Origin of the sequence: Pseudomonas sp. BS3767 (assembly GCF_900099665.1) — a bacterium.
In the GTDB taxonomy this organism is placed as follows: Bacteria; Pseudomonadota; Gammaproteobacteria; order Pseudomonadales; family Pseudomonadaceae; genus Aquipseudomonas; species Aquipseudomonas cerasi.
This window is the reverse complement of the sequence record NZ_FNCX01000008.1, coordinates 1-57671: the sequence shown is the minus strand read 5'-3', so window position 1 is coordinate 57671 and position 57671 is coordinate 1. Positions and strand designations below refer to the sequence as shown.

At 58.7% G+C, this 57671-nt stretch carries 46 protein-coding genes and 3 pseudogenes (1 of these 49 running past the window's edge); 31 read left to right on the top strand and 18 right to left on the bottom strand.

Going from position 1 to position 57671, the window contains the following annotated elements:
* The 5 genes and pseudogenes from BLR16_RS20860 to BLR16_RS20840 all read left to right on the top strand — a co-directional run.
* Positions 1-2785 carry the 3' portion of an RHS repeat-associated core domain-containing protein gene (locus tag BLR16_RS20860; protein WP_241689272.1) on the top strand. 1397 nt of this gene lie to the left of the window's left edge, so the window shows 2785 of its 4182 coding nt (coding positions 1398-4182); its start codon lies off the left edge, out of view; its stop codon occupies positions 2783-2785.
* 9 nt (positions 2786-2794) lie between these two features.
* A complete protein-coding gene (locus tag BLR16_RS20855) occupies positions 2795-3142 on the top strand; it encodes a hypothetical protein (RefSeq protein ID WP_165441246.1) in 348 nt (115 codons plus the stop codon).
* A 475-nt stretch (positions 3143-3617) separates the two neighbouring features.
* Positions 3618-3881, top strand: a pseudogene (locus BLR16_RS28960) (NTF2 fold immunity protein); the annotation flags it as partial.
* 255 nt (positions 3882-4136) lie between these two features.
* A pseudogene (locus tag BLR16_RS29350) lies at positions 4137-4336 on the top strand (RHS repeat-associated core domain-containing protein); the annotation flags it as partial.
* Positions 4337-4647: 311 nt separating this feature from the next.
* Complete coding sequence (locus BLR16_RS20840; RefSeq protein WP_074807209.1) at positions 4648-5016, top strand: hypothetical protein; 369 nt, start codon at positions 4648-4650, stop codon at positions 5014-5016.
* 124 nt (positions 5017-5140) lie between these two features.
* On the opposite strand, the gene BLR16_RS28950 is transcribed toward BLR16_RS20840, so the two are convergent.
* Entirely contained in the window at positions 5141-5287 is a 147-nt protein-coding gene (locus BLR16_RS28950) for a hypothetical protein (protein WP_164989069.1), read from the bottom strand.
* On the opposite strand from BLR16_RS28950, the gene BLR16_RS20835 reads away from it, so the two are divergent.
* A complete protein-coding gene (locus tag BLR16_RS20835; protein ID WP_232925809.1) occupies positions 5286-6701 on the top strand; it encodes an RHS repeat domain-containing protein in 1416 nt (471 codons plus the stop codon). The genes BLR16_RS28950 and BLR16_RS20835 overlap by 2 nt on opposite strands.
* A 10-nt stretch (positions 6702-6711) precedes the next feature.
* The gene (locus tag BLR16_RS20830) at positions 6712-6984 is read left to right on the top strand and encodes a hypothetical protein (RefSeq protein WP_058409197.1); all 273 of its coding nucleotides are present in this window, start codon (positions 6712-6714) and stop codon (positions 6982-6984) included.
* A gap of 931 nt (positions 6985-7915) precedes the next feature.
* On the opposite strand, the gene BLR16_RS20820 is transcribed toward BLR16_RS20830, so the two are convergent.
* Entirely contained in the window at positions 7916-9241 is a 1326-nt protein-coding gene (locus tag BLR16_RS20820; protein WP_074807203.1) for an OprD family porin, read from the bottom strand.
* A gap of 455 nt (positions 9242-9696) precedes the next feature.
* Positions 9697-9918 (bottom strand): hypothetical protein, encoded by a 222-nt coding sequence (locus BLR16_RS28655; protein ID WP_054081749.1) that lies wholly within the window; start codon positions 9916-9918, stop codon positions 9697-9699.
* A gap of 221 nt (positions 9919-10139) precedes the next feature.
* On the opposite strand from BLR16_RS28655, the gene BLR16_RS20810 reads away from it, so the two are divergent.
* Together BLR16_RS20810 and BLR16_RS20805 are read left to right on the top strand one after the other, a co-directional pair.
* Positions 10140-10469: a DUF2790 domain-containing protein gene (locus BLR16_RS20810; protein WP_003372061.1), complete on the top strand. Its 330-nt coding sequence runs from the start codon at positions 10140-10142 to the stop codon at positions 10467-10469.
* Between the two features lie 279 nt (positions 10470-10748).
* Positions 10749-12008, top strand: coding sequence for a cation:proton antiporter (locus tag BLR16_RS20805; RefSeq protein WP_074807200.1), 1260 nt, complete (start codon positions 10749-10751; stop codon positions 12006-12008).
* Here the strand turns inward: BLR16_RS20805 and BLR16_RS20800 are convergent, their stop codons facing one another.
* Positions 12009-12908 carry an AraC family transcriptional regulator gene (locus tag BLR16_RS20800; RefSeq protein ID WP_161429000.1) on the bottom strand — a complete coding sequence of 300 codons (900 nt, stop codon included), beginning with the start codon at positions 12906-12908 and terminating at the stop codon, positions 12009-12011.
* Positions 12909-13190: 282 nt separating this feature from the next.
* Between BLR16_RS20800 and BLR16_RS20795 the strand changes: the two genes are divergently transcribed.
* The 3 genes from BLR16_RS20795 (at position 13191) to BLR16_RS20785 (ending at position 16286) form a co-directional block, all read left to right on the top strand.
* Positions 13191-14507, top strand: coding sequence for an ABC transporter substrate-binding protein (locus tag BLR16_RS20795; RefSeq protein WP_074807190.1), 1317 nt, complete (start codon positions 13191-13193; stop codon positions 14505-14507).
* 39 nt (positions 14508-14546) lie between these two features.
* Positions 14547-15320 carry an L-iditol 2-dehydrogenase gene (locus tag BLR16_RS20790; RefSeq protein WP_074807187.1) on the top strand — a complete coding sequence of 258 codons (774 nt, stop codon included), beginning with the start codon at positions 14547-14549 and terminating at the stop codon, positions 15318-15320.
* A 123-nt stretch (positions 15321-15443) separates the two neighbouring features.
* Positions 15444-16286 carry a DeoR/GlpR family DNA-binding transcription regulator gene (locus BLR16_RS20785; RefSeq protein ID WP_003372074.1) on the top strand — a complete coding sequence of 281 codons (843 nt, stop codon included), beginning with the start codon at positions 15444-15446 and terminating at the stop codon, positions 16284-16286.
* Between the two features lie 78 nt (positions 16287-16364).
* Here the strand turns inward: BLR16_RS20785 and typA are convergent, their stop codons facing one another.
* Complete coding sequence (gene typA / locus BLR16_RS20780; protein ID WP_002555714.1) at positions 16365-18185, bottom strand: translational GTPase TypA; 1821 nt, start codon at positions 18183-18185, stop codon at positions 16365-16367.
* Between the two features lie 143 nt (positions 18186-18328).
* Positions 18329-19783: a tRNA uracil 4-sulfurtransferase ThiI gene (gene thiI / locus BLR16_RS20775; protein WP_003426934.1), complete on the bottom strand. Its 1455-nt coding sequence runs from the start codon at positions 19781-19783 to the stop codon at positions 18329-18331.
* Between the two features lie 336 nt (positions 19784-20119).
* Between thiI and glnA the strand changes: the two genes are divergently transcribed.
* The 6 genes from glnA to ntrC all read left to right on the top strand — a co-directional run bounded on the left by glnA (position 20120) and on the right by ntrC (position 26291).
* Positions 20120-21526 carry a glutamate--ammonia ligase gene (gene glnA / locus BLR16_RS20765; protein WP_003372080.1) on the top strand — a complete coding sequence of 469 codons (1407 nt, stop codon included), beginning with the start codon at positions 20120-20122 and terminating at the stop codon, positions 21524-21526.
* Between the two features lie 163 nt (positions 21527-21689).
* On the top strand, positions 21690-22247 hold the full coding sequence (locus BLR16_RS20760) for a chorismate mutase (RefSeq protein WP_074807184.1): 558 nt from the start codon (positions 21690-21692) through the stop codon (positions 22245-22247).
* Positions 22248-22324: 77 nt separating this feature from the next.
* The gene (locus tag BLR16_RS20755; protein ID WP_003432413.1) at positions 22325-22861 is read left to right on the top strand and encodes a DUF4124 domain-containing protein; all 537 of its coding nucleotides are present in this window, start codon (positions 22325-22327) and stop codon (positions 22859-22861) included.
* 11 nt (positions 22862-22872) lie between these two features.
* Entirely contained in the window at positions 22873-23490 is a 618-nt protein-coding gene (locus BLR16_RS20750) for a DUF4124 domain-containing protein (protein WP_024663428.1), read from the top strand.
* Between the two features lie 282 nt (positions 23491-23772).
* Positions 23773-24858: a nitrogen regulation protein NR(II) gene (gene glnL, locus BLR16_RS20745; RefSeq protein ID WP_002555720.1), complete on the top strand. Its 1086-nt coding sequence runs from the start codon at positions 23773-23775 to the stop codon at positions 24856-24858.
* On the top strand, positions 24855-26291 hold the full coding sequence (ntrC, locus tag BLR16_RS20740) for a nitrogen regulation protein NR(I) (RefSeq protein WP_003413458.1): 1437 nt from the start codon (positions 24855-24857) through the stop codon (positions 26289-26291). Before glnL ends, ntrC begins: the two co-directional genes overlap by 4 nt.
* A gap of 177 nt (positions 26292-26468) precedes the next feature.
* Here ntrC and mgrA read toward each other — a convergent pair whose 3' ends face one another.
* The 4 genes from mgrA to BLR16_RS20720 all read right to left on the bottom strand — a co-directional run bounded on the left by mgrA (position 26469) and on the right by BLR16_RS20720 (position 32289).
* Positions 26469-27506 (bottom strand): L-glyceraldehyde 3-phosphate reductase, encoded by a 1038-nt coding sequence (mgrA, locus tag BLR16_RS20735; protein ID WP_074807177.1) that lies wholly within the window; start codon positions 27504-27506, stop codon positions 26469-26471.
* An 81-nt stretch (positions 27507-27587) separates the two neighbouring features.
* On the bottom strand, positions 27588-28523 hold the full coding sequence (locus tag BLR16_RS20730) for a sulfonate ABC transporter substrate-binding protein (RefSeq protein WP_058397121.1): 936 nt from the start codon (positions 28521-28523) through the stop codon (positions 27588-27590).
* 90 nt (positions 28524-28613) lie between these two features.
* On the bottom strand, positions 28614-29939 hold the full coding sequence (locus BLR16_RS20725) for an LLM class flavin-dependent oxidoreductase (protein ID WP_074807174.1): 1326 nt from the start codon (positions 29937-29939) through the stop codon (positions 28614-28616).
* Between the two features lie 34 nt (positions 29940-29973).
* Positions 29974-32289 (bottom strand): TonB-dependent receptor, encoded by a 2316-nt coding sequence (locus BLR16_RS20720; RefSeq protein WP_170846042.1) that lies wholly within the window; start codon positions 32287-32289, stop codon positions 29974-29976.
* A 171-nt stretch (positions 32290-32460) separates the two neighbouring features.
* On the opposite strand from BLR16_RS20720, the gene BLR16_RS20715 reads away from it, so the two are divergent.
* Entirely contained in the window at positions 32461-33507 is a 1047-nt protein-coding gene (locus tag BLR16_RS20715) for a LacI family DNA-binding transcriptional regulator (RefSeq protein ID WP_024663431.1), read from the top strand.
* A 169-nt stretch (positions 33508-33676) separates the two neighbouring features.
* Here BLR16_RS20715 and betT read toward each other — a convergent pair whose 3' ends face one another.
* A complete protein-coding gene (gene betT / locus BLR16_RS20710) occupies positions 33677-35632 on the bottom strand; it encodes a choline transporter BetT (RefSeq protein WP_192872994.1) in 1956 nt (651 codons plus the stop codon).
* A 224-nt stretch (positions 35633-35856) separates the two neighbouring features.
* Here betT and BLR16_RS28260 point away from each other — a divergent pair, with 224 nt between their 5' ends.
* The 10 genes from BLR16_RS28260 to hutG all read left to right on the top strand — a co-directional run bounded on the left by BLR16_RS28260 (position 35857) and on the right by hutG (position 47483).
* Complete coding sequence (locus BLR16_RS28260) at positions 35857-36177, top strand: hypothetical protein (protein ID WP_129402441.1); 321 nt, start codon at positions 35857-35859, stop codon at positions 36175-36177.
* 106 nt (positions 36178-36283) lie between these two features.
* On the top strand, positions 36284-37981 hold the full coding sequence (gene hutU / locus BLR16_RS20705; protein WP_016569239.1) for a urocanate hydratase: 1698 nt from the start codon (positions 36284-36286) through the stop codon (positions 37979-37981).
* 113 nt (positions 37982-38094) lie between these two features.
* A complete protein-coding gene (locus BLR16_RS20700; protein ID WP_074807172.1) occupies positions 38095-39063 on the top strand; it encodes an ABC transporter substrate-binding protein in 969 nt (322 codons plus the stop codon).
* A gap of 73 nt (positions 39064-39136) precedes the next feature.
* Positions 39137-39988, top strand: coding sequence for an ABC transporter permease (locus tag BLR16_RS20695; RefSeq protein WP_058416798.1), 852 nt, complete (start codon positions 39137-39139; stop codon positions 39986-39988).
* Positions 39985-40815, top strand: a complete 831-nt coding sequence (locus BLR16_RS20690) for a quaternary amine ABC transporter ATP-binding protein (RefSeq protein ID WP_003432397.1) — start codon at positions 39985-39987, stop codon at positions 40813-40815. The genes BLR16_RS20695 and BLR16_RS20690 overlap by 4 nt, the downstream gene beginning before the upstream one ends.
* Positions 40816-40827: 12 nt before the next feature.
* The gene (gene hutH, locus BLR16_RS20685; RefSeq protein ID WP_074807168.1) at positions 40828-42369 is read left to right on the top strand and encodes an HAL/PAL/TAL family ammonia-lyase; all 1542 of its coding nucleotides are present in this window, start codon (positions 40828-40830) and stop codon (positions 42367-42369) included.
* Positions 42370-42423: 54 nt separating this feature from the next.
* Positions 42424-43971, top strand: a complete 1548-nt coding sequence (hutH, locus tag BLR16_RS20680; RefSeq protein ID WP_003372122.1) for a histidine ammonia-lyase — start codon at positions 42424-42426, stop codon at positions 43969-43971.
* 102 nt (positions 43972-44073) lie between these two features.
* A complete protein-coding gene (locus BLR16_RS20675) occupies positions 44074-45450 on the top strand; it encodes an amino acid permease (RefSeq protein WP_003432387.1) in 1377 nt (458 codons plus the stop codon).
* A 15-nt stretch (positions 45451-45465) separates the two neighbouring features.
* The gene (hutI, locus tag BLR16_RS20670) at positions 45466-46671 is read left to right on the top strand and encodes an imidazolonepropionase (protein WP_003432386.1); all 1206 of its coding nucleotides are present in this window, start codon (positions 45466-45468) and stop codon (positions 46669-46671) included.
* Positions 46672-46682: 11 nt separating this feature from the next.
* Positions 46683-47483, top strand: coding sequence for an N-formylglutamate deformylase (gene hutG, locus BLR16_RS20665; protein ID WP_003350448.1), 801 nt, complete (start codon positions 46683-46685; stop codon positions 47481-47483).
* A gap of 156 nt (positions 47484-47639) precedes the next feature.
* Here the strand turns inward: hutG and BLR16_RS20660 are convergent, their stop codons facing one another.
* Entirely contained in the window at positions 47640-49898 is a 2259-nt protein-coding gene (locus tag BLR16_RS20660; RefSeq protein ID WP_074807165.1) for a heavy metal translocating P-type ATPase, read from the bottom strand.
* A gap of 86 nt (positions 49899-49984) precedes the next feature.
* Between BLR16_RS20660 and cadR the strand changes: the two genes are divergently transcribed.
* Entirely contained in the window at positions 49985-50431 is a 447-nt protein-coding gene (cadR, locus tag BLR16_RS20655) for a Cd(II)/Pb(II)-responsive transcriptional regulator (RefSeq protein WP_058416802.1), read from the top strand.
* 61 nt (positions 50432-50492) lie between these two features.
* Here the strand turns inward: cadR and BLR16_RS20650 are convergent, their stop codons facing one another.
* The 4 genes from BLR16_RS20650 to BLR16_RS20635 form a co-directional block, all read right to left on the bottom strand.
* Positions 50493-51464, bottom strand: a complete 972-nt coding sequence (locus BLR16_RS20650; protein ID WP_074807161.1) for a thymidylate synthase — start codon at positions 51462-51464, stop codon at positions 50493-50495.
* 52 nt (positions 51465-51516) lie between these two features.
* Positions 51517-52329, bottom strand: a complete 813-nt coding sequence (lgt, locus tag BLR16_RS20645; RefSeq protein ID WP_003432384.1) for a prolipoprotein diacylglyceryl transferase — start codon at positions 52327-52329, stop codon at positions 51517-51519.
* A gap of 507 nt (positions 52330-52836) precedes the next feature.
* Complete coding sequence (gene ptsP, locus BLR16_RS20640) at positions 52837-55116, bottom strand: phosphoenolpyruvate--protein phosphotransferase (RefSeq protein ID WP_002555744.1); 2280 nt, start codon at positions 55114-55116, stop codon at positions 52837-52839.
* A gap of 21 nt (positions 55117-55137) precedes the next feature.
* Entirely contained in the window at positions 55138-55617 is a 480-nt protein-coding gene (locus BLR16_RS20635) for an RNA pyrophosphohydrolase (RefSeq protein WP_002555745.1), read from the bottom strand.
* A 142-nt stretch (positions 55618-55759) separates the two neighbouring features.
* Here BLR16_RS20635 and BLR16_RS20630 point away from each other — a divergent pair, with 142 nt between their 5' ends.
* Positions 55760-56416: a histidinol-phosphatase gene (locus BLR16_RS20630; protein ID WP_003372134.1), complete on the top strand. Its 657-nt coding sequence runs from the start codon at positions 55760-55762 to the stop codon at positions 56414-56416.
* 13 nt (positions 56417-56429) lie between these two features.
* Here BLR16_RS20630 and BLR16_RS20625 read toward each other — a convergent pair whose 3' ends face one another.
* Positions 56430-56858: a DUF2269 family protein gene (locus BLR16_RS20625; protein ID WP_003343869.1), complete on the bottom strand. Its 429-nt coding sequence runs from the start codon at positions 56856-56858 to the stop codon at positions 56430-56432.
* A gap of 534 nt (positions 56859-57392) precedes the next feature.
* Positions 57393-57671 (bottom strand): annotated as a pseudogene (locus BLR16_RS20620) (threonine dehydratase); the annotation flags it as partial.

The following is a 57671-nucleotide window of genomic DNA, read 5'->3' as shown; positions in this document are numbered from 1 at the left end:
GCGCGTGGTCGAGCACTGGACCAGCGACGGCGAGCACTTTCATTTCGATTATGATTTCGAGGCGCGCCAGACGCGCGTAACCGATGTGCTGGGGCGTCGCGCCGAGGTGACCTACAACAAGGACCGTCGCGTCATCGCCAGCACTGATTTCGGCGGTGAGCAGTACCGTATCGCGCTGGACGACACCGGCAATATCACCGGTCTGACGCTGCCTGACGGCAATCAACTGAGCTTCGAATACGACGATCTGTCACGCCTGACCGCAGAAACCGACCCGCTGGGCCGAACCACGCGTTATCAGCATCACTACAAGACCACACTGGTCAAACAGATCGCTTACCCTGACGGCGCCATCTGGACGGCCCGCTACGATTCGAAAGGCAATCTGGTTGCCGAGATCGACGCGCTGGGTCAAAAGACCGAATACCTCAACAGCGAAGATGGCCTGCCACACACCATCATCGATGCGACCTACAAATCCAAATACCTGTGGTGGAACAACCTGGCGCAGGTCGAGCGCTTCCAGGACTGCTCGGGCAAGAGCACCTGGTACCGTTACGACGAGCGCGATCAACTGGTCGCCGTCACTGATGCCCTGAACAACACCACCACACTGGAACGCAAACCCGGCGGCGAAGTGCTGAGCATCAACCATCCGGACGGCACCCGCGAGAGCTTCACCTACAACGCCCACGGCCAGGTGCTCACGCACACCAACGGCAAGGACCAGACCACGCATCTGGCACGCAACGCCCGTGGCCTGCCGATCAGACGCCAGGACCCCAAGGGTTTTATCGTAGGCTACCAGTACGACAAGGCCCTGCGCCTTGCCGCGCTGATCAATGAAAACGACGCCACCTACACGTTCGCCTACGACGACTCCGACCGGCTGATCGAAGAAAAGCGCATCGACCAACTGACCCGCCGTTTCAGCTACAACCTCGGCGGACACCTGACTCAGGTCGAGGAAATCGGCTACAGCGAGAAAGGTGAGCGACCACAGCGCAGCACGCATTTCGAGCGCGACCCGATTGGCCGCTTGCTGGCCAGACTCAACGACGACGCCCGTCAGGATTTCACCTACGACGACAGCGACCGCCTGCTGTCCATTCAGCGCACACCCACTGACGGCGGCAGAAAGATCGGTGTCACGGCTGAAAAACTGGAATTCGCTTACGACATTCTGGGCCGCCTGACACAGGAATCGTCGCCCCAGGGCGCGCTGGCCTACGACTACGATCCGCTCAGCAACCTGACCACACTGACCCTTCCCACCGGCCAGCACCTGAATCACCTGTACTACGGCAGCGGTCACCTGCATCAACTGAACCTCGATGGCCAACTGATCAGCGACATGGAGCGCGACGACCTGCACCGCGAGATCTATCGCACGCAGGGCAAACTCACCAGTTGCTTCGGCTATGACGCCCTTGGCCGCAAGGCCTGGCAGTACGCAACCACACTGCCCGCTGAAAAACTCTCACAGATCCAGAACCCGCTCATTAAGCCAGAGCGCTACATCGAGCACGCCTACAACCCGGTCCACCGCCGCTACGAATACGACCCGGCCGGCGAACTGAGCCGCACCCTCGACAAACTGCGTGGCGAAGTCACCTACGAATACGAAGCCAACGGCCGCCTGCTTGAACACAACCCCGAAAAACGCTTCGACGGCGAAGAATTCCGCTACGACGCTGCCGGCAACCGCCTCAACTTCAACACCAGCCGCTTCGACCGCGTCAAAGACAACCGCCTCAAGCAATGGAGCAACCACGAATACAAGTACGACGCGTGGGGCAATCTGGTCGAGAAAATCGTCGGCATCGTGCGTTGGCAAACCTTCACCTACGACAGCGAAAACCGCCTGGTCAAAACCGAGACCATGGCCAACAGTCAGGTGGAAAGCACCAGCAGCTACCAGTACGACAGCCTGGGTAGGCGCGTTGGCAAACAGTGGGAGATCAAGGGGCAGACCGACCGGAAACGCTTTCTCTGGCAGGGATTGCGGATGTTGCGTGAAGAAAGTCCTGGGCAGAGCAGCCTGTACCTCTACGAACCCGGCAGCTATGCGCCTTTGGCCCGTGTTGATGAGAAAGAGGGCGAGGTAGAGAACAAGGTCTACTACTTCCACACCGACCAGATTGGTACGCCACTGGAGATGACCGACGCTGAAGGGCAGATCGTCTGGCAGGCCAAATATCGGCTGTGGGGCGCGGTTGAGAAACTGGTGGTGAACGAGGTCGAGCAGAACATCAGGTTTCAGGGTCAGTATTTCGATGTCGAGACGGGGCTTCACTACAACACGTTTCGGTATTACGATCCGGAGACTGGGCGGTTTATTACGCAGGATCCGATTGGGTTGAGTGGTGGGGATAATCTCTATCTGTATGCGCCTAATCCTAATGGGTGGGTTGATCCGTTAGGTCTATGCAAAGGTTCCAAAAATGGTTCACTGGAAATTGCACCGGGTAAATTCGACTACCTATTTGGCCGCGCAGCTAGTAATGCGCATAATGCAGCTCGATCAAATCAGCTTGCTCTCGAAATGAAGCGTCTTGGCGTCCCTGACAATACCGCTGGCCGTCAGATGCTAACTGAACATCTAGCATCATCCACAAAAACCCAAGGCAATGTTACGAGTGTTTTTTCCAATCAATATGGAAGTTTTGAGGTCAGAGAATCCCTATTTATTGGCCCATCAGGTCGAGCAGCCAACTTCCAAAGCACTTTCCAAATACTTGATCACGGAACTCGCAAACTTATAACTCTAATACCCGTCCACTAAGGAATAATTATGATATTTCCGAGTACAGATGATTTTTTAGAAGAATTTGGCATTGAGCCTGTCGAGATGGATACCAGCTCAGTTCTATTTCGCTATGTTATCAAATCGAAAAGCAGCGAGGTTGAAGCCGATATCTCATTCAGTGCCGTAATGCGATCTTTTCAAATAGTGCTTTATGTTTCAGCGAAGGAAGTTGCCATAATATCATCAGAAAATGTCGAATCCATTGAATTTATGCGCAATAGCTCCGGAGCAGGAATTCGCGTAATTTTTGATATATGTGAAACCATTTCAGAAGCTCAGATCTTAATTGAACCCGAACTAAGCTGTCGCTGGTGGACATTGCGGAACGCATGAGCAACTTAAATTTCATATGCCTTTCATTCTAAATCATTATCAAAATGATCAATCAAGATCCCATTATAGAAGCTGTTCTCCAAGCTTCTTGGGCCAGCATTGGGTAATGAAGACAGGTTGCTCCCCTAGTGAAAAGTGCAAATCGTTTTCAATTTATAGCTTTTGAAACAACTATTGCCTGCACTGTAAAAAAGAGGATACTTAACATTTAGTTAAGTTTATATATAGCCACGGCGATAATCGGCCTACACCTATAACCTATGACATCTATCGTCAAGCAATAGAATACTAGAAGGCATATTTGAGAATTAATATGAATGATAAAGAATTTTCAAGCCAAGCACCGGAAACCAGTGAAAATCTCATGAAAGAAATGAACGTATGGGAAACGGAATTTTTCAGACTAAAAAAAACTAACAGAGGGTAAAGACAATTTTTCCTTAAAAGAAGCTTACAGAAACGAACTAGGAGAAACACTAAAAAATATGCTATAGAAGACAAAAGCAACTTTGACAGACTAATAGACTTAGGCTGTACGAACCCACCCACATACGACCCCGACAGCGATGTATTGAAAACAATAGCTAGCGAAAAGAACTCTGCCACTATAACAGCCCAGCAAATTTTTGGAGCAGAAACCTTATCTAAAATAATACTAAAACTACAAAACAACGAATGGTTGATAAAGAAAAAGGAGATCTTAAGCCATGATGATAAATGGCGGCACGCTCCATTATAAATTACTGAACCAGAATGTAACTCTTACTCACATAACAGAGTATTTACAAACTGAAAGCACGGCCTCTGTACGCGCTCGTCATAGTCAATCAACGCGAAGTTGGAAGCGAAGAAAGCACTTCCATATCACTTCACGCTGACCAAATTGGCAAACCATTGAAGATGGTCGAAGCATGGGAGGGGCTGACGAGCAAGTCGCCTGGCAGACAATATAGGGCTTGCGGGAATGATAGAAAAGTTTGTGGTAAACTAAGTCGAGCATAATCTGAGGTTTCAAGGACAGTATTTCGATGTAGAGACAGGCTTCACTACAATACGTTTCGGTATCACGATCAGGAGATTGGGCGGTTTATTACGCAGGATCCGATTGGGTTGAGTGGTGGGGATAATCTCTATCTGTATGCGCCTAATCCTTATGGGTGGGTTGATCCGTTCGGTTTATGCAAAAGCTCTGCAAGTGGTGCAAAGGGAATTGATGAGATTTTTGATGCAGGGCGAATGCCTAAAACAAGTGAACTAAAAAAGTATGCAGAAGCTCAGGGTAGGAAACCTTCTAAAACCAACGGAGGACCTCTCAAATACATTGATGAAAATGGTATTCCTCATGTAACAATAAAACAAGGTAGCTCACGAGCTCCAGGAAGTGCTGATCCGCATGTTGAATTTAAAAACGCAACGGGCCAAAGAACAGATGCTTTTGGCAATCCTGTAACTAGAAAAAGCCCAAATATTCACACCCGGATTGACTTTGATATATAAGGGACTGTATGAATTACCACGAAATTCAGGAGCTTTCGAATTTTTACTTTGGGGATAGCTACGTCTTAGCAATTGAAGAAGATATTCGATCATTGACCTTCAAATTGGAAGCCGTTGTTTTAGAAAGTCACCCGATGTATGAAAAGCCTGTAACTAGCGAGCAGTATTGCTACCGAAAGATTTCGCTATGCTTTCTAAATGTGGACTCTTTTGAATGGATCGACAGAAGGTTCATAGCGTTCTCAGATTCTTCTGGCGAAACTGATTATGGGAATATAGACAGTTTTTCGAGCAGCGACGACGGCTACACCCTATCAGGTGACTGGGGAAAAGTTATAGTTAATGGTAAGGCAATAAAAATGGCTGTCACTTATTAGCATGTAAAAATGCGCCACCTCAACTGCATGCTAAACTGTAGCAACTTCCAACGAGGCAACATTAATTTAGCCTATGCTGATTGTTGATATTGAAAGTTTAAATATTTACCCCTAATACCAAAAGTCAGTTCTTTAAAAACAAACTACACATCACCACACTGGAATACAAAACCGGCGGCAATTGCTTAGCATCAATCATCCGGATGATTTTTACTACGGCAGCGGTCACTTGCACCAACTGAACCTCGATAGCCAGTTGATCAGCGATCATGAGACGCAAGACCTGGCAGTACGCAACCACCCTGCCCGCTGAAAAACTGTCACAGATCCAGAACCCGCTCATAAAGCCAGAGCGCTACGTCGAGCACGCCTACAACCCGCTCCACCGCCGCTACGAATACGACCCTGCCGGCGAACTGAGCCGCACCCTCGACAAATTGCGTGGCGAAGTCACCTACGAATACGAAGCCAACGGTCGCCTGCTTGAACACAACCCCGAAAAACGCTTCGACGGCGAAGAATTCCGCTACGACGCCGCTGGCAACCGCCTCAACTTCAACACCAGCCGCTTCGACCGCGTCAAAGACAACCGCCTCAAAAAATGGAGCAACCACGAATACAAGTACGACGCGTGGGGCAATCTGGTCGAGAAAATCGTCGGCATCGTGCGTTGGCAGACCTTCACCTACGACTGCGAAAACCGCCTGGTCAAAACCGAGACCATGGCCAACAGTCAGGTGGAAAGCACCAGCAGCTATCAGTACGACAGCCTGGGCAGGCGCGTTGGCAAACAGTGGGAGATCAAGGGTAAGACCGGCCAGAAACGCTTTCTCTGGCAAGGCCTGCGCTTGCTGCGTGAAGAAAGCCCGGGAAAGAGCAGCCTGTATCTGTACGAGCCAGGCAGCTATGCGCCTTTGGCCCGTACTGATGAGAAAGAGGGCGAGGTAGAGAACAAGGTCTACTACTTCCACACCGACCAGATTGGTACGCCACTGGAGATGACCGACGCTGAAGGGCAGATCGTCTGGCAGGCCAAATATCGGCTGTGGGGCGCGGTTGAGAAACTGGTGGTGAACGAGGTCGAGCAGAACATCAGGTTTCAGGGTCAGTATTTCGATGTCGAGACGGGGCTTCACTACAACACGTTTCGGTATTACGATCCGGAGACTGGGCGGTTTATTACGCAGGATCCGATTGGGTTGAGTGGGGGTCTGAATCTTTATAGCTATGCCCCAAGCTCTACCAGCTGGGTCGATCCCTTTGGTTTGAGCTGTGAAAGTCTCAAAGGAAAATACTCTTCAGTCGAAAAGGCAAATTTGCCTAGCTGGGTTGCAGAATCGTTTACAAATGGTAAATATAAGACTGTAGTCACTACACAAGATATCTATGTGTACCGTGTATTTGGTGGAAATGCAAAAGCAAGCGGAGGCTTTGTTTCCACATCTCCGGCATCAAGCCGAATACAGGCAAAGCTGGACGCTGCGTTATTACCAGAATGGAAAAATACGCGACAGTTCGAGGCAAAAATACTGATACCTAAAGGCACAATTTTAAATATCGGCTCAGTAGCGCCGCAAGTAACGAAGTCAGGCACGATATTTAAAGGTGGGGCTGATCAAATCCTGATGCCACAAAACTGGCCAGAATCTTGGATCGTGGGTATTAAAACAATTAGAACTCCCTAGGAGGGAAGAAATGAGCAAGAACGAGCTAGAGCCATTAATAAAAAGCATATTGGTCGACTTGAGAAATGTCGAACTGATGCGCGGAGAATCTTATCTGCACGCAATAATAAGAAGCTATGAGAACACTCTAAGAGATCTATTAAAAGATTGCTTAACAGAGAACCTAATTAAAAGCTCACCAAGAGAATACCTAGAAATCTACAGCGATTATGAAAACCCTCTAGTTGAGCAAATGGACTTTGCTCAAAAACAACTACAAAAATATATCAACCATCACATTTAATTTTTCCAGCTTGAATAACTCTGTTACCTGTAATCACCTACAAGAGAAATGCTGACCACTAACTTATCAATGCGATACTGCCTGAGGCAGGTAAGGAAATATACTGGTGAACGAGGTCGAGCAGAACCTGAGGTTTCAGGGGCAGTATATAGAAATGTTGGTTACATAAGAGTAGCCCATTCGGTATGTTTTCTAACGCATGTAAATGTGCACCCAAGCTTTGAAGAAATTGGCCACAGGAGCTTTTTGCGGCTAGGATTAGAGAGCAAGTAGATTACTACTTAAAGCAAATCAATCGTGAAATTAAGGCATTCAATCCAAATGAACGCTAAAGACATCATAGAAAAAGTCGACTTCAAATCATACGTTTCTTCGAATCTATGCGATCCCATCACACGCGAATTAATCAGCAAATCAAAGATATCTGATATTCCTTTCTGCTAGCTCCAGAAGTATCTGTCTATGATGATCAAAACAAAAACACGCTAAAATCAATTATAGAATTCAGAGCCAACAACCTGGCAGCCCAAGGGCGCCAGCTTAATGGCGCAGACCTATGTGCAGCATCGCTTGAAGGTTCAAAGGATGAGGCGTTGCGAAGCTGGGTCCCCTTGAAAGTAGAAAATCATCTCGTAATTTTTATAATAAACTCTGAAAGCTTTGAAATTGACGGCTGCATGTCATTAAGATAGAAACCGGCCTCAACAACTAAAACTTATAACGAAACTTAAACATCAGGATACTCACAACAACCAAAACATCAAACTTTTCAAATGCGGGCTTCATTATTTGCAAAAACATTAGCAAGGATGGGCGACATAATTCCGCAGCGCATGCCCTTCCTATATAGCGTATAAGATCGGGACTGTGAAAATATTCACGCCTCATCAAAAAAAGCGCCCCAAAGGACGCCTCACTCAATCATCCCCCCTCAAAGCACACTCAACGGATACTCCACAATCACCCTCACCTCATCCAGATCCGATTCGAACGCCGTGGCACGAGTCGTTGCCTGGCGTACGCGCAGCGACAGGTCTTTCAGTGATCCGGTCTGCACGATGTATTTCGCTTCGATATCGCGCTCCCAGCGTTTTTGATCGGTCAGCGGGTTGCCTTGTGCGTCGCGGCGCATGTAGGTGCTGTTGGCGTTGGAGTAGTCGGCGTCGGTGCCTTTGCCGTAGCGGGTCATGAACGACAGGCCGGGTACGCCGAAGGTGGACATGTCGAGGTTGTAGGTGACCATCCACGAGCGCTCCTTGGGTGAGTTGAAGTCGCTGTACTGGATGGAGTTGGCCAAGTAGATGGAGTCGGACTGCCTGAGGTAGTCGAAATCGTCATCACCTTCGTTGCGCTGGTGCGAAAGCGACAGGGTGTGTGCGCCGTATTGGAGGGCGACTTTTGCACTCCAGATGTCGTTGTCGAATTCGCCGAGCAGCTTTTTGCCTTCGTCGGTGGCGTTGTAATAGTTCAGGCTGCTGGTCAGCGACAGGTCGTCAGAGAGCGGTAGCACGTAGGACGCTGAAGCGTATTTCTGATCCCAGGCGTCTTTGAGTCGGCTGGTGTAGAGGCCAAGGCTCAGCCTGTCGGTGGCCTGATAGTCACCGCCGAAGTAGGCAACCCATGGAGAGTCCACGGCACCGCCGTAGAAGGTGACGAAACCGTCGCGCATGTTGCTGGAAACGGGCTGGCTCATGGCGTGCAGGCGACCGCCTTGCAGGGTCAGGCCGCTGATGCTGTTGTTGACGGCGGTAACGCCGCGAAAGCTTTCCGGCAGCAGTCGGGAGTCGCCGAAGGCAACCACGGGGGTGGAGGGAAACACATCGCCCACGTTGACGACGGTGTCGAAGGCTCTGGCCTTCAGCGAGCCACCTACCTTGGTGTATTCGTCACGGGCGCGGCCTTCCCCATCGACCGGCAGCACGTCGAATGCGCTGCGGCCGCCGTTGCGTCCGTCACCGGTGTCGAGCTTGATAACGATCATGGCAAATGCATCGACCCCGACGCCGAAGGTGCCTTGAGTGAAACCTGACTGGAATCGCCCGATGATGCCTTGCGCCCACGCTTCGGAGTAACCATTGCCGGTAGGGCTGGATTCGCCGTTGCGGTGGTCGCGGTTCATGTAGAAGTTGCGGTTGAGTACCGTCAGCGTGCTGCCTTCGATGAAGCCTTCTTTCTGTTCTTCGGCGAATACCGCAGCCGGTGCGACACCGGCAAGGGTCGAGCACAGGGCCAGTGATAGTGTTTTAAGTTGAGTCATGTGCGCTCCGTCTAATCGGCAGATTGTTATAAACATGTCGATCTGGCTCTTTTTATAGGTACGAGAGCTGCCAGTGGGGCACCATCTTGAAGTGGCGAAGATAACGGCGGGGTGACAGCGGGATTACAAATATGAAAGGAAGTGCGCTGCAGCGTGTGTCTATTCAATAAAAATGACTCACGCTTTGACCAACACAAGCCAACATTCAAGATAGGGCGCAGAGCGTCCAGAACTGCATTCCCTGGTTCAAGTGCACTCCTTCTTGCGGCTGTACCGGCCTTTTCGCGAGCAAGCTCGCTCCCACGGGCGCTGGAGCACGGGCGTGATAACGATTTGTGTAGATACGGGAATAAAAAAAGCGCCCCGAAGGACGCTTAAAGATTCGCCCCGACCAAAGGAGCAGGGAGCTGCTACAAAGGGCGAATGGGGGTGCAGCGGGTCGGGCATCAAAGGCATCAGCCTTCGGACTTGGTCGACCGCTCGGCCTTGGCGTTGTCGTCTGTATTGACGTAGCGCTCGGCTTTATTGCTGCTGTTCTGTTCCTTGAAGCGCAGTTCCTGTGCAAGACGCATCTTGTCAGCCGCTGTGCTTGCGTACTCGTTACCGTCGTCGGCAAAGGCTGCGCTGGCGGACAAGGCAGCTACTGCGAAGACCATCGATTTGACCAGTTTCATCATCGTTACCTTTATCGGTTGAATGTCGGACCTGCGCAGCGCTCGGCGCTCGTCAGGGATGAAACAAGCTTACGGAGGGGGAGCTAACAGGAAGGTGAGCGAACAATGACAATACTGTTAGGAAGCTGACATCTTCGAGATGACCGATTTGTAATGTTTCAGCAACCTTCCGGTTAGTGCGCATTGGTTAGGGTTAAGCCACATTCAAACGGAGACAAAAGAAAATGCGCACAGCCAAATCGTTGTTACTTGCCCTGGTCATCCTTTCGCCCATCAGTGCTTTCGCCTACACCTCTGATGAAGTCAAAGCCACTACGGTGATCAAGGAGCACCAGGCCAGCGTGCAGAAGTATGCCGCCATCCATAACAAGCCAATGCCGGAGATCAAGGAGTACACCTACGGCATGAAGCTGGACATTGCCAAGCTGGTCCGCAAATCCCCGGATCTGCAAACCTGTAGCGTGATGCCAAAGCTGATGACTTACGAAGACTCCAAGGGCAAGCTGAACACGGTTCAGTATCAGGTCCTCGGCGGATGCAGAAACAGCCAATGATTCTGATCCTGCCAGGAAGGCCACTCAGCGTTACATCCCCCGTCAGCCCGGACCGTCATTCGGGCTGATTTTTTTGCGTCTGCAATGCCCTGCCTCTCCCGTCTCAAATCCAGCTTCGCTGGGTGATTCCAGCATTTTTTGCAACATCACCGCCTTTGCGTGGTCAACGCAACCCCCACTGTGGCGTGTCGAGATGTGTCTGGACGTAGATCCAGTCCATCAAACACAGGCTCGGTTACGGTGATCGAGACACTGCACTTACGGACTCTGGAATGACGGATGCTTGAACTCGCTGCTGGTTTTATCTGCCTCACTGCGCTGCTGACCTACGTGAACTACCGTTTCATCGGTCTGCCCCCCACCATTGGCGTGATGGTCACTGCGCTGATGTTCTCGTTGCTGTTGCAGGGTCTGAGCTTTCTGGGCTATCCCGGCCTGGAAGATCGCGTTCAACAATTGATCGGTCAGATCGACTTCGGCGACCTGCTGATGAACTGGATGTTGTCCTTCCTGCTGTTCGCCGGGGCGCTGCACGTCAACCTTGGCGATTTGAGGAGCTACCGTTGGCCCATCGGCCTGTTGGCGACTTTCGGGGTGCTGATTGCCACTACCGTGATCGGCGCACTGGCCTACTGGATCTTCGCCCTGTTCGGCTGGCACGTCAGCCCGTTGTACTGCCTGCTGTTTGGTGCACTGATCTCGCCTACCGATCCGATTGCGGTGCTCGGTGTGTTGCGTACTGCCAACGCCTCGAAACCGCTGAAGACCACGATCGTCGGCGAAAGCCTGTTCAACGACGGCACCGCGGTGGTGGTGTTTACCGTTCTGCTGGGTATCGCGCAGCTGGGCGAAACGCCGACGGTGGGCGAAACCGCTCTGCTGTTCGCCCACGAAGCGGTGGGCGGTGTGCTGTTCGGCGGCCTGATCGGTTACGCCGTGTACCTGATGATCAAGAGCATCGAGCAGTATCAGATCGAGGTCATGCTCACGCTGGCGCTGGTGATCGGCGGCTCGGCGATGGCGTCTGAACTGCATGTGTCCGGTCCTATCGCGATGGTCGTGGCCGGCCTGATCATCGGCAATCTGGGACGTAATCTGGCGATGAACGACATGACCCGTCGTTACATGGACGGTTTCTGGGAGTTGCTGGATGACATGCTCAACGCGCTGCTATTCGCGCTGATCGGCATGGAGTTGTTGCTGTTGCCGTTCTCGTGGCAGCACCTGATTGCGGCCAGCCTGCTGGCAGCGGCGATTCTGCTGTCGCGCTTCGTCACCGTGGCCCCGGCCATCCTGCTCCTGCGTCGCTGGCGCAAGGTGCCGCACGGCACGATCCGCATCCTCACCTGGGGCGGCCTGCGCGGCGGTGTCTCGGTCGCCTTGGCGCTGGCGCTGCCGACCGGGCCGGAACGCGATCTGCTGCTGAGCATCACCTATATCGTGGTGTTGCTGTCGATCCTTCTGCAGGGCCTGACCATCGGCAAGCTGGTGAATGCCGTTACCCGTGCCCCGCAGGCGAAAGAACCGGCAGAGTATTGATCAGGCCGATGCAGCGGCGCGCCGGTATTCACTGGGCGTCTGCTGCATCTCCACGCGGAAGTGCCGGTTGAAGTTGGACAGGTTGGCATAGCCGACTTCAAAGCAGATGTCCGACACTGACATCTCGCTGTGCAGCAGCAGCCGGCAAGCCCGCTGGACCCGCAGTTTGCGCATCAGGTCGATAAAACAATGGCCCGTGGTGCGCTTGAAGAAGCGTGAAAAACCCGGATCGCTCATGTCCAGCCGCTGCGCGATGACGGACAGGCGAATATCGCTGGTCAATTCGGTCAGCAGATAGTCGAACGCCTTGTTGATCCGTTCGGAGCTGCGCGCATCCAGGGTCGGTGCATACCAGGTGCTGGCCAGCAGACGAACCTCCTGCGCAGGCGCTTTCATCAGCGTGTTGACCAGTTGCAGGAACAGAATCAGCCGCTCCAGCCCCTGAGCCGGGCCGATCTGTTCAAGCAGGCGCGCGGCCTGCACCGCTGCTGCACCGCTGAACTCAAGGCCACGTCGCGCCTGCTCGAACAGACGCTGCAAATCGCCTATCTCCGGCAGCGTGCCGCGCAAGGCCAGCAACGCGGCACCATCAAACTGCAGCACCACGTCCCGCCCGGGCAGATGCTCACCGGGGGCCAGATCGCCGATCCAGTCATGCGGCAGATCCGGGCCGATCAGGGCCACATGCCCTGCCGCGAACTCACCGATGTAATCCCCGGCCACCAGCTTGCCGCTGCCCTGGCGGATCAGATGAATTTCGAATTCCGGATGATGGTTCCAGCGCGCCAGTGCGTAGGGATAGTCATGCTCGTACCAGCGAAAGCAGTGGTCGGGCTGCGGGAGAATAACCTCAAGCTCGGCAGGGCGCTGCTCGAGCAAGGCGGCTCGGCTGTCAGGCACGGGATGCCCCTTTTTATCGTTATGAATGCGCTGTTGACGCTTGAACATACCCCCTCGCGTCCAGCCAGCGCTAGCTCGCGTTCAAACCGGCACTGATACTTTTTTGCTTTCGGACAGCCGGAGCGCGGCCGGTTAAAAAAGTATCAGTCGATCATCCGCGCTGCGTTTGTTCAGCCCCCTGAGGGCTGCTGTAATCAAGCCGTCCACCAGGGTGACTCAACCGTGGCCAACAACAAAAACAATGACTCCCGCCAGACAAGGCGCGGGGTGGAGAGCACTACGATGAACATTCGGAAAACGCTTTTCCTGTCCGCAGGCGTGTCCGCCGCCCTTTTCAACCTGACCGTCCAGGCTGCCGAAACCGTGACCATCGCCACGGTGAACAACGGCGACATGATCCGCATGCAGCGCCTGTCGAAAACCTTTGAGCAGCAGCATCCCGACATCAAGCTCAACTGGGTAGTGCTCGAAGAAAATGTTTTGCGCCAACGCCTGACCACCGACATCGCCACGCAGGGCGGCCAGTTCGACGTGTTGACCATCGGCACCTACGAGACTCCGTTATGGGGCGCCAAACAGTGGCTGGAGCCAATCACCGATCTTGCGCCGGACTACGATCTGGAGGATATCTTTCCCTCCGTGCGCCAAGGCTTGTCAGTCAAGGACACGCTCTATGCCCTGCCCTTTTATGGCGAAAGCACCATCACTTATTACCGCACCGATTTGTTCAAGCAGGCAGGCTTGAGCATGCCCGAACACCCGACCTGGACGCAGCTGGGCGACTTCGCCGCGAAGCTGTATCAGCCCGACAAGGGCGTTTACGGCATGTGCCTGCGCGGCAAGGCCGGTTGGGGCGAGAACATCGCTTTGCTCAGTACCATGGCCAATGCATTCGGCGCGCGCTGGTTCGATGAGCAATGGAAACCGCAATTGACCAGCCCGGAATGGAGCAAGGCTGCGAATTTCTACGTCAACACCCTGAAAAACTATGGCCCGCCGGGCGTGTCGAGCAACGGCTTCAACGAAACCCTCGCGCTGTTCAACAGCGGCAAATGCGCCTTGTGGGTCGACGCCAGCGTGGCCGGCTCCTTCACGACGGACAAGGAACAGAGCAAGGTGGTCGACAGCATCGGCTTTGCACCTGCGCCGGTTGAAGTGACTGACAAGGGTTCATCATGGCTTTACGCCTGGTCGCTGGCAATACCGGCTACCTCCAAGCACAAGGATGCGGCCAAGGCGTTCATCACCTGGGCGACGTCCAAGGCATATATCCAGCTGGTCGCCGAGACGGATGGCATCAGCAACGTGCCGCCTGGCACCCGCGCCTCCACCTACAGCGAGGCTTACCTGAAAGCTGCACCGTTCGCCAAGGTCACGCTGCAAATGATGCAACACGCCGACCCGGCGCACCCCTCGGCCAAGCCTGTGCCCTACGTTGGTATCCAGTACGTGACCATTCCCGAGTTTCAGGCCATCGGCACCTCGGTCGGCAAGCTGTTCTCTGCCGCCGTGACCGGGCAAACCACCACTGAACAGGCGCTCACAGCCGCGCAGGCGGTGACCGAGCGCGAGATGAAACGTGCCGGCTACCCGAAGTAGAGCGCCAGCCCTCAACTGTATTGAACGGACGATGAACCCATGAAACGACTTGAAGGTAAAAGCGCGCTGATCACCGGATCGGCGCGAGGCATCGGGCGGGCGTTTGCGCAGGCGTACATTTACGAAGGTGCGCGCGTAGCGATTGCCGATATCGATCTGCAGCGCGCACAGGCCACGGCGAACGAGCTGGGACCGAACGCCTACGCGGTCAGCATGGACGTGACGGACCAGGCGTCCATCGATCAGGCCATCGCCGCTGTGGTCGCACAGACCGGCAAGCTGGATATCCTGATCAACAACGCCGCGCTGTTTGATCTGGCACCAATTGTCGATATCACCCGCGACAGTTACGAACGGCTGTTTTCGATCAACGTCGCGGGCACCCTGTTCACTTTGCAGGCAGCAGCCAGGCAAATGATTGCCCAGGGGCACGGCGGCAAGATCATCAATATGGCCAGCCAGGCTGGTCGGCGTGGCGAGGCGCTGGTGGCGGTGTATTGCGCGACCAAGGCTGCGGTGATCAGCCTGACCCAATCGGCCGGGCTGGACCTCATCAGGCACGGCATCAATGTCAACGCCATCGCGCCGGGTGTGGTCGATGGCGAACACTGGGACGGCGTGGATGCGCTGTTCGCCCGCCACGAAAACCGCCCGCTGGGCGAGAAGAAAAAGCTGGTGGGCGAACAAGTGCCTTTCGGGCGCATGGGCACAGCGGACGATTTGACCGGCATGGCCATTTTCCTGGCTTCAGCGGACAGCGAATACGTCGTAGCCCAGACCTATAACGTCGACGGTGGCAACTGGATGAGTTGAAGTGCGACGGGAGTAAAGATGAGCCGAACCGCGCAAAAAAGCCTGCAACTGCTTCCATTGCCGAAGCGATTGGCTAAGATGCGCGGACCGCCTGTTGTCTTGGCGGCTCATCAAGGAGCACGAATGTCCACTGAAGAGGAGATCGCCATTTCCGGCGGTACACCTATGATCCCTGACCAGCGCCGGGAGCTGATGCTGCGTCAGTTGCGCAAGCATCAAGTGCTCAGCGTGCATCAGTTGATGGAGATGTTCGATTGCTCGCACATGACCATCCGCCGCGACATCGCCCAGCTGGAGCAGGAAGGTCGCGCCTACTCGGTCACCGGGGGCGTGCGTATCGCCAGCCAGGTCCACAGCGAGCCCAGCCACCAGTCCAAGGCCGTGGTGGAGTTGCCGCACAAGCAGGGTATGGCGCGGCTCGCAGCGGGCTTGTTGCACCCGGACATGACGATCTATCTGGACGCAGGCACCAGCACACTCGAAATCGTCCCGCATATCATCGCGCTGTCGGGCATGACTGTGGTCACCAATGATTTCGGCGTGGTCAACGCGCTGGCCGATGCTGCGCATGTGGATGTGATTCACACCGGCGGGCTGCTCGATCATCCGAACCGCTCCAGCGTCGGCGGCCTGGCAGCGGCGACCCTGCGCCAGCTGGCGACCGATGTGGCCTTCATGTCCACCAGCTCGTGGGACCTGCAACGCGGCACCACCACACCGTCGGCGCTGAAGGTCGAGGTCAAGCAGGCCGCCATGCAGTCCGCCTCGCAAACCGTGCTGATCGCCACCAGCTCCAAATACGGCACCTTCGGCATGTACAAGGTGGCCGGGCTAGAGCAGTTCGACACCATCATCACCGACGCAGCCCTGGCCGAAGCGGCTGCCGACGGGATTCGCAAGCAGCGTATCGAACTGTTGCTGGCACCCGTGGCGGGCAAACGTCAGGCCCTCGATATCAAGTCCTGAACCTCATTGCGATGATCAGCAGGTCAAAAAAAAACCCGGTCTCTCGACCGGGGTTTTTTATTCAGCGCGGGCTAAGTATCAAGCCTTGGCTTTCTTGGCAGCGCGGGTACGCTCGCTTTCGTCCAGGATCTTCTTACGAAGACGGATGGACTTCGGCGTTACTTCGCACAGCTCGTCGTCCTGGATGAATTCCAGAGCCTGTTCAAGGGTGAACTTGACAGGTGGAACCAGGGCGATGGTTTCGTCTTTGCCCGAAGCACGCATGTTGTCGAGCTTCTTGCCTTTGGTAGGGTTCACACCCAGGTCGTTGTCACGGCTGTTCAGACCAACGATCTGACCACCGTAGATTTCCTGACCGTGCTCGACGAACAGCTTGCCGCGCGCCTGCAGGGTTTCCAGGGAGTAGGTCAGTGCCTTGCCGGTTTCAACCGAAACCAGAACGCCGTTCTGACGGCCGGACATGTCGCCGGACTTCATCACGTCGTAACGGTCGAAGATCGAGGTCAGGATGCCTGCACCGGAAGTGAGGGTCAGGAACTCGTTACGGAAACCGATCAGGCCACGGGCCGGGATGTTGTACTCGAGGCGAACACGGCCCTTGCCATCCGGAACCATGTTGGTCAGGTCGCCTTTACGCAGACCCATTTGCTCCATGATCGCGCCCTGGGATTCTTCCGGCAGGTCGATGGTCACGTTTTCGTACGGTTCGTGCTTCACGTCGCCTACGCGACGGATGATCACTTCCGGACGACCAACACCCATTTCGAAGCCTTCGCGACGCATGGTTTCGATCAGTACCGAGAGGTGCAGCTCACCACGGCCGGAGACCTTGAACTTGTCGGCGGTGTCGCCTTCTTCAACGCGCAGGGCAACGTTGTACAGCAGTTCCTTGTCCAGACGTTCCTTGATGTTACGGCTGGTGACGAACTTGCCTTCCTTACCGCAGAACGGCGAATCGTTAACCTGGAAGGTCATCGAAACGGTAGGTTCGTCAACGGTCAGCGGCTTCATCGCTTCGACATTCAGTGGGTCGCACAGGGTGTCGGAGATGAACAGCTGGTCGAAGCCGCTGATGCAGACGATGTCGCCGGCAGCTGCTTCTTCAACGTCCACACGGTGCAGACCGTGGTGACCCATCAGCTTCAGGATACGGCCGTTACGCTTCTTGCCTTCGGCATCGATGGCAACAACCGGAGTGTTTGGCTTGACGCGGCCGCGAGCGATACGGCCAACACCGATGACGCCCAGGAAGCTGTTGTAGTCCAGAGCCGAGATCTGCATCTGGAAAGGACCGTCACGGTCAACTTTTGGCGCAGGAACGTGATCGACGATCGACTGGTACAGCGGAGTCATGTCTTCAGCCATATCGGTGTGTTCCAGACCGGCAATGCCGTTCAGGGCCGAGGCGTAGACGACTTTGAAGTCCAGCTGTTCTTCGGTGGCACCCAGGTTGTCGAACAGGTCGAAGATCTGGTCCAGAACCCAGTCCGGGCGCGCGCCTGGACGGTCAACCTTGTTGATGACCACGATTGGACGCAGGCCGGCTTCGAATGCCTTCTTGGTCACGAAACGGGTTTGCGGCATAGGGCCGTCCTGGGCGTCGACCAGCAGCAGTACGGAGTCGACCATCGACATCACGCGCTCTACTTCACCACCGAAGTCGGCGTGGCCCGGGGTGTCCACGATGTTGATGTGGTAGCCATTCCAGTTGATCGCGGTGTTCTTCGCGAGAATGGTAATACCGCGCTCTTTTTCCTGGTCGTTGGAGTCCATCACGCGCTCGTCGTTGAGCTCGTTGCGCTCAAGGGTGCCGGACTGGCGCAGGAGTTTGTCTACCAGGGTGGTCTTACCATGGTCAACGTGGGCGATGATGGCGATGTTGCGTAGATTTTCGATCACTTGTGTATCTCGATCAGAGGATTCGGTCTGCTGACTGTTTAAAGGCAGCGATTAACTATTTCGAGTCGGCAAAAGCCGTTACGGCATGACGACTGGTGTCGGGGGGCCGGTGACGCAAGCCACAGGCAAACAGCCCCGGGCACTTAGCTCGGTCGATATACGCGCACATTGGCATGTCCCTCACTGAGCAAATGGTGGGCATGCAGGCGACTCATGACGCCTTTGTCGCAATACAGCAGGTACTGGCGCGTGTCATCCAGTGCCTTGAAACGGCTGTTCAATGCGTAGAACGGCAACGTCTGTATCTCCACGCCAGGCACCTGCAACGGCTGGTCTTCCTGGGCATCCGGGTGACGGATGTCGAGGATCACCTGACCGGCCAGCGCCTGGCTGACTTCTTCTATATCGACATTGCGGCTCAGATCGTCGATGACCCGATCGATCGAAACCAGCTTCGCGCGTTCGAGCGCCTGCTCGAGAATCGCCATGTCGAACTGTTTTTCTTCGTACTCAACGCGATTTCGCTTGGCGTTGGTCTTGGGGTTGACCGAAATCACCCCGCAATATTCAGGCATGTGCCGGGCGAAATCAGCAGTACCGATTTCAGTCGCCAGGTCCACGATGTCCTGTTTGTGGGTGGCAACCAGCGGCCGCAGGACCAGCTTGTCAGTCGCCGCGTCAATCAGCGACAGGTTGGGCAGCGTCTGGCTGGCAACCTGAGAAATCGCTTCGCCGGTCACCAGCACATCGATTTCAAGACGATCGGCCACGGCGGATGCAGCGCGTAACATCATACGCTTCAAAACTACACCCATATGACTGTTATCGACTTTCTGCAGAATTTCTCCGAGAACTTCCTCGAACGGTACGCTGACGAACAGCACGCGCTGAGAACTGCCGTACTTCTTCCAGATGAAGTGCGCGACTTCCATCACGCCCAGTTCATGGGCTCTTCCGCCCAGATTGAAGAAGCAGAAGTGCGCCATCAGGCCGCGGCGCATGATCTGGTAGGCCGCAACGGTCGAATCGAACCCGCCGGACATCAATACCAGGGTCTGCTCCAGCGCGCCCAGCGGGTAACCGCCCATGCCCTGATGTTGGTCATGAACGACAAACAACCGTTGGTCGCGAATTTCCATGCGCACGACGAGATCGGGCTTTTTCAGCTCGATTCCGGCCGCGCCGCACTGCATGCGCAACTTGCTGCCGACGTATTTCTCGACGTCCATGGAGCTGAAGTCGTGTCGGCCGGCGCGCTTGCAGCGCACTGAAAACATCTTGCCAGGCAACAGGTCGGCGTAGTGCAGTTTGCACTTCGCAACCACGTCATCCAGATCGCCCAGCGGGTACTCGGCGACCTGCAGAAAGTTGGCGATGCCTGGCATGCAGCTCAGCCGCTCCCTGATGCCCTGCAGCACTTTGGGGTCGGTCAGCCGGGTTTCGACCTCAAGGTTGTCCCATACGCCACCCACGACAATGTCCGCGTCCAGTTCACGGAGCACGGTACGAATGTTCTTGCCCAGTTGCCGGATGAACTTCTTGCGCACCGGCGGGCTTTTGATGGTGATTTCTGGGAAAACTTTAACGATTAGTTTCATGGAAACGGAGCGTGAGGTGCCGACCAAAAAAGGGGGGCGCGGATTATAGCGGAAATTGCTCAAGGTTTAACCAGTTATCGTACACGCAATCACTGATGCACCAAAAAGAGTCGACGCACCAAATTGCAGCGCCATAAAGGTGCGTGTTTTTCCTGCGCGGTGCGTTTTCGCCCCCTGAAAACCAGCGTTTGAGGCAAAAAACCCAACACGGGGCACTGGCATGCAAATTGCTCCCTTGTGAGGCAGGTTGCCTTGGCAGAGTATTTGCGCCGGCATCACCCAAATTCAAGGGACCACAACTCTATCAAGTCGGTCTCTAGCCACCCGGAGGACACCATGTCGAAGTCGGTTCAACTCATCAAAGATCATGACGTTAAATGGATTGATCTGCGCTTCACAGACACCAAGGGCAAGCAGCAGCACGTCACCATGCCTGCGCGCGATGCACTGGAAGACGATTTCTTCGAAGTCGGCAAAATGTTCGACGGTTCCTCCATCGCTGGCTGGAAAGGCATCGAAGCGTCCGACATGATTCTCCTGCCGGATGACGAAACCGCCCTGCTCGACCCGTTCACCGAAGAGCCAACCCTGGTTCTGGTGTGCGACGTCATCGAACCTTCGACCATGCAAGGCTACGACCGCGACCCGCGCGCCATTGCCCACCGTGCCGAGGAATACCTGAAGTCCACCGGTATCGGCGACACCGTATTCGTAGGTCCGGAGCCAGAGTTCTTCATCTTCGACGAAGTGAAGTTCAAGTCCGACATCTCCGGTTCCATGTTCAAGATCTTCTCCGAACAGGCTTCCTGGATGACCGACGGCGACGTCGATGGCGGCAACAAGGGCCACCGTCCGGGCGTCAAAGGTGGTTACTTCCCGCTGCCACCGGTCGACCACGACCACGAAATCCGCACCGCAATGTGCAACGCTCTGGAAGAAATGGGCCAGGTCGTGGAAGTTCACCACCACGAAGTGGCAACTGCCGGCCAGAACGAAATCGGCGTGAAATTCAACACGCTGGTCAAGAAGGCTGACGAAGTTCAGACCCTCAAGTACTGCGTACACAACGTTGCCGACGCTTACGGCCGTACCGCTACTTTCATGCCCAAGCCACTGTACGGTGACAACGGTTCGGGTATGCACGTACACATGTCCATATCCAAGGATGGCAAGAACACCTTCGCAGGCGAAGGCTATGCCGGTCTGTCCGATACCGCCCTGTACTTCATCGGCGGCATCATCAAGCACGGTAAGGCTCTGAACGGCTTCACCAACCCGTCGACCAACTCCTACAAGCGTCTGGTCCCGGGCTTCGAAGCACCGGTCATGCTGGCCTACTCGGCCCGTAACCGTTCCGCGTCGATCCGTATTCCTTACGTCTCCAGCCCGCGCGGCCGTCGTATCGAAGCACGCTTCCCGGATCCAGCGGCCAACCCGTACCTGGCATTCGCTGCCCTGTTGATGGCTGGCCTGGACGGCATCCAGAACAAGATCCACCCTGGCGACGCAGCTGACAAAAACCTGTATGACCTGCCGCCTGAAGAGGCCAAAGAGATCCCACAAGTTTGCGGCAGTCTGAAAGAAGCCCTGGAAGAACTGGACAAGGGCCGCGCGTTCCTGACCAAGGGCGGCGTTTTCAGCGACGACTTCATCGATGCCTACATCGAGCTGAAAAGCGAAGAAGAAATCAAGGTTCGCACCTTCGTACACCCACTGGAATACGAGCTGTACTACAGCTGCTGATCCAGCCACGCCAGCGTTGATGGCGTAACAGGAGACCTCCTTCGGGAGGTCTTTTTTTGCCCGGAGTTTACCGCGTGAACTTTTGTTCACCCCGCAACGCTGGCTCTGCCCGGTCGCCTGGAGTTAAATCTGCATCTCCCCACCGAACCGAGATGGAACTGCCATGCGCCTTATCCTGGCCACTTCCCTGCTGACAATGACGTTCATGTCTTCCTGCTTCGCCTTCACTGCCGAGCAGAAGCCTTCTGCACTTGAACCCCTGCTGCAAGCGATCAGCGAGCGCCTGACCATCGCCGATCAGGTTGCCCTGAGCAAGTGGGACAGCGGCAAGGCCGTCGAGGACCCGCCGCGCGAGCTGCAAGTGATCAACGCCGCCCAGGCCCGCGCTGCCGAGTTCAAGCTCAACCCCGATGATGTTCAACGTCTGTTCCGCGCCCAGATCGAAGCCAATAAACAGGTGCAGAACGCCCTGCTCGCCCAGTGGCACGCGGCAGGCAAAGCGCCCGACACAGTCAGGCTCAGCCTGGTCGATGACATCCGTCCGAAGCTGGATCGCCTGCAGACCCAACTGCTCCAGGCCTACGCGGACTTCCAGCCACTGCGCAAGGCGGAAACCTGCCAGATGCAACTGGATGCGGCGCTGAAGCGTTATCAGACCGACCCGATTCACGATCAGGCGCTGGTACTGGCCACTGCCGACCTTTGCCCTGCGAAACTCTGACACATCAGGCAGATAGCGCAGCATAGGGCGATGTGTTCTATGCTGACGGCCAATCTTGCCCTGCTGTCGAGAGTCTCATGCGTCAAAGTCTGATTTGCCTGCTGCTGTTGATCAGCCTGCCCGCGCTGGCGCAGATCTATAAGTACACCGATGCGAACGGTAACACCGCGTTCAGCAACCAGCCGCCCAACGGGGCCAAGACCGAAGTGGTCGAGTTGCCGCCACTCAACAGCATAGAAACGCAGACGCCTTCCAGACCGGTCGTCAACAGTGCGCCGCAACCAGCCCCTGTCGCACCACCCTCGCAGCCGCAAACGGCCTATGACGTACTGGAACTCACCGACCTGCCCACCGACGAAGCGTTACGCGCCAACAATGGCACGTTCATCATCGGCGTGAAGATCCAGCCGCGCCTGCAACCGACTCACAGCCTGCAACTGCTGCTGGACGGCAACCTGTACGGGCAGCCCTCCAACCTGCCGCGCTTTCAAGTGGTCAACGTAGATCGCGGCGAACACAGCTTCGCGGTGGTCGTGAAAGACGGCGATCGGATCATTCAGCAGAGTGAAACCATCACCCTGACCGTACAGCGCGTACACCTCGGCAAGCCATGAGCAGACACACGATGCGCCGTCTGCTGACCTGCCTGTTGCTGCTGTTGACGCTGCCTGCAGCGGCCGACGTCTATACCTACATCGACGCGCAGGGTAATCGGGTGTTTACCGACCAGCCGCGCAAGAACGCCACCCGCGTCGACATCGCGCCCAGCAACAACATGACCGGCACGCCGCCGACCCGGACCTTGAAGGCCCACCCTGCCAAACCTGCAATAAAGCCGATGTTTCATTACCAATTGCTGAGAATTCTGGTGCCCGAACCGGACGCCACCCTGGTCAATCCCAGTGGCGACCTGATCGTTACCGTCACCAGCGAACCGGTGTTACAGGAGGGGCACAGCTATCGATTGCTACTGGATGGTGTTGTCGTCGGCCAGGCCGGCCGCAGCCCGGTGTTCCCGTTGAGCAATGTCGATCGTGGCACGCATCAACTGTCGGTAGAGATTTTCGACGAACTTGGCCGTGTGCTGGAAAAAACACCGAACCAGCCCTTTCACGTGCAGCGCATTTCCCTGGCGCAAAAGCGCGCGACTCACCCCTGCAAGGAGGATGACTACGGTGTGCGGCCGGAGTGTCCGCTCAAGGACAAGCCCGAGCCCAAAAGCAGCATCCTGCCCTTCTTCTGATCTCGCCAAAACGCCAGCACCTTTTTGGTGCGCTCTATGACTGCCTGCGCAACAATACAGCCCAATCTGGTTCAGGAAGCCCGGCCGGGTAGCGCCGTATGCGGGCACGCTTTGCAAAAACGTCCCGACTTTGCAAATAAAACGCTTCTTTTCGGAGCCTTGGTTTGTTTTTTGCAACTTCACTGACACAGCACCGTATTGGTGGCTTTGCTCCTGCTGGCGCAGACCAGCCAGCACCAGCATGGCGCGACTGCAATGTGCCAAAAGAGGTCAACACGATTCATGACTATCAGCGATGCGCTGCACAGACTGTTACTGGATAACCTGACCACTGCCACCATTCTGCTCAACGCCGACCTGCGTCTTGAGTACATGAACCCGGCAGCGGAAATGCTGCTGGCCATCAGCGGGCAGCGTAGCCATGGGCAATTCATCAGCGAGCTGTTCACCGAGTCGGCCGAAGCATTGAGTTCGCTGCGTCAGGCAGTCGAACAGGCTCATCCTTTCACCAAGCGCGAAGCGATGCTCACTGCACTGACCGGTCAGACCCTGACTGTCGACTATGCGGTGACGCCTATCCTCAGCAAGGGCGATACCCTGCTGTTGCTTGAAGTACACCCGCGTGACCGGTTGTTGCGCATTACCAAGGAAGAGGCCCAGCTGTCCAAGCAGGAAACCACCAAGATGCTGGTGCGTGGCCTGGCTCACGAAATCAAGAATCCGCTGGGCGGCATTCGCGGGGCCGCACAATTGCTGGCCCGCGAGCTGCCTGAAGAAAGTCTCAAGGACTACACCAACGTCATTATCGAAGAGGCCGACCGCCTGCGTAATCTGGTCGACCGCATGCTCGGCTCCAACAAGCTGCCATCGCTGGCCATGACCAATGTGCATGAAGTGCTGGAGCGTGTGTGCAGCCTGGTCGAGGCCGAAAGCCAGGGCTGCATCACCTTGGTGCGCGACTATGACCCGAGCATTCCCGACGTGTTGATCGACCGCGAGCAAATGATCCAGGCCGTGCTCAATATCGTGCGCAATGCCATGCAGGCCATCAGCGGCCAGAACGAATTGCGCCTTGGCCGGATCACCCTGCGCACCCGCGCCATGCGCCAGTTCACCATCGGCCACGTTCGCCATCGACTGGTGAGCAAGATCGAAATCATCGACAACGGCCCCGGTATTCCGGCCGAACTTCAGGAAACCATTTTCTACCCCATGGTGAGTGGCCGCCCGGACGGTACGGGATTAGGTCTTGCCATTACCCAGAACATCATCAGCCAGCACCAGGGTCTGATCGAGTGTGACAGCCATCCCGGCCACACCACATTCTCGATCTTCCTGCCGCTGGAACAAGGAGCAGCTTCGACATGAGCCGTAGTGAAACTGTCTGGATCGTAGACGACGATCGTTCTATCCGCTGGGTACTGGAAAAGGCCTTGCAACAGGAAGGCATGACCACGCAAAGCTTCGACAGCGCCGACGGGGTGATGAGCCGTCTGGCCCGTCAGCAACCCGACGTGATCATTTCCGACATCCGCATGCCGGGTGCCAGTGGCCTGGACCTGCTGGCGCGGATTCGCGAGCAGCATCCGCGTCTGCCGGTGATCATCATGACCGCCCATTCGGACCTGGACAGTGCCGTGGCGTCTTATCAGGGTGGTGCGTTCGAGTACCTGCCCAAGCCGTTCGACGTCGATGAAGCCGTCTCGCTGGTCAAGCGCGCCAATCAGCACGCTCAGGAACAACAGGGCCTGGACGTTGCACCGACACTGACCCGCACCCCTGAAATCATTGGCGAAGCGCCAGCGATGCAGGAAGTGTTTCGCGCCATCGGCCGTCTGAGTCACTCCAACATCACGGTGTTGATCAACGGTGAGTCGGGAACCGGCAAGGAATTGGTCGCTCATGCATTGCATCGCCACAGCCCGCGTTCGGCCTCGCCGTTCATTGCGCTGAACATGGCGGCGATCCCCAAGGACCTGATGGAGTCCGAACTGTTCGGGCATGAAAAAGGCGCGTTCACCGGCGCGGCCAACCTGCGTCGTGGACGCTTCGAACAGGCCGACGGCGGCACGCTGTTTCTCGATGAAATCGGTGACATGCCGGCCGACACCCAGACCCGTCTGTTGCGCGTACTGGCCGATGGCGAGTTCTACCGGGTAGGCGGGCACACGCCGGTCAAGGTCGATGTGCGGATCATTGCCGCGACACACCAGAACCTGGAAACCCTGGTACAGGCCGGCAAGTTCCGCGAGGACTTGTTCCACCGCCTGAACGTGATCCGTATCCACATTCCGCGCATGTCGGACCGTCGTGAAGACATCCCGACCCTGGCCAAGCACTTCCTCAGCCGCGCGGCTCAGGAACTGGCGGTCGAACCCAAGCTGCTCAAGGCCGAGACCGAGGAATACCTCAAGCATCTGCCGTGGCCTGGCAACGTGCGTCAGCTGGAAAACACCTGCCGCTGGATCACGGTCATGGCGTCGGGTCGTGAAGTGCACATCAGCGACCTGCCACCGGAACTGCTGAGCCTGCCGCAGGACGCCGCACCGGTCACCAACTGGGAACAGGCGCTGCGCCAGTGGGCCGATCAGGCCTTGTCTCGTGGTCAGTCCAGCCTGCTGGACAGCGCCGTGCCGACCTTCGAGCGGATCATGATCGAAACCGCCCTCAAGCACACCGCCGGCCGCCGCCGCGACGCCGCCGTACTGCTGGGCTGGGGCCGCAACACCCTGACCCGCAAGATCAAGGAACTGGGCATGAAGATCGATGGCGGGGATGACGACGAGGCCGATGAGGGCTGAGTGGTTATATGATGGTCATTAGTGCCAATGCTCCGCATTGGCATGCATTTCGAAACACTCTGCGCCGCGCCTACTATTCAAGGCAGGACGCTGAGCGTCCAGAACTGCATTCCCACGCGGAGCGTGGGAACGATAGTCATCTCAGGAATTGCGTGTAACGCGCAGCTCAGCACCGCATCACTCAGCCAGCGACGGCTTTTCCCACAGATTGATTCTACCTTCCACCGCAAAGCTGTCGATCTCGGTCAGTTCTTCGGGACTGAACGCGAGGTTCTTCAGCGCGCCGACGTTTTCGACAATCTGCTCCGGACGGCTCGCACCGATCAACGCGGAGGTCACGCGCGGATCGCGCAGCGTCCAGGCCAGGGCCATTTGTGCCAGGCTCTGACCGCGACGCTGGGCGATTTCGTTGAGCGCACGCACGTGGGCGATGTTCTGCTCGGACAGGTGCGAAGCCTGCAGCGAGCCGCCACCCGGACGATTGACCCGCGCATCCTTGGGCACGCCGTTCAGGTATTTGTCCGACAGCAACCCCTGGGCCAACGCGGTAAAGGCGATCACGCCCGCGCCCAGCTCTTCAGTCGCGTCGAGCAAGTCTTTCTCGACCCAGCGATTGAGCAGGTTGTAGGCCGGCTGGTGGATCAGCAACGGCACTTTCCACTCTTTGAGCAACGCCGCGATCTCACGGGTCTTGGCCCCGGAATAGGATGAGATACCGATATACAGCGCCTTGCCCTGCTGAACCGCGGTGGCCAGCGCGCTGGCGGTTTCTTCCAGCGGAGTGTCCGGGTCGAAACGGTGGGAATAGAAGATGTCGACGTAATCGAGCCCCATGCGCTGCAGGCTCTGGTCGAGGCTGGCGAGCACGTATTTACGTGAACCACCGCCCTGTCCGTATGGGCCCGGCCACATGTCCCAGCCAGCCTTGCTGGAGATGATCAGTTCATCACGGTAGTGCTTGAAGTCTTCGCGCAGCAGACGGCCGAAGTTGATCTCGGCGCTGCCGTACGGCGGGCCATAGTTGTTGGCCAGGTCGAAATGGTTGATGCCCAGATCGAACGCCGTGCGCAGCATGGCGCGCTGGGTGTCGATCGGCGTGCTGTCACCGAAGTTGTGCCACAAGCCCAAAGACAGTGCCGGAAGCACCAGCCCGCTGCGGCCGGTACGGCGATAAGGCATGTCTTCGTAACGATTTTCGGCAGCGATGTAGGTCATTGAATCCTCTCTTGTCTGGGGGATATTCGAGGCGTCTTGATTGCATTTGCGAACAGGCGACGCCTGTTCGCAACGCCGGAATCATGGCTTTTGCCAGACAACCTGCTGAATGTCGACCCGCTTAGGTATCAAGTGGTTGTCGTAAAACAGATCAGCGGTCGCCTGCTGCGCACTTACGATCTCCGGCGTGATCGGCAGGCTGGGTGATACAGGCCGATGGTCAAGATACTGAGTCATGACCGCTTCGGACAAGCCCATGCTCCGCGCCAGTATCTGAATACTCTCGGCACGCTGCGAGCGCGATAGCCCATCGGCAACTGTCAGTTCATCGAGCACCTGCTGCACGAGCGCTGCATTTTCCTCGGCAAACGCCCGCCGTGCGGTATAGAACGGCCCGGACAATCCAAGCCCCTCGCCGTTGGCCAGCAGGCGAGTGTGGCCTTCGCTCATAGCGATGGAGTAGTAAGGGTCCCAGATCGCCCAGGCATCGACACTGCCGTTTTCAAAGGCAGCGCGGGCATCGGCAGGGGTCAGATAGATTGGCTGAATATCCTTGAAGGTCAGACCTGCTTTGTTGAGCAAACGCAGCACCACGTTATGCGAGCTGGAGCCTTTCTGCAGCGCGACCTTGCGGCCTTTCAATTCTGCGACGCTGTGCACCGGGCTTTCGTTGCGCACCAACAGGGTTTCCACCTGCGGCTTGGGTGGCTCTGCACCAATGTAGACCAGGTCGGCACCTGCGACCTGGGCGAAAATCGGCGGAATGTCGCCGGTGGAGGCGATGTCCAGGCTGCCAATGTTCAGCGCCTCCAGCATCTGCGGCCCGGCCGGAAACTCGATCCATTTGATTTGTTTCTCGGGAAAACGCTTTTCCAGCAAGCCGTGTTCCTTGGCCAGCACCAGCGTAATAGAGCCCTTCTGATAGCCGATGCGGAGGGTGTCGGGCTCGACGGCAGCAGCTGTCCCGAACAGGCCACTGAAAGCCAGAATGGCGGCGATAAACGTGAATGGTTTCATGGGTGATCCCTTAATTCTGTATAAAAATCTGCCTCTGATTCTGGCCGAAGGCCGCTTTCTGCGCTCATCAGGACTTGCATGCGGCAACGATCAAAATCTGTAAGCAGGCCGTTGCAAGCCCAGGTTTTCACGCAAGGTCGTGCCCTCATACTCGGTACGAAACAGCCCGCGCCGCTGCAACTCGGGCACCAGCAACTGCGCGACATCTTCCAGACCACCCGGCAGATGCGGCACCAGCACATTGAAGCCATCCGCCGCGCCTTGCTCGAACCAGCGTTGCAGCTCATCGGCAATCTGCTCAGGCGTACCGATCAGGCTGTAGTGCCCTCGCCCGCCGGCAATCCGCCGCCCCAGTTGCGCCAGGGTCAGGTTTTCCTGATCGGCCAGTTCGGTGAGCAGTTTCTGCCGGCTGCGCTGGCCGCTGTCGGTCAGTGGCAGCTCTGGCAACGGGCCATCCAGCGGGTAACCCGACAGGTCGAAATTGCCCAGCATGCGGCCCAGCAGAGCGACCCCGACCTGAGGCTCGACCAGCGCCTGAAACGACTCGAATTTAGCTTTCGCCAAGGCTTCGGTTTCGGCCACGACGATGAACACGCCGGGCATGATTTTCAGCGAATCGACGTCACGCCCGTAAGCACTCAGACGGCCTTTGATGTCCGCATAAAACGCCTGAGCGCTGGCCAGCGAGGTCTGCGCGGTGAACACCACTTCCGCCGTCTGCGCCGCCAGTTCACGCCCGACTTCCGAGGAACCAGCCTGCACCACCACCGGTTGTCCTTGCGGCGAACGTGCCACGTTCAGCGGGCCTTTGACGCTGAAGTGCTCGCCCTGGTGATCGAGCACATGCAGCCTGGCCGGGTTGTAATACTCGCCGCTGGCCTTGTCGCGGGTGAAGGCATCGTCTGCCCAGCTGTCCCAAAGGCCGGTCACCACCTGGTGAAACTCTCGTGCGCGGCTATAGCGCTCGGCATGCCCCACATGCTCGGCGCGACCGAAGTTCTGCGCTTCGGCGGCGGCATCCGAGGTCACCAGATTCCAGCCCGCTCGCCCACCGGAGAGATGATCCAGCGAGGCGAACTTGCGGGCTACGTGATACGGCTCGTTGTAGGTGGTGGTTGCCGTCGCGATCAGACCGATATGCTCAGTCACCGCACTGAGTGCCGAGAGCAGGGTCAGCGGTTCGAAATGATCGGAGCGTGCCATGCGGCTGGCGATATCACCGGTCGCGGCAGCCACGCTGTCGGCGACGAACAGTGCATCGAATTTTGCCGCCTCCGCAACCCTGGCCACGTACCGGTAATGCTTGAAATCCAGCCCTGCATCCGCAGGCACAGCCGGGTGCCGCCAAGCAGCGACATGATGCCCGGTGGCCATCAGGAAAGCGCCCAGCTTCATCTGTCGAGCAGTCGTGCTCATACCTCACTCCTTACGTGTTGCCTGGGGTCTCGGCTCAAAAATCCTTGCGTAACTGCACACCGAAATAACGTTCATCATCACGCGGCACGGATCGGTAAACGTAGTTGCCCCCGGTCGCCAGCATTGGCGAATAGGACTTGTCAGCCAGGTTCTTGCCCAGCAATGCCACACGCCAGCCACTGTTGTAATCAGCCAGTGCCACGCTGGCGTTCCAGATGCCGTAAGCGCCCTGTTTGGTGTCCGGGTTCTGGCTGATGTCGTACTGCACTTCGCTCTGCCAGCTGTAATCGGTGCCCAGTTCGATATCCAGGCCGTTGTCCAGCGGGAGGGTGTAGTCGGCGCGCACGTAGCTTTTCCAGTCCGGGCTGTACGGCAGGGTTTTGCCGTCGACGTTGCAGGACGCCGCCGCACCGGCCGGGCAGGCAAAGCTGTCGATGCGTGCTCTGGTGTAGGACAGCGCGCCGGAGAATTTCAGGTTTCGCGTGGCTTGCAGGGCGTAATCCAGCTCGACGCCTTCGGTGCTGACACTGCCGGCGTTGATCAGGCGCGTCACGACCTGTCCGGCAACACTGTCGAAGAAGTTCGCCTGATAGTTGTCGTATTCGCTGTGGAACACCGCCAGGTTGGTGGTCAGGCGATTATTCCAGGTGGTGGCCTTGAGGCCGACCTCCCAGGTGTTCGAGGTTTCCGGCTTGAGGGCCTCGGTGTCACGCGGCTGCATGTTGAAGAACACGTTGTAGGCCGGGCCTTTGTAGCCGCGCGAATAGGTGATGTAGGTCATCACACTGTCGCTCAGGTCGTATTGCAAACCGAGACGCCCGGACTTGCCGTCTTCGTCCACCGACCCGGAACTGCTGGTCGCTGGCTGAATGCCGCTGACGGTCGTAGCCGATGTCGAGACGCGGCGATGATCGTATTCCAGATCGTCGTGGGTCCAGCGTGCCCCGGCAATCGCACGGAAGTCCGGGGTGAAATTGAACGTGGTTTCGCCGAACACCGAATAACTGTCGGTGGTGGTGCTGTAGTCGGCGATGCCGCGATCCTGAGTCGTCGGTGTGATCAGCGTGCGCTGATAGGTCTCGTCGCTCTTGCCGTGCATGTAAAACAGCCCGCCCACGTATTCGACGAACTGGCCTTTCGGCGACGCCAGACGCAGCTCCTGTGAATACTGGTTGAACTCAAGATCGCCCTTGTCTTCAGTGCCGGGAAAGGCGGCGGTGATGGTGCCAAGCCGGTCGCCGTCCTGATACTGCGTGTTGTCCCAGCCGCGCCAGGCGGTGATGGAGGTCAGGGTGTAGTCGCCCAGTTGCCAGTCGAGCTGACCGGACAGGCCTTTGTTGACGTCCTCGACATGGCTGCGGTAATCGCTGACGACATTGCGGTTATCGCTGTCGGCACGTACCGGCGCCAGGGCACTGGCGAAGGACGGGGTCGGCGCCTTGGTTACCACGCCGTTGGGCGCGTCGTCATGGGACTGCATGTAGTCCGCTGCGAGGGTGAAGGTGATGTCGTCATTGGGCGTGAATTCCAGCTTGCCGCGTGCGCCCTTGCGGTTGTAACCGTTGACTTCCTGGCCATTGAGCTTGTTATCGACATTGCCGTCATAGCTGCCGAACAACGTCGTGATCGAGCCTTTGAGGGTCTGCGGAATCAGGCTGCCGCCAATACCGAAACGGGTGCGGCTTTCGTTGCCGCTGTAATACGACTGATCGATGTAACCGTGAGTCTCTTCGGTCGGTGCCTTGGTGGTGACGTTCAGCACGCCCGCCGAAGCGTTCTTGCCGAACAGCGTACCTTGCGGGCCGCGCAGCACTTCGATGCGTTCCAGGTCGAGCAAGTCCAGCGTGGCCTGACCCGGACGGGCATACACCACGCCGTCGATCACGGTGGCCACGGTCGGTTCGACGCCTGGCGAGGTGGAAATGGTGCCGACACCGCGAACGAACAGCGAAGTGTCCTTGTTGGAAGCCCCGGTGCGGAAATTCAACGACGGCACCTGCTGCACAATACTGGCCACGCCATTACGGTTATCGCGCTCCAGTTGTTCGCCCTCGATCACGGACACGGCAACCGGTACTTTTTGCAGCGATTCTTCACGGCGTGTGGCGGTCACGGTCACCGATTCCAGCGCTACCGTTTCTGTATTCTGCCCTGCCGCTGTCTCTGCCATGGCCGGAACACACGGCAATGCCGTCAGCCCCATCAGTAACCACCCACAACGACGCCCCCGCGCCGCATGAACCTGATTGATCGCCTGCGCCAGAAGCGTGTGTCTGATGCCATCCCCAGCTGTTGTGTGCATCTGCGTGCCTACCTGAAATATGCCCTGATCCGACAGTGCGATGCGCACTGGCGCCTATACGTGCTGACTAAACCGGGTCCGGGCATTCGCGGTGGCGAGTAGCAGACAAACCATCTTTGTTAGCGCTAACATCGCCAGTATCGGGAAATGCTAGATAGACCGTCCAATACTGAAAAATTAGTTTTATATTCTTTTTACTTTTATGCGAAGTGATCGAGCATGGCCGACGAGAAACCCCTGACACGTAAACGCCGAGGCGCAGGCCGGGTGACGATCACTGCCGTGGCGCGTCAGGCGGGGGTGTCGGCCATTACCGTATCGCGCTATTTCAATCAGCCGGAACAGGTATCGCCCGAACTGCGCGAGCGGATTGCGAGCACGGTCAATGCACTGGGTTACGTGCCCAATCTGGTTGCTGGCGGCCTGGCGTCAGCACGCAGCCGGGTGGTGGCGATGGTGATTCCCAACATCTCCGGGCCGATCTTTGCCAATACCATTCAGGGCTTCAGTGACACCCTGAGCCGGCACGGTTTTCAGTTGCTGCTGGCCTCCAGCTACTTTTCCGCCGAGCAGGAAGAAAGCGCGGTACGGGCATTTCTGGGCTGGTCACCGGCGGCACTGGTGCTGACCAGTCGCTTTCACAGCCCTGCTACCGAGAAAATGCTCGAGCAGACCGATGTCCCGGTGATCGAAACCTGGGACCATCAACCCGACCGCAGTCCGATCCAGATCGGCTTTTCGCACTACGACGTCGGCGTCATGGCAGCCCGTTATCTGCATGACAAGGGCTACCGGCGAATCGCGTTCGTACAGAACAGCATCGCGGGCGACTTCAGCGCACTGGAGCGCCGCGACGGCTACGCTGCGACTCTGGAAGGGCTCGGTATCACGCCGTGGGTCTTCGTCCCGGACGCGGACCGAGCGCCATTCGAGGCAGGCAAACAGGCGATGGACACCCTGATGAACCAAGAGCCCCGCCCTGACGCGATCTTCTTCGCCAACGACAACCTGGCAGCCGGCGCCCTGCTCGCCAGCCAGCGCGCAGGCCTGAGCATTCCGCAGGATTGCGCCGTGATGGGTTTTGGCGACTACGCCTTCGCAGAAATGATGCTGCCCAGCCTGACCACCATCAAACCGCCCGCACTGCAGATCGGCGTAATGGCCGCCACGCGGGTGCTTGAAAGCCTCGGAGTGTTACCAGTAGAGGGAGAGATACAACGCCTGAACCTGCTGGAATGCAGATTGGTAGAGCGAGAGAGTACGTGAGCCTGCCGCACTCTCGAGCCTAAGCGGGAGCGTGAGGAACGATGACCCTGTAACCATCGTGCGACGCTCCGCGTCGCATGCCGTTCTGGACGCTCCGCGTCCTCTCCTGAACATGAGGCGCGGCGCAGAGCGTGAGGGACGATAGTTGTAACCGCCCCCCACGCCCCGATCACCGCACCAGATGCAGGAACTGCATATGCCGCTCGTACTGATCGAGCACGTCGTTGATGACCTGTTCCTTGGTGTAGCCCACCAGGTCGTAGTCCTGACTGCCCTCGCTCAAGTGAACTTCGGCGCGGTAGTAGCGGCGATTGTTCAATTGCTTGGAGCCCATGCCGCCACGAGCGAACGAAGGCGTGAAGAAGCCTTTCATCTGCACTTGGTAAATGAACGGACGTTCTTCGCCGTGACCGATTTCCAGGGTCACCGAGTCGTTGGACGGGTCGGGCACGTTGACCACGTTCAAACCCTTTTCGACGAACACCGCCGTCACTTCTTCAATCGCCGGACGCACGGTCTGATCTAGGAAACGGTACACCTCGTCTCGCGACGGGTAATGCACAGCTTGGCTCAGGCGCTGACGCCACCCGCCGCGCCTTGAACCGGACACTGGCGCCAACGAATACAGTTGCGCAATCTGGCGCTGGGATTCCATGACGAACGCTTTGTGCAGGCCCCACATCATCAGCAGCAGAATCAGCGAGAACGGCAGTGAGGTCAGTACCACAGCCGACTTCAGCGCATCGATACTGCCCGAGAACAACAGGCCACTGGTGATCAGCGCCGTGGCCACACCCCAGAACACCCGCAGCCATTTCGGACCGTCTTCGTCAGGGTTGCCGCCTTTGGCTGACAGTGTCGACAGCACCACAGTGCCCGAATCGGCCGACGTCACGAAGAACACAAAGCTGATGAACACCGTGACCGCAATGACCGTCTTGCTCCACGGATAGGTTTCCAGCAGCAGGTACAGGGTCATCGACGGATCGTCGATAGCCGATTGACCCAGCGCAGTCATGCCATGGTTGAGCACTTGATCGATGGCGCTGTTACCGAAGATCGACATCCACGCCAGGGTGAAGCCCAGCGGGATCAGCAACACACCGAAGACGAACTCACGGATGGTCCGGCCACGCGAGATACGCGCAATGAACAGGCCCACGAACGGCGCCCAGGCAATCCACCAGGCCCAATAGAACACCGTCCAGCCGCCCAGCCAGTCACTCGGCTCGTTGTAGGCATACACGTCGAAACTCTTGCTCGGCAGTGCACCCAGATAGTCACCGATGTTCTGCACCAGCGTGTTGAGCAAGTGCTGAGTCGGGCCGGCGAACAGCACGAACAACAGCAACGCACAGGCCAGCAGCATGTTGATGTCGGACATGACGCGCACGCCTTTGTCGACACCGGCGATCGCCACCAGAATCGCAGCGCCCATCATCAGGGTGATCAGTCCGACCTGAATCCAGTGGGTGTGCGCCACGCCAAACAGGTAATCCAGACCGGAGTTGAGGTGCAGCACCCCGAAGCCCATGTCTGCGCCGAGGCCGAAGATGGTCGCAATGATGCCGAAACCATCGACCGCATAGCCGATAGGGCCGTTGATGCGTTTGCCGATCAGCGGATACAGCGCCGAACGCAGGGCCAGCGGCAGGTTGTGCCGATAGGCGAAATAGGCCAGCGCCATCCCGACGAACGCGAACACGCCCCAGCCATGCAGCCCCCAGTGCAGAAACAGCAACTGCATGCCCTGGCGTGCTGCTTCTGCGGTACCGCCCTCGCCCTGCGGCGGTTGCAGCAGGTGCGTCAGGGGTTCTGAAACGCAGAAAAAGAACAGCGTGATGCTGATGCCGGCGGCAAACAGCATCCCGGCCCATGACAGGTAACTGAACTCGGGTTCGTCGTGGTCGGCACCGAGCTTGATCTTGCCGAAGCCCGACAAGGCGGTGACCACCACGAAGACCAGGTACAGGGTCATGACCATCATGTAGTACCAGCCGACCGTGTTGGCCGCCCAGTTTTGCGCCGCCAGCAGCCATTCGCCGCTGGCTTGCGGGAACGCGATCACGACGATGCCGAAAATCAGAATAAAACTCGCAGCGAAATAGAACACTGGAGCATTCATGCGAACCATGCCGCTTGAAGAGGAACTCGCAGAACTCATCGGTTGAGTGCCTCCGGACTGATAAAACCAACTGCAAAAAGCGGATACGGCAAGGGTAAGCCTCCTGTTGTGAGCGGGCAGCGAACCACCGGTTTAACTTGAACGAGCGTTCAATTTAAACACGAAAACACCCGCGAGACCTAATCGCAGGCCGGTGAATGCTGGCTCAGGCCTGGGTATGACGCATGCTTGAGCGGGTTCGTTCCCATGCTGAAGAGGCCATTTGCAGCCCGCCAAATGCGCTGTTTGCAAACACCCAGCGGCAGTTCATTCCCGGCCCGAACGCGGCGCACACATTCCCCGCACCAATCTGTTACCTGTCGCCCCAAAACTGCGCAAAAAGTCATTCAGGTAACAACGTCCAGCCCTTTTCGGAGAAATGCCCCTTTGCTGATCAAAAGCACCAGGCCCGCATAAATAAAGCCCTGCAGATAGATTCGATGGGCAAAAAACAGCGACAGCACAAAGTTGGTCTTTTGATTGCATATGCTTGTATGTACAAGTAGAGACAGGCTGAACACTCTGTCTTCTACCCAACTGAATAGGCCTGCTTCGCCAGGCGCTGCTCGCCCTTCATCGGGCTGGTTCGAATTGATCGCCGAGGATTTTTTTGTGACCGAGAATAATCAAGACCTTAAGCAGGACTGGACCCGCCATCGCGAAGGCGTCGTACGGGCTGCACGCGGTACTCAACTGACCGCCAAGAGCTGGCTGACCGAAGCACCGCTGCGCATGTTGATGAACAACCTCGACCCGGAAGTCGCCGAAAACCCCAATGAACTGGTGGTTTACGGTGGCATCGGTCGTGCCGCACGCAACTGGGAGTGCTACGACAAGATCGTCGAAAGCCTCACTCAGCTCAACGATGATGAAACCCTGCTGGTGCAGTCCGGCAAGCCGGTCGGCGTGTTCAAGACCCACAGCAACGCCCCGCGCGTACTGATCGCCAACTCCAACCTGGTGCCGCACTGGGCCAGCTGGGAGCACTTCAACGAACTGGATGCCAAGGGCCTGGCCATGTATGGCCAGATGACCGCCGGCAGCTGGATCTACATCGGCAGCCAGGGCATCGTGCAAGGCACTTACGAAACCTTCGTCGAAGCCGGTCGCCAGCACTATGACGGCAACCTCAAGGGCCGCTGGGTGTTGACCGCAGGTTTGGGCGGCATGGGTGGTGCGCAGCCGCTGGCCGCGACATTGGCCGGGGCCTGCTCGCTGAACATCGAATGCCAGCAGAGCCGTATCGATTTCCGCATCAAGACCCGCTACGTCGACGAACAGGCCGCTGATCTCGATGACGCACTGGCGCGTATCGCGAAATACACGGCCGAAGGCAAAGCCATCTCCATCGCCCTGTGTGGCAACGCGGCGGACATCCTGCCGGAAATGGTCCGTCGCGGTGTGCGCCCGGACATGGTCACCGACCAGACCAGCGCCCACGACCCGCTCAATGGCTACCTGCCCAAAGGCTGGACCTGGGACGAGTACCGTGCCCGCTCGGTCAGCGAGCCGGCCAGTGTGGTCAAGGCGGCCAAGCAATCGATGGCCGAACACGTCGAAGCCATGCTCGCCTTCCAGCAAGCCGGCATTCCGACCTTCGACTATGGCAACAACATTCGCCAGATGGCCAAGGAAGTCGGCGTCACCAATGCCTTCGATTTCCCGGGTTTCGTGCCCGCCTACATCCGTCCGCTGTTCTGCCGTGGCATCGGGCCGTTCCGCTGGGCCGCGCTGTCGGGCGATCCGCAGGACATCTACAAGACCGACGCCAAGGTCAAAGAGCTGATCCCGGATGACGAGCACCTGCACAACTGGCTGGACATGGCCCGCGAGCGCATCAGCTTTCAGGGTTTGCCAGCGCGTATCTGCTGGGTCGGTCTGGGCCAGCGCGCCAAGCTGGGCCTGGCCTTCAACGAAATGGTCCGCAGTGGTGAGTTGTCGGCACCGGTGGTAATTGGCCGCGACCACCTGGACTCCGGCTCGGTCGCCAGCCCCAACCGCGAAACCGAATCCATGCGCGATGGCTCCGATGCCGTCTCCGACTGGCCGCTGCTCAATGCCCTGCTCAATACCGCCAGCGGTGCGACCTGGGTCTCGCTGCACCACGGTGGCGGCGTCGGCATGGGCTTCTCGCAGCATTCCGGCATGGTGATCGTCTGCGACGGTACGGATGAAGCCGCCGAGCGTATCGCCCGCGTATTGCACAACGACCCGGCCACCGGGGTGATGCGTCATGCCGATGCCGGTTACGACATCGCTATCGATTGTGCCAAAGAGCAGGGCTTGAACCTGCCAATGATCGGACGTTGACAACGTTGCCGGCCATCAGGCCGGCACACGTCGGGGACGGGCATGAGCATGCCCACGGGCCGGATGCCTACTTGAAGCTGCCGTCATCCATTTCAGGCTTAGGAGCATCGACAATGAATATGAAAAAGGCCCTGCTGACCACCCTGGTATCCGCTGGCCTGCTCGCCAGCACAGGCGCAAGTCAGGCTGCCGGCTGGTGCGAATCAGGCAAGCCGGTGAAATTCGCCGGTCTTAACTGGGAAAGCGCGATGCTGCTGACCGACATTCTGCAGGTCGTTCTGGACAAGGGTTACGGCTGCACGGTTGACGCCCTGCCCGGCAATTCCATCGCCATGGAAAACGCCCTGGGCACCAACGATATCCAGATCTTTGCCGAAGAATGGGTCGGTCGCAGCGAGGTCTGGAACAAGGCCGCCGCTGCCGGGAAAGTGGTTGGTGTCGGCGCGCCGATCGTCGGCGCAGTGGAAGGCTGGTACGTGCCGCGCTATGTGATCGAAGGCGATGCCAAACGCAAGCTGGAAGCCAAGGCACCCAACCTGAAATCCATCAGCGATCTGGCCCAGTATTCAGCCGTGTTCAAGGATCAGGAAGAGCCATCCAAAGGGCGTTTCTACAACTGCCCGGCGGGTTGGACCTGTGAATTGGAAAACAGCGAAATGCTCAAGAGCTACGGCCTGGAAAGCAAATACACCAACTTCCGCCCGGGCACCGGCCCGGCGCTGGATGCGGCGATTCTCTTCAGCTACAAACGTGGCGAACCGATCCTGGCCTACTATTGGTCACCCACGCCGCTCATGGGTCAGGTAGACCTGGTGCGTCTGGAAGAGAAAGCCGGGGTCAACAAGACGATCGATATCAAGGTCGGCGTGTCCAAAGTGTTCCACGATGAGGCCCCTGAACTGGTCGCCATCCTGGAAAAGGTCAACCTGCCTATCGACCTGCTCAACCAGAACCTGGGGCGCATGGCCAAGGAACGCATCGAATCGCCGAAGCTGGCGAAGATTTTCCTGAAAGAGCACCCCGAAGTCTGGCACAAATGGGTCAGCGAAGACGCCGCGAAGAAGGTGGACGCTTCGTTGTAAACGACCGGGCTGTCGGACTGAACGGTTCGACAGCCCCGTCGTTGACCCGACACACCTCATTTGAGAGCCGCTTATGTTTCCTGAAAGCTTAACTTTCTCGATCGCCAACTGGGTCAACGATGGCGTCGACTCACTGGTCACGCAGTACGGCGATGTGTTCCGGCACATTTCCGACACCCTGCTATGGGCCATCGTCAACCTCGAAGGCCTGCTGCGCATGGCGCCGTGGTGGCTGATGCTGATGATCGTCGGCGGTATTGCCTGGCACGCGACACGCAAGATCGTCACGACGCTGGTCATCGTCGGCCTGCTGTTTCTGGTCGGTGCGGTCGGGTTGTGGGACAAGCTGATGCAGACGCTGGCGCTGATGCTGGTCGCCACGATCATCGCGGTGCTGATCGGCATTCCGCTGGGCATCCTCTCGGCACGCAGCAATCGGCTGCGCTCGGTGCTGATGCCGCTGCTGGACATCATGCAGACCATGCCCAGCTTCGTGTACCTGATCCCGGTGCTGATGCTGTTCGGTCTGGGCAAAGTGCCGGCGATCTTCGCCACCGTAATTTACGCCGCACCGCCGCTGATTCGTCTGACCGATCTGGGCATTCGTCAGGTGGATGGTGAAGTGATGGAAGCCATCAACGCGTTCGGCGCCAATCGCTGGCAGCAACTGTTCGGCGTGCAACTGCCGCTGGCGATGCCGAGCATCATGGCCGGTATCAACCAGACCACCATGATGGCGCTGTCGATGGTGGTGATCGCCTCGATGATCGGCGCACGCGGGCTTGGCGAAGACGTGCTGGTGGGCATTCAGACCCTCAACGTCGGGCGCGGGCTGGAAGCGGGCCTGGCCATTGTCATTCTGGCGGTCGTCATCGACCGTATCACGCAGGCCTATGGCCGCCCACGGCATGAGGCGCACAAATGAGCAGCGTGGAACCGAACAAAATCGTCGTCAAAAACGTATTCAAGATCTTCGGCAACCGCTCGAAAGAAGCGCTGGAGTTGATCAGGCAAAACCAGAGCAAGGACCAGGTGCTGGCCCAGACCGGCTGTGTGGTCGGGGTCAACGACCTGTCGCTGTCGATCGGCAGCGGCGAAATCTTCGTCATCATGGGCCTCTCCGGCTCGGGAAAATCGACGCTGGTGCGTCACTTCAACCGGCTGATCGACCCCACCAGCGGCGAGATTCTGGTCGATGGCGAAGACATCCTGCGTTACGACATGGAGGCCTTGCGCCAATTCCGCCGACACAAGATCAGCATGGTGTTCCAGAGCTTCGGCCTGCTGCCGCACAAGACCGTGCTGGCCAACGTGGCCTACGGCCTGACCGTGCGTGGCGAGAGCAAGGCGCTGTGTCAGGAACGCGCGCTGCACTGGATCACCACCGTAGGCCTCAAGGGCTACGAAAACAAATACCCGCACCAGCTTTCCGGCGGCATGCGTCAGCGTGTGGGTCTGGCCCGCGCGCTGGCGGCCGACACCGACATCATTCTGATGGACGAAGCATTCAGCGCCCTCGACCCGTTGATCCGCGCCGAGATGCAGGACCAGTTGCTGGAGCTGCAAGCCAGCCTGCACAAGACCATCGTGTTCATTACCCACGATCTGGACGAGGCCGTGCGCATCGGCAATCGCATCGCGATCCTCAAGGATGGTCGATTGATTCAGGTCGGTACGCCGAAAGAAATTCTCCACTCGCCCGCCGACGATTACGTGGATCGTTTCGTTCAGCGCCGCGTAGCCACCCTTTAAGGACCGTTGCAGATGTCGCGAGCAGAACAGATCGTCATCGGTGAAGCACCTGCAGGCTGGCAGGACGTGGTCGCCGTGGCCCGGCAGGGCGCAAGACTGGTCCTGTCGGATGCTGCCTGGGCACGGATCGACAACGCTCAGGCCATCGTGCAGCGCATCGTCGTCAGCGGCGAGCGCGCCTATGGCGTGAACACCGGGCTCGGCGCGCTGTGCAATGTGTCACTGCAAGGCGAACAGCTCAGTCGCCTGTCGCGCAATACCCTGCTCAGCCATGCCTGCGGCGTCGGTGCGCCACTGGCCGACGAGCAGACCCGCGCAATCATCTGCGCCGCGATTCTCAACTACAGCCAGGGCAAGTCCGGCATTCACCGGCAAGTGGTCGAAGCGCTACTGGCCCTGCTCAACCGGGGCATCACGCCGCAAGTACCGGCGCAGGGCTCGGTGGGTTACCTGACGCACATGGCGCACGTCGGCGTCGCGTTGCTGGGCATCGGCCAGGTCAGCTATCGCGGGCAGATCGTCCCGGCTGAGCAGGCCTTGAACGAAGAAGGTCTGGCTCCGGTCATCCTCGGCGCCAAGGACGGATTGTGCCTGGTCAACGGCACACCGTGCATGACCGGCCTGAGCTGTCTGGCCATCGCCGACGCCGAGCGTCTGAGCCAGTGGGCCGACGTGATCGGCGCGATGAGCTTCGAAGCCCTGCGCGGCCAGCTGGACGCGTTCGATGCAAGCATCCTCGCCCTCAAGCCGCATCCGGGCATGCAACAGGTGGGCAAGAACCTGCGCACGTTACTGGCAGGCAGCGAAGTGCTCGCCAGCAGCGAAGGCATTCGTACCCAGGATGCGCTGAGTATTCGTTCGATTCCCCAGGTGCATGGCGCCACCCGCGACCAGTTGGCTCACGCCACTCGCCAGGTCGAGATCGAGCTCAATTCAGTCACCGATAACCCGCTGCTGCTCGGCACGCCCGACGCTTTCCGAGTGGTGTCCCAGGCCAATCCACACGGCCAGTCGGTGGCCATGGCGGCAGACCTGCTGTGCATGGCGATGGCCGAGCTGGGCTCGATCGCCGAACGGCGCCTGGACCGCCTGATCAACCCGATGGTCAGTGGCCTGCCGGCGTTTCTGGTCACCCAGCCGGGGGTCAACTCGGGAATGATGATCGTCCAGTACGTCGCCGCTTCGCTGTGCGCGGAAAACCGCCAGATGGCGCAACCGGCTGTGGTCGACAACTACGTGACTTCCGGTCTGCAGGAGGATCACCTGAGCCTGGGCACCAGCGCTGCGCTCAAGCTGCACAAGGTGCTGGGCAATACCACGCAGATTCTGGCCATCGAGTATTTACTCGCGGCCCAGGCATTCGAATTTCTCAAGACACAGGGTTTTGGCGTGGGCACCGGTGCCGCGTGGCGACTGCTGCGCGAGCGCATCCCGGCCTACGACGAAGACCGCTGGCTGGCTCCGGACATCGCCAGCAGCGCGGCCCTGATCAAAGACGAAACGTCGCTGGAAAGGGTTTTCCAGCACTGCCGTAACAACGCGGCAGACCTATAAAAACAGCATACGGCCACCAGCCGTCGCTGACATTCATCAAGGAGTAGCAGCATCGTGACCACCTTATCTGCCAAGACGCTGAACCTGATCCCCGGCCAACTGACCCTGGCGCAACTGCGCGGTATTTATCTACAGCCGGTCAGCCTGACGCTGGACAGCAGCGCAGACCAGCAGATCGACGACAGCGTCGCCTGTGTCGAGCGCATTCTGGCCGAGAACCGCACCGCCTACGGCATCAACACCGGGTTCGGTCTGCTGGCTTCGACGCGGATTGCCAGCGAAGACCTGGAAAACCTGCAGCGTTCGCTGGTGCTGTCGCATGCGGCCGGTGTCGGTCAGCCGATCAGCGACGAGCTGGTGCGTCTGATCATGGTGCTCAAGGTCAACAGCCTGAGCCGCGGCTTCTCGGGCATTCGGCGCGTGGTCATCGACGCCCTGATTGCGCTGATCAATGCCGAGGTCTACCCGCATATTCCGCTCAAGGGCTCGGTCGGTGCTTCCGGCGACCTTGCACCGCTGGCGCACATGTCGCTGGTGCTGCTGGGCGAAGGCAAGGCGCGCTACAAGGGCGAATGGCTGAACGGCGTCGATGCGCTGGCGGCTGCCGGGCTGCAACCGCTGACCCTGGCAGCCAAGGAAGGGCTGGCACTGCTCAACGGCACGCAAGTGTCTACCGCCTACGCATTGCGCGGCCTGTTCGAAGGCGAAGACCTGTTCGCTGCAGCCCTGACCTGCGGCTCGCTGACGGTTGAAGCGGTACTCGGTTCACGCTCGCCCTTCGACGCGCGTATTCATGCCGCACGCGGTCAGCGCGGGCAGATCGACGCGGCAGCCTGCTACCGTGACCTGCTGGGCGAAAGCAGCGGCGTGTCCGAGTCGCACCGCAACTGCGACAAGGTTCAGGACCCCTACTCGTTGCGCTGCCAGCCACAGGTCATGGGCGCATGCCTGACCCAACTGCGTCAGGCCGCCGAAGTGCTGGAAATCGAAGCCAACGCGGTGTCCGACAACCCGCTGGTGTTCGCCGCCGAGAACGACGTCATATCCGGTGGCAATTTTCACGCCGAGCCGGTCGCCATGGCGGCGGACAACCTCGCATTGGCCATCGCCGAGATAGGCTCGCTCAGCGAACGTCGCATTTCGCTGATGATGGACAAGCACATGTCGCAGCTGCCGCCCTTCCTGGTGGCCAACGGCGGCGTCAATTCCGGGTTCATGATCGCGCAGGTGACCGCCGCCGCGCTGGCCAGTGAAAATAAGGCATTGGCCCATCCGCACAGTGTCGACAGCCTGCCGACCTCGGCCAATCAGGAAGACCATGTGTCGATGGCACCGGCCGCCGGCAAGCGCTTATGGGAAATGGCAGAAAACGTTCGCGGGATTCTTGCCGTAGAATGGTTGGCTGCCTGCCAGGGTCTGGACTTGCGTGAGGGTCTGAAAACCTCTCCGAAGCTGGAGCAAGCCCGCAGCCTGTTGCGCAGCAAGGTCCCGTTCTATGAAAAGGACCGCTTTTTTGCACCGGACATCGAAGCTGCCAGTCAGCTGTTGTCCTCCACTTGCCTGAACCCGTTGGTTCCTGCACGTCTGCTACCCAGTCTGTGATGCACCGCGAGCCTGGCAGGGCTCGCTTTGGTCATCGCTGCGGGAGGCCGGATGCAGGCGTTCTCGCGGCTTTTGCCATACCTGTAATGAAATGGACCTGAAATGACGTCACAAGATGGTTTGAAACGCGGGTTATCCGCCCGCCACATCCGCTTCATGGCCCTGGGCTCTGCCATCGGCACAGGGTTGTTCTACGGCTCGGCCTCGGCGATTCAACAGGCCGGGCCTGCCGTATTGCTGGCGTACCTGATCGGCGGCGCGGCGGTGTACATGGTGATGCGCGCACTGGGCGAAATGGCCGTTCACGACCCGGTTTCCGGCTCCTTCAGCCATTACGCCACGCGCTACATGGGCCCGCTGGCCGGTTTCGTACTGGGCTGGACCTACGCATTCGAAATGATCATTGTCTGCCTCGCCGACGTGACCGCATTCGGCATTTACATGGGCTTCTGGTTTCCGGAGGTGCCGCGCTGGATCTGGGTGCTGGGCATCGTGTTCCTGATCGGCGCGCTCAACCTGTGCAATGTGAAAGTCTTCGGCGAAACCGAATTCTGGCTGTCGATCCTCAAGGTCAGCGCCATCGTGGCCATGATCGTCGCAGGCTTCGGCATCATGATCTTTGGCATCGGCAGCTCGACCAGCGGCACCGAAATAGGCATCAGCAACCTGTGGGCACACGGCGGCTTCATGCCCAACGGCGTCACCGGTCTGATCGCCTCGTTCGCGGTGGTGATGTTTGCCTTCGGCGGCATTGAAATCATCGGCATTACCGCAGGCGAAGCGAAGGACCCGCAACGCAGCCTGCCGCAGGCGATCAATGCCGTACCGCTGCGCATTCTGCTGTTCTACGTGCTGACACTGTTTGTGCTGATGTGCATCTACCCGTGGCCGCAGATCGGCACGCAGGGCAGCCCGTTCGTGCAGATTTTCGACAACCTGGGTATCGCTTCGGCGGCGACCATCCTCAACATCGTGGTGATCTCGGCGGCCGTATCGGCCATCAACAGCGACATCTTCGGCGCAGGCCGCATGATGTATGGGCTGGCCCGTGATGGTCAGGCGCCCGCCAGTTTTGCCCGCGTTTCACGCCATGGCGTGCCGTGGATGACCGTGCTGGTCATGGGCATCGCGTTGCTGGGCGGCGTGCTGCTCAACTACCTGATCCCCAAGGATGTGTTCCTGCTGATCGCGTCGCTGGCCACCTTCGCCACCGTGTGGGTCTGGCTGATGATTCTGCTGACGCAGGTCGCCATGCGCCGCTCGATGCACCGCGAGGAAGCGGCACAGCTGAAATTCGCCGTGCCGTTCTGGCCTTACGGGCCTGCGGCCGCCATCGCCTTCATGCTGTTCATCTTCGGCGTGCTGGGCTATTTCCCGGACAACCGTGCAGCCTTGATCGTCGGCGCAATCTGGATCGTGCTGCTGCTCATCGCCTACGCTGTGTGGGTCAAGCCCAAGGCGCTCAACAACACTCATTGATCAACGAGGCCTGGAATGAAAACGCTCTGGAAAAACTGTCACATCGCAAGCATGGCGCACGGCAAATACTCGATCATCGAGCATGCCGCCATCGTGACCTCCGGAGCGCTCATCGAGTGGATCGGGCCTCAGGCCGAGCTGGCCGAGCCGGAACATGACAACTGCATCGATCTGGGCGGTGCATGGGTCACGCCCGGCCTGATCGACTGTCACACCCATACGGTGTTCGGCGGCAACCGCAGTGGCGAGTTCGAACAGCGTCTGCAGGGCGTCAGCTACGCAGAAATAGCGGCAGCGGGCGGCGGTATTGCCAGCACGGTGCGTGCGACTCGCGCCGCCAGTGAAGATGAGCTGTACGCCAGTGCCGAGCGCCGCTTGCGGCACTTGCTCAAGGACGGCGTCACGACCGTCGAGATGAAGTCGGGCTACGGGCTGGACCTGGAAAACGAGCGCAAGATCCTGCGGGTGATTCGTCGTCTGGGCAACACCCAGCCAGTCACCGTGCGTGCCACCTGCCTGGCCGCCCATGCGCTGCCGCCGGAATACGCCGATCGCGCCGACGATTACATCAACCACATCTGCAACGACATGCTCCCGGCGCTGGCAGCCGAAGGGCTGGTCGATGCGGTGGATGCTTTCTGTGAATACCTGGCGTTTTCACCTGCGCAGGTCGAGCAGGTGTTCATCACCGCAGGGCAGTTGGCACTGCCGGTCAAACTGCATGCCGAGCAGCTGTCGTCATTGGGTGGATCGAGCCTGGCCGCGCGCTACAAGGCGCTGTCGGCGGATCATCTGGAGTTCATGACCGAGGACGACGCCATCGCCATGGCGGCTGCCGGAACCGTCGCGGTGCTGCTGCCGGGGGCGTTTTACTTCCTGCGTGAAACGCAACTGCCGCCGATGGACGCGCTGCGCAAGCACGGCGTGCCGATTGCGATTTCCACCGACCTCAACCCTGGCACCTCGCCGGGCCTGTCATTGCGCCTGATGCTGAACATGGCCTGCACGCTGTTTCGCATGACGCCCGAAGAAGCACTGGCGGGGGTGACGTTCAATGCCGCCAGGGCGTTGGGCATGAGCGCGACCCACGGCTCGCTGGAGGTCGGCAAGGTGGCGGATTTCATCGCCTGGAACATTGAACGGCCGGCTGATCTGGCCTACTGGCTGGGCGGCGATCTGGACAAACGTATCGTGCGCCACGGCGTCGAATCATCGATCTGAAGGAGAGCCCTGTGGATAACGTTCTGACATTCAAGCGTGGCCGTATTCCGCTGCTGATCAGCATGCCGCATGCCGGTCTGAAACTGACCCCGGTGGTCGAAGCCGCGCTGGTGGACGAAGCCTTGAGCCTGCCGGATACCGACTGGCACATTCCGCGTTTGTATGACTTCGCCGCTGAATTGGGCGCCAGCACCCTGGCCGCCGAATACTCGCGCTTTGTCATCGACCTCAACAGGCCGTCTGACGACAAGCCCATGTACGCCGGTGCGACCACCGGCCTGTTTCCGTCGATCCTGTTCGATGGCGTGCCACTGTTCAAGGACGGCCAGACGCCCAGCGCCGAGGAACGAGCGCGGTATCTGCAACAGATCTGGACGCCGTATCACCAGACGCTGGAGCAGGAACTGCAGCGCATGCGTGACGAGTTCGGCTATGCGCTGCTGTTCGACGCCCACTCGATTCGCGGCCACATCCCGCACCTGTTCGACGGCCGCCTGCCGGACTTCAACCTGGGCACCTTCAATGGTCTGAGCTGCGACCCGGAACTGGCCAGCCGACTGGAGCAGGTCTGCGCAGCGGCCAAGGACTACAGCCATGTGTTGAACGGACGCTTCAAGGGCGGCCACATCACCCGCCACTACGGCAACCCGGCCAACAACATCCACGCAGTACAGCTGGAGCTGGCGCAAAGCACCTACATGGACGAATTCGTGCCCTTCCACTACCGCCCGGACCTGGCCGAGCCGACCCGCGCCGTGCTAAAGCCACTGCTGGAAACCTTCATCGCCTGGGGGCAGGAGCGCTTTGGCTGATGAAGGCGGACGCCGAGCGTCCAGAAAGGCGCTACCACGCGGAGCGTGGGAGCGATAGCCAGTGATCGGAGCCGGTGGCCATGATTATCGTTCCCATGCTCCGCGTGGGAATGCCGTTTGGACGCTCCGCGTCCGCCCTTCAACGTTGCCGACTGATCACTTCTTGAGCAAGCGCAAACCGTTGAACACCACCAGCAAGCTCACGCCCATGTCGGCAAACACCGCCATCCACATGGTCGCCAGGCCCGCGAAGGTGATGCCGATGAACAGCACCTTGGTCACGATGGCCAACACGATGTTCTGCTTCAGCACCGCCGATGTCCGGCGTGAAAGCGCAATGAATGTTGGAATCTTGCGCAGATCATCGTCCATCAGGGCGACATCTGCTGTCTCGATGGCCGTATCGGTGCCTGCAGCGGCCATCGCGAAACCGATCTCCGCACGGGCCAGCGCAGGCGCATCATTGATACCGTCGCCCACCATGCCTACCCGGTGATTACGGCCGTAAAGCGCCTCGATCGCACTGAGCTTGTCGGCAGGCAGCAGATTACCCTGCGCTTCATCGATGCCGACCTGATCGGCAATCGCCTTGGCGGTGTGCGGGTTATCACCGGTCAGCATGACCGTCTTGATGCCCAGCTCGTGCAACTGGGCAATGGCCTCACGGCTGGTCTCCTTCACCGTATCGGCGACGGCAAACAGCGCGATCGGGCCAGAGGCATCGAGCAACAGCACCACGGTCTTGCCCTGCATTTCCAGCGCATCGAGCCTGGCTTCCAGCTCCGGCGAACACAGGCCCAGCTCCTCCACCAGGCGATGGTTGCCCAGGTGATACATCTGGCCGTTGATCTCGCCTTTCACACCCCGCCCACCCAGCGCCTCGAACGCGCTGACTTCATGCAGCGTCAGGCTGCCATCGGCGGCCTTGGCAATCGCCTGGGAAACCGGGTGATCTGAACGCCCGGCAAGGCTCGCGGCAATCACCGGGGCACTGTCGGCAACAGCAGGGTTCAATGGCACATAATCAGTCTGCACCGGCTTGCCGTGGGTCAGCGTGCCGGTTTTATCCAGGGCCAGGTAATCGAGCTTCTCGCCCATTTCCAGATAAACGCCACCCTTGATCAAAATCCCCTTGCGCGCCGCCGCTGCCAGACCGCTGACGATGGTCACCGGCGTGGAAATCACCAGCGCACATGGGCAGGCCACCACCAGCAGCACCAGCGCCCGGTAGATCCAGTCATACCATTCGCCGCCGAAGAACAGCGGCGCGACCAACGCCAATGCCAACGCAACGACGAACACCACCGGCGTATAAATGCGCGAAAAGCTGTCGACAAAGCGCTGGGTCGGCGCACGCGAACCCTGCGCCGCTTCTACCGCATGAATGATGCGCGCCAGCGTCGAGTTGTTCGCGGCGGCGGTGACGCGATATTCCAGCGAACCGGCCTGGTTGATGGTGCCCGCGAAAACCTTGTCGCCGACAGTCTTTTCCACCGGCAGGCTTTCACCGGTAATCGATGCCTGATCGATCGTCGAGCTGCCGGACACCACTTCACCGTCCAGTCCGACACGCTCGCCGGGCTTGATCCGGACGATAGCCTCCAGTTCGACGTTTTTGGCGTCGATTTCCTGCCAGCTGCCATCCGCCTGCTTGACGGTGGCAAGCTCAGGCGTCAGTTGCATCAGGCCACTGATCGCATTGCGCGCGCGGTCCAGTGACTTGGCTTCGATCAACTCGGCGATGGTAAACAGGAACATCACCATTGCCGCTTCCGGCCACTGACCGATCAGAATGGCGCCGGTCACCGCGATGCTCATCAGCGCATTGATGTTCAGGTTGAAGTTCTTGAGTGCGATCCAGCCCTTCTTGTAGGTCGTCAGCCCGCAACTGAAGATCGACACCAGCGCCAGCAAGGCAACCACCCAGGTCGGGCCGAGCGAAGCAAAATGGACCACCTCTGCGCCCAGCGCCGCAACGCCGGACAACGCCAGCGGCCACCAGTGTTTCTTCACCACCGACGCCGAGTCGGCAGACGCTGCACCCTCCTCGACCGGCTCGGCCTGCATGCCCAGTGAACTGATAGCCTCACGAATCGGGTCGGTGGACGGCAGGTCGTGCCAGACCCCCAGCATGCGGTTGATCAGGTTGAATTCCAGCTTCTGCACACCGGCCAGCTTGCCCAGCTTGTTCTGGATCAGCGTCTGCTCGGTGGGGCAATCCATCGCCTCGATACGGAAGCTGCTAAGACGACCACCCGCTGCAGACGCTTCGCCAAAGGTCACTACAGCGGGCTGTGCATCGCTGGAGCAGCACGAATGGGCATGCTCCACGGGCTTTTGCTCGTGTGCGTGCTCGCCGTGATCATGGTCATGATCGTGGTCATGTGCGGGGGAATTCTTGATCGTCGTGCCCATTCGTTGTGGCTCCAGGATTCTGCTTGTTGCCAAGTGAACACCCTGTAGCCACTATAGGGTCAAGCACTCAAACGAGATGAGTCCACATGAAAATCGGCGAACTGGCAAAACTGACCGACACCCAGGTCGAAACCATCCGTTATTACGAGCGCGAAGGCCTGCTGCCCGCCCCCGCCCGCAGTGACGGCAATTACCGGCTGTATACCCAGGCGCACATGGAGCGCCTGTCGTTCATCCGCAATTGCCGCAGCCTGGACATGACCCTCGAAGAAATCCGCAACCTGCTCAACCTGCGCGACAGCCCGCAGGACCAGTGCGAAAACGTCAACACCCTGATCGACGAACACATCGAACACGTCAACGCCCGCGTCGCAAGCCTGCAAGCGCTCCAGGAACAACTGCTCGACCTGCGTCGCCGCTGCAGCGATGGCACGACAGAACATTGCGCGATACTGGAGAGGCTGGAAGTGACGGGGGCTGTGGCAGCGCCAGAGGGCGAGCCTTCACATGTGGGGAGGAGTCATGGGCATTGAGAGGGGTTTGACACCTCTCGTTCCTCAGGCGGGAACGAGAAGGTCATAGCGCGAAGCCCTCTTAGACCGCCATCGGCGCCGTCATTGCCGGGTGGTGCTGGTAGCCTTCCAGGGTGAAGTCCGAAGGCTCGATCAGTTCCAGCCATTCAGGCTGGTACACACCGGTCTTGGCAAACTCGGGTACACGCTCGGAGATGACCAGTTTCGGCATCGGGTACGGCTCGCGGGTCATCTGTTCGTTGAGCATGTCCAGATGGTTTTCGTACACGTGGGCGTCGCCGATGAAGTAGGTGAACCAGCGTGGGGTGTAGCCGGTCAGGCGGCCGATCAGGCTCAGCAGCGCGGCGCCTTCGGTCAGGTTGAACGGCGTGCCGAGGCCCAGATCGTTGGAGCGGATGTACAGCGTCAGCGAGATTTCGCGGGTCTGCGGGTTCGGGTGCAGTTGGTACAGCAGGTGGCACGGCGGCAGGGCCATTTCATCGAGCTGTGCGCAGTTCCAGCCATGGAACAAAATGCGGCGGCTGCTTGGGTCGTTGATGATGGTGTCGACGCACTGGCGAATCTGGTCGATGGCCTTGTACAGGACCACGAACGACTGACCGTCTTCTTCGGATTCGGCAATCTGACGATACCCCTGGCCCAGCGCCAGTTCTATGGCCGCGACATTGCCGGCATCGATACGCTTGTAGGCTGGCCACTTGCGCCATTGCACGCCATAGATTTCGCCCAGATCGTCCTCGCCCTTGCGGAACGGGTTGTTCAGCCACTGAGCGTTTTCGTTGGCGTTCTGATCCCAGACCTTGCAACCCAGTTCGCGGAATTCGGCGGCGTTGTTCACGCCACGCAGAAAGCCGACCATCTCGCCGATGGCCGATTTGAAGGCCATGCGCCGTGTGGTGATCGCCGGAAAACCTTCCTGCAAGTCATAACGCAGCATCGCACCCGGAAAGCTGATGGTGTTCACGCCGGTACGGTTGGCTTGCAAGGTCCCGTGCTTGATCACATGAGCGACCAGTTCCAGATATTGCTTCATAAATCACCTGCCTTGTTGAACGCGCCGGGTGCTGACACCCGGCGTTTCGGTATTAAGCCGCTGCCTTGCTGGCAGACGGTTCGCGCTTGTAGGCCAGCCAGATCAGGAACAGGCCGGCGATGATCATCGGCAGGCTGAGAATCTGGCCCATGGTCACCCAGCCCCACGCCAGGTAGCCCAACTGGGCGTCAGGGACGCGGACGAACTCGACTACAAAGCGGAATATCCCGTAAAACAGCGCAAACATGCCGGAAACGGCCATGGTTGGACGCGGCTTGCGGGCGTACAGATTGAGGATGATGAACAGCGCAACGCCTTCCAAGGCGAACTGATACAGCTGCGAAGGATGACGCGCCAGTTGCGCAGGGTCGCTGAATGGCGGGAAAACCATCGCCCACGGCACGTCGGTCGGCTTGCCCCACAGCTCGGCATTGATGAAGTTGCCGATACGCCCGGCACCCAGGCCGATCGGCACAAGCGGAGCAACGAAGTCCATCAGCTGGAAGAAGCTTTTGCCGTTGCGCTTGCCAAACCACCAGGCCGCGATCATCACGCCGACAAAGCCGCCGTGGAACGCCATACCACCCTTCCAGACTTCGAAGATCAGCAGCGGGTTGGCGATGTAGGCCGACAGGTCGTAGAACAGCACGTAGCCCAGCCGCCCGCCGACAATCACGCCCATGGCCAGCCAGAAAATCAGGTCGGAGAGTTTTTCCTTGGTCCAGGTCGGGTCGAACTTGTTCAGGCGACGCGACGCAAGCAGCCAGGCGCCGCCGATACCGACCAGGTACATCAAACCGTACCAGTGAATTTGCAGCGGGCCGATAGCGACGGCTACCGGGTCAATCTGCGGGTAAGGCAGCATTGCGACTCCTCAATTGGAACGCCCTTGCGAGCGACTGAATCAGGCGCGCATGTTACCGGAGCCCGGCAGGATGCTCTAGCGGCGACCGATGGAAGCCGCCTGAACGAAATGAAAAAAGATACGCCTGATGTGTCCAGCCGTACGCTTAGCGCTTCCGCGCACAGCGTTATAGACAGGTCTTGGAGCGCACTGAATACGTGCCTTACAGGCTTCTGCCCCCAGGGCGTAGGAGCGAACCGGGCAAGGCTTGGCGTGTTCGCGAAGACGGTGTTTCAAACGACACATTTTCGGCGATCATGCCGACCTCTTCGCGAACAAGTTCGCTCCTACGGGGCAGTGTGTACCCCTGTGGGAGTGAGCTTGCTCACGAAGGCGGTAGCCCAAACGCGCCATTCCCCGGAGTCTGTACCGGCCTCTTCGCGAACAAGTGAACGTCGACCGGCCCGCCCCACAGGTGCATGTGTACCCCTGTGGGAGTGAGCTTGCTCACGAAAGCATTGGTAGCGCTTAGTGCCCTTTGACCGAGCTCGGGTTGATCATCCGCGACAGGCCGAGGTTTTTCAGCGCCAGTTGCAGAGAACTGCTGATGACTTGCGGGTTATCGTTGGTCATCAGTTGCGCCAGCAGTTCCTTGGCCTTGCTGAGGTTGATCTGGCGCAGCATCCACTTCACTTTAGGCAGGTTGGTGGCGTTCATCGACAGGCTGTCGAAGCCCATCGCCATCAACAGTACCGCTGCTGCCGGGTCACCCGCCATTTCGCCGCAGATGCTCACCGGCTTGCCCTCGGCGTGGGCATCACGCACCACGCTTTGCAGCGCCTGAAGCACTGCCGGGTGCAGGTAATCATAGAGATCGGCCACGCGCGGGTTGTTGCGGTCGACCGCGAGCAGGTATTGAGTCAGGTCGTTGGAGCCGACCGAGAGGAAGTCCACCTGACGCGCCAGATCGCGGGTCTGGTAGACCGCGGCAGGCACTTCAATCATCACGCCCACCGGCGGCATGGGCACGTCGGTGCCTTCGTCGCGCACCTCGCCCCAGGCGCGGTGGATCAGGTGCAGCGCTTCTTCCACTTCGTGGGTGCTGGAGATCATCGGCAATAGAATGCGCAGGTTATTCAGGCCCTCGCTGGCCTTGAGCATGGCGCGGGTCTGGACCAGGAAAATTTCCGGGTGGTCGAGGGTGACGCGAATACCGCGCCAGCCGAGGAACGGGTTGTCTTCCTTGATCGGGAAGTAGGACAGCGACTTGTCGCCACCGATGTCCAGGCTACGCATGGTCACCGGCAGTGGATGGAAGGCGGCCAGTTGCTCGCGGTAGATCGCCAGCTGTTCCTTTTCACTCGGGAAGCGCTGGTTGATCATGAACGGTACTTCGGTGCGGTACAGGCCTACCCCTTCGGCGCCACGCTGTTGCGCACGCGCCACGTCGGCCAGCAGACCGGTGTTGACCCACAGCGGCATGCGATGCCCGTCGAGAGTGACGCAAGGGAGTTCGCGCAGGGCATCCAGGCCCTGGGAGAGCTGACGCTCCTCCTCCACCACCTTGCCGAACTGCTTGCGCATGATTTCGCTGGGGTTGGTGAAGACTTCGCCATGATAGCCGTCGACCACCAGATCGATGCCATCGACCTTGGAGTAAGGGAAGTCCACAAGGCCCATGACCGTGGGAATGCCCATGGCCCGCGCCAGAATCGCGACGTGGGAGTTGCCGGAACCCTGAACCGACACCAGGCCGACCAGTTTGCCTTCCGGCACTTCGCCGAGCATGGCCGGGGTCAGCTCCTCGCTGACCAGAATCGTGTTATCGGGATAGACCAGCGCCTGTTGTCGCGCCTCCTGGAGGTAAGCCAGCAGACGGCGGCCCAGGTCCTTGACGTCCGACGCCCGCTCGCGCAGGTAGGCATCGTCCATCAGCTCGAAACGTTTGACGTGCTCACTGACCACCGAGCGCAAGGCACCCTGCGCCCATTGACCGGTCTTGATGACGTCGGTCACTTCGCTGCCCAGCGAGGCGTCGTCGAGCATCATCAGGTAGACATCGAACAGCGCCCGCTCTTCGGGACGCAACTGGGTGGCCAGTTTGGCTGACAGGGTGCGCATGTCATTGCGTACGCCTTCCAGCGCGTTCTGGAACAGCGCCAGTTCAGCGGCGATGTCAGTGACGGTCTTGTCGGGGACCACTTCCAGATCGGCAGGCGGCAGCATGACCACGGCGACACCGACCGCAGCACCCGGCGAACCGGCGACACCCACGAACTTGGCTTCCTGAATGCCTTTGCCCTGACGACCCAGACCGCGGATCGAGCCGGTCGCTTCGGCATGCGCGATAACGCCCGCCAGTTGCGCGCTCATGGTGACCAGAAAGGCTTCTTCGCCCTCGTCGAACTGACGGCGCTCCTTTTGCTGGATGACCAACACGCCAACCACGCGCCGGTGGTGAATGATCGGCGCGCCCAGGAACGAGGCGTAGCGTTCCTCACCGGTCTCGGCGAAGTAGCGATAACGAGGGTGATCTGCGGCGTTTTCGAGATTCAGCGGTTCTTCGCGCGTACCGACCAGGCCGACCAGGCCTTCATTCGGCGCCATGCTGACTTTACCGATGGAGCGCTTGTTGAGGCCTTCGGAAGCCATCAGGACAAAGCGGTTGACCTCGGCATCGAGCAGGTAGACCGAGCAGACCTGGCTGCCCATGGCCTCCTTGACGCGCAACACAATAATGCCCAACGCCGCCTTGAGATCCTTGGCGGAGTTAACTTCCTGGACGATCTTGCGCAGCGTATTGAGCATGGCTCGGGGTCGAACTCCGTGTCAGTCGCGCGATAAGAGGCGCGGGGCAAGCTCTTTGAGTGCGCGTCGATACACCTCGCGCTTGAATGTCACCACCTGGCCTAACGGGTACCAATAACTGACCCAGCGCCAGCCATCGAACTCCGGTTTACCGGTCAAATCCATCCGCACCCGCTGCTCGTTGGAGATCAGGCGCAGGAGAAACCATTTTTGCTTCTGGCCGATACACAGCGGCTGGCTGTGGGTACGGACCAGTCTTTGCGGCAGACGATAGCGCAACCAGCCCCGAGTGCAGGCAAGTATTTGCACATCATGTCGTTCCAGACCGACTTCTTCATTCAATTCGCGATAAAGCGCGTCTTCCGGCGTCTCCTGCGGGTTGATACCCCCTTGAGGAAACTGCCAGGCATCCTGGTTAATACGCCGAGCCCATAGGACCTGACCAGCATCGTTTGTCAGAATAATCCCGACATTAGGACGGAAACCATCGGGGTCGATCACGGCAACAACCTCGCAAACGCATGTCGCCGCATTGTTCCACAAAGGCGATCAAACCAGCAACGAGGCTTATCACCTTATGTGAAGACTTGTGAAAACCTCGTATTCTGGGGCTCTTTTTTCAACTATTTCAGCGAGTAACCCTATGCGCCTGGCTTTATTCGACCTCGACAACACCCTTCTGGGCGGCGACAGCGATCACGCCTGGGGCGATTACCTGTGCCGGCGCGGGATCCTTGATGCCGCGACCTACAAGACCCGCAACGACGAGTTCTATCAGGATTACCTGGCCGGCACGCTGAACATGACCGACTACCTGAATTTTACCCTGGAGATTCTGGGCAACACTGACATGGCGCAGCTTGAGCAGTGGCATCGCGAGTTCATGCGCGACTGCATCGAACCAATGATGCTGCCCAAGGCGCTGGAATTGATCGCCAAACACCGAGAGGCTGGCGACAAGCTGGTGGTGATCACCGCCACCAACCGCTTTGTGACAGCACCTATCGTGGCGCAGCTGGGCATCGATACCCTGCTGGCGACCGAGTGCGAAATGGTGGATGGACGCTATACCGGTCGTACCACGGGTGTGCCCTGCTTCCGTGAAGGCAAGGTGACACGCCTCAACCAGTGGCTGGAAGACAACGCGTTCAGCCTCGAGGGCAGCTATTTCTACAGTGACTCGATGAACGACCTGCCTCTGCTGGAGCAGGTGGCCAACCCGGTCGCGGTCGATCCGGACGATAAATTGCGTGCCGAAGCCGAGCGACGCGGCTGGCCGGTGATTACCCTGCGCCACTGAGTGCTGGCAATACTCAGGCCGGTTTGAAGCCCGTCAGACCGGCCATTGCCACGAAGCACACAACGCTGATCACCGTCAGCGCCAAGGTGAAGCCGCGCTTGCCACCTTTGGCACCAAGACGCAAGCGGTTGAGCCTGGCCACCAGCCAGACCCAACTGCACAGCCCCAGGGTGTAAAGCACGCTGCTGCCCAGCACCCAGGTCTGGCCCAGTGACAGGCCTTTCAAATGCACCAGCCACCAGCCACTGAACGGCAGCGTCGCCAGGCAAACGGCCATCAACACCCAGAAAAACAGCAATGGCCGCTTGAGCAGGCGATTCTGCACGGTCGTGTCGCCTTCAAGACGCACCTTGACCACCCCGCTGGCCAACACCAGCGCGCTGATCAGCAACAACGCGATGGCGACGATGTGCAGGGTATTAAGGGTGGTGATGGGTTCCATGACGCGGTGTTCCTCTGGAATCGGGCTTGGGTGAGTTTAGCAGTGTGGACACAAGAGCCGTGCCCTAAGCGCTATCGCGCCCGTGCTCCACGTGGGCATGCCGGTCTGGACGCTCCGCGTCCTCTTGCGACGCAGAGCGTCGTGAACTGCATTCCCACGCTGGAGCGTGAGGAACGATAGTTGTCAGTCAGATCCCCATCGTGCCCATGCTCCGCGTGGGTATGCCGGTCTGGCGCTCCGCGTCCTCTTGCGACGCAGAGCGTCGTGAACTGCATTCCCACGCTGGAGCGTGAGGAACGATAGTCGTCAGGGAGAACACTATCGTGCCCATGCTCCGCGTGGGTATGCCGCTCTGGACGCTCCGCGTCCTCTTGCGACGCAGAGCGTCGTGAACTGCATTCCCACGCTGGAGCGTGAGGAACGATAGTTGTCAGTCAGATCCCCATCGTGCCCATGCTCCGCGTGGGTATGCCGGTCTGGACGCTCTGCGTCCTCTTGTGACGCGGAGCGTCGTGAACGCGAGATATCCCGGCCTTAGCCCAGAAACAGCCTGTACGCCGGGTTCTCGCTCTCGTCCCAATACGGGTAACCGATCTCATCCAGTGCAGCGCCGACCAGATGCCGCTCATCCTCCGGCACCACCAGCCCGGCAACCACCCGGCCGTCAGCAGCGCCGTGGTTGCGGTAGTGGAACATGGAGATGGTCCAGCGGCCGCCCAGACGGTTGAGGAAGTTGAACAGCGCGCCCGGTCGCTCCGGGAACTCGAAGCGCAGCACCACTTCATCATTGACCCGCTCGGCATGCCCGCCAAC

What these genes read in the sequence shown, in the direction of transcription:
- BLR16_RS20855 (WP_165441246.1), top strand. Translation starts at nt 2,795, where the DNA reads ATGATATTTCCGAGTACAGATGATTTTTTAGAAGAATTTGGCATTGAG.
- BLR16_RS20840 (WP_074807209.1), top strand. Translation starts at nt 4,648, where the DNA reads ATGAATTACCACGAAATTCAGGAGCTTTCGAATTTTTACTTTGGGGAT.
- BLR16_RS20835 (WP_232925809.1), top strand. Translation starts at nt 5,286, where the DNA reads ATGAGACGCAAGACCTGGCAGTACGCAACCACCCTGCCCGCTGAAAAA.
- BLR16_RS28950 (WP_164989069.1), bottom strand. Translation starts at nt 5,287, where the DNA reads ATGATCGCTGATCAACTGGCTATCGAGGTTCAGTTGGTGCAAGTGACC.
- BLR16_RS20830 (WP_058409197.1), top strand. Translation starts at nt 6,712, where the DNA reads ATGAGCAAGAACGAGCTAGAGCCATTAATAAAAAGCATATTGGTCGAC.
- BLR16_RS20820 (WP_074807203.1), bottom strand. Translation starts at nt 9,241, where the DNA reads ATGACTCAACTTAAAACACTATCACTGGCCCTGTGCTCGACCCTTGCC.
- BLR16_RS28655 (WP_054081749.1), bottom strand. Translation starts at nt 9,918, where the DNA reads ATGATGAAACTGGTCAAATCGATGGTCTTCGCAGTAGCTGCCTTGTCC.
- BLR16_RS20810 (WP_003372061.1), top strand. Translation starts at nt 10,140, where the DNA reads ATGCGCACAGCCAAATCGTTGTTACTTGCCCTGGTCATCCTTTCGCCC.
- BLR16_RS20805 (WP_074807200.1), top strand. Translation starts at nt 10,749, where the DNA reads ATGCTTGAACTCGCTGCTGGTTTTATCTGCCTCACTGCGCTGCTGACC.
- BLR16_RS20795 (WP_074807190.1), top strand. Translation starts at nt 13,191, where the DNA reads ATGAACATTCGGAAAACGCTTTTCCTGTCCGCAGGCGTGTCCGCCGCC.
- BLR16_RS20790 (WP_074807187.1), top strand. Translation starts at nt 14,547, where the DNA reads ATGAAACGACTTGAAGGTAAAAGCGCGCTGATCACCGGATCGGCGCGA.
- BLR16_RS20785 (WP_003372074.1), top strand. Translation starts at nt 15,444, where the DNA reads ATGTCCACTGAAGAGGAGATCGCCATTTCCGGCGGTACACCTATGATC.
- thiI (WP_003426934.1), bottom strand. Translation starts at nt 19,783, where the DNA reads ATGAAACTAATCGTTAAAGTTTTCCCAGAAATCACCATCAAAAGCCCG.
- glnA (WP_003372080.1), top strand. Translation starts at nt 20,120, where the DNA reads ATGTCGAAGTCGGTTCAACTCATCAAAGATCATGACGTTAAATGGATT.
- BLR16_RS20760 (WP_074807184.1), top strand. Translation starts at nt 21,690, where the DNA reads ATGCGCCTTATCCTGGCCACTTCCCTGCTGACAATGACGTTCATGTCT.
- BLR16_RS20755 (WP_003432413.1), top strand. Translation starts at nt 22,325, where the DNA reads ATGCGTCAAAGTCTGATTTGCCTGCTGCTGTTGATCAGCCTGCCCGCG.
- BLR16_RS20750 (WP_024663428.1), top strand. Translation starts at nt 22,873, where the DNA reads ATGCGCCGTCTGCTGACCTGCCTGTTGCTGCTGTTGACGCTGCCTGCA.
- glnL (WP_002555720.1), top strand. Translation starts at nt 23,773, where the DNA reads ATGACTATCAGCGATGCGCTGCACAGACTGTTACTGGATAACCTGACC.
- ntrC (WP_003413458.1), top strand. Translation starts at nt 24,855, where the DNA reads ATGAGCCGTAGTGAAACTGTCTGGATCGTAGACGACGATCGTTCTATC.
- mgrA (WP_074807177.1), bottom strand. Translation starts at nt 27,506, where the DNA reads ATGACCTACATCGCTGCCGAAAATCGTTACGAAGACATGCCTTATCGC.
- BLR16_RS20730 (WP_058397121.1), bottom strand. Translation starts at nt 28,523, where the DNA reads ATGAAACCATTCACGTTTATCGCCGCCATTCTGGCTTTCAGTGGCCTG.
- BLR16_RS20725 (WP_074807174.1), bottom strand. Translation starts at nt 29,939, where the DNA reads ATGAGCACGACTGCTCGACAGATGAAGCTGGGCGCTTTCCTGATGGCC.
- BLR16_RS20715 (WP_024663431.1), top strand. Translation starts at nt 32,461, where the DNA reads ATGGCCGACGAGAAACCCCTGACACGTAAACGCCGAGGCGCAGGCCGG.
- betT (WP_192872994.1), bottom strand. Translation starts at nt 35,632, where the DNA reads ATGAATGCTCCAGTGTTCTATTTCGCTGCGAGTTTTATTCTGATTTTC.
- BLR16_RS28260 (WP_129402441.1), top strand. Translation starts at nt 35,857, where the DNA reads ATGCTTGAGCGGGTTCGTTCCCATGCTGAAGAGGCCATTTGCAGCCCG.
- BLR16_RS20700 (WP_074807172.1), top strand. Translation starts at nt 38,095, where the DNA reads ATGAATATGAAAAAGGCCCTGCTGACCACCCTGGTATCCGCTGGCCTG.
- BLR16_RS20695 (WP_058416798.1), top strand. Translation starts at nt 39,137, where the DNA reads ATGTTTCCTGAAAGCTTAACTTTCTCGATCGCCAACTGGGTCAACGAT.
- BLR16_RS20690 (WP_003432397.1), top strand. Translation starts at nt 39,985, where the DNA reads ATGAGCAGCGTGGAACCGAACAAAATCGTCGTCAAAAACGTATTCAAG.
- hutH (WP_074807168.1), top strand. Translation starts at nt 40,828, where the DNA reads ATGTCGCGAGCAGAACAGATCGTCATCGGTGAAGCACCTGCAGGCTGG.
- BLR16_RS20675 (WP_003432387.1), top strand. Translation starts at nt 44,074, where the DNA reads ATGACGTCACAAGATGGTTTGAAACGCGGGTTATCCGCCCGCCACATC.
- hutI (WP_003432386.1), top strand. Translation starts at nt 45,466, where the DNA reads ATGAAAACGCTCTGGAAAAACTGTCACATCGCAAGCATGGCGCACGGC.
- BLR16_RS20660 (WP_074807165.1), bottom strand. Translation starts at nt 49,898, where the DNA reads ATGGGCACGACGATCAAGAATTCCCCCGCACATGACCACGATCATGAC.
- cadR (WP_058416802.1), top strand. Translation starts at nt 49,985, where the DNA reads ATGAAAATCGGCGAACTGGCAAAACTGACCGACACCCAGGTCGAAACC.
- BLR16_RS20650 (WP_074807161.1), bottom strand. Translation starts at nt 51,464, where the DNA reads ATGAAGCAATATCTGGAACTGGTCGCTCATGTGATCAAGCACGGGACC.
- lgt (WP_003432384.1), bottom strand. Translation starts at nt 52,329, where the DNA reads ATGCTGCCTTACCCGCAGATTGACCCGGTAGCCGTCGCTATCGGCCCG.
- ptsP (WP_002555744.1), bottom strand. Translation starts at nt 55,116, where the DNA reads ATGCTCAATACGCTGCGCAAGATCGTCCAGGAAGTTAACTCCGCCAAG.
- BLR16_RS20630 (WP_003372134.1), top strand. Translation starts at nt 55,760, where the DNA reads ATGCGCCTGGCTTTATTCGACCTCGACAACACCCTTCTGGGCGGCGAC.
- BLR16_RS20625 (WP_003343869.1), bottom strand. Translation starts at nt 56,858, where the DNA reads ATGGAACCCATCACCACCCTTAATACCCTGCACATCGTCGCCATCGCG.